At 54.8% G+C, this 55,243-nt stretch carries 57 protein-coding genes (2 of these 57 running past the window's edge); 26 read left to right on the forward strand and 31 right to left on the reverse strand.

Annotated elements, in window-relative coordinates; all coding sequences use genetic code 11:
- Both ulaR and ulaG read right to left on the reverse strand, forming a co-directional pair.
- Positions 1-172: the beginning of an HTH-type transcriptional regulator UlaR gene (gene ulaR / locus HMPREF0201_RS01265; protein WP_016517627.1), read on the reverse strand. It extends 584 nt beyond the left edge of the window; the window shows 172 of its 756 coding nt (coding positions 1-172); its start codon is at positions 170-172; the stop codon falls past the left edge of the window.
- Positions 173-271: 99 nt separating this feature from the next.
- Positions 272-1,336, reverse strand: a complete 1,065-nt coding sequence (gene ulaG / locus HMPREF0201_RS01270) for an L-ascorbate 6-phosphate lactonase (RefSeq protein WP_016517628.1) — start codon at positions 1,334-1,336, stop codon at positions 272-274.
- Positions 1,337-1,703: 367 nt separating this feature from the next.
- Here ulaG and ulaA point away from each other — a divergent pair, with 367 nt between their 5' ends.
- Genes ulaA through HMPREF0201_RS01300 form a run of 6 tightly spaced genes read left to right on the forward strand, consistent with a single transcriptional unit; the run spans position 1,704 to position 6,111 of the window.
- Entirely contained in the window at positions 1,704-3,095 is a 1,392-nt protein-coding gene (gene ulaA, locus HMPREF0201_RS01275) for a PTS ascorbate transporter subunit IIC (protein WP_016517629.1), read from the forward strand.
- A gap of 13 nt (positions 3,096-3,108) precedes the next feature.
- Positions 3,109-3,414: a PTS ascorbate transporter subunit IIB gene (gene ulaB / locus HMPREF0201_RS01280; RefSeq protein ID WP_039897845.1), complete on the forward strand. Its 306-nt coding sequence runs from the start codon at positions 3,109-3,111 to the stop codon at positions 3,412-3,414.
- Positions 3,415-3,423: 9 nt separating this feature from the next.
- Positions 3,424-3,888 (forward strand): PTS ascorbate transporter subunit IIA, encoded by a 465-nt coding sequence (ulaC, locus tag HMPREF0201_RS01285; RefSeq protein ID WP_016517631.1) that lies wholly within the window; start codon positions 3,424-3,426, stop codon positions 3,886-3,888.
- A gap of 10 nt (positions 3,889-3,898) precedes the next feature.
- The gene (locus HMPREF0201_RS01290) at positions 3,899-4,555 is read left to right on the forward strand and encodes a 3-keto-L-gulonate-6-phosphate decarboxylase UlaD (protein WP_172568479.1); all 657 of its coding nucleotides are present in this window, start codon (positions 3,899-3,901) and stop codon (positions 4,553-4,555) included.
- Positions 4,556-4,565: 10 nt separating this feature from the next.
- Positions 4,566-5,435, forward strand: a complete 870-nt coding sequence (locus HMPREF0201_RS01295; protein WP_016517633.1) for an L-ribulose-5-phosphate 3-epimerase — start codon at positions 4,566-4,568, stop codon at positions 5,433-5,435.
- Entirely contained in the window at positions 5,422-6,111 is a 690-nt protein-coding gene (locus tag HMPREF0201_RS01300; RefSeq protein ID WP_016517634.1) for an L-ribulose-5-phosphate 4-epimerase, read from the forward strand. Before HMPREF0201_RS01295 ends, HMPREF0201_RS01300 begins: the two co-directional genes overlap by 14 nt.
- Positions 6,112-6,207: 96 nt before the next feature.
- Here the strand turns inward: HMPREF0201_RS01300 and yjfY are convergent, their stop codons facing one another.
- Positions 6,208-6,483 (reverse strand): DUF1471 family protein YjfY, encoded by a 276-nt coding sequence (gene yjfY / locus HMPREF0201_RS01305; protein ID WP_016517635.1) that lies wholly within the window; start codon positions 6,481-6,483, stop codon positions 6,208-6,210.
- A gap of 348 nt (positions 6,484-6,831) precedes the next feature.
- Between yjfY and rpsF the strand changes: the two genes are divergently transcribed.
- Genes rpsF through rplI form a run of 4 tightly spaced genes read left to right on the forward strand, consistent with a single transcriptional unit; the run spans position 6,832 to position 8,273 of the window.
- Positions 6,832-7,227 (forward strand): 30S ribosomal protein S6, encoded by a 396-nt coding sequence (gene rpsF / locus HMPREF0201_RS01310; protein WP_016517636.1) that lies wholly within the window; start codon positions 6,832-6,834, stop codon positions 7,225-7,227.
- Positions 7,228-7,232: 5 nt separating this feature from the next.
- Positions 7,233-7,550 carry a primosomal replication protein N gene (gene priB, locus HMPREF0201_RS01315; protein WP_016517637.1) on the forward strand — a complete coding sequence of 106 codons (318 nt, stop codon included), beginning with the start codon at positions 7,233-7,235 and terminating at the stop codon, positions 7,548-7,550.
- 4 nt (positions 7,551-7,554) lie between these two features.
- On the forward strand, positions 7,555-7,782 hold the full coding sequence (gene rpsR / locus HMPREF0201_RS01320; RefSeq protein WP_000135199.1) for a 30S ribosomal protein S18: 228 nt from the start codon (positions 7,555-7,557) through the stop codon (positions 7,780-7,782).
- Between the two features lie 41 nt (positions 7,783-7,823).
- Positions 7,824-8,273 carry a 50S ribosomal protein L9 gene (gene rplI, locus HMPREF0201_RS01325; RefSeq protein ID WP_008460412.1) on the forward strand — a complete coding sequence of 150 codons (450 nt, stop codon included), beginning with the start codon at positions 7,824-7,826 and terminating at the stop codon, positions 8,271-8,273.
- A gap of 232 nt (positions 8,274-8,505) precedes the next feature.
- Here rplI and HMPREF0201_RS01330 read toward each other — a convergent pair whose 3' ends face one another.
- Positions 8,506-9,102, reverse strand: coding sequence for an OapA family protein (locus HMPREF0201_RS01330; RefSeq protein WP_039897847.1), 597 nt, complete (start codon positions 9,100-9,102; stop codon positions 8,506-8,508).
- A gap of 217 nt (positions 9,103-9,319) precedes the next feature.
- On the opposite strand from HMPREF0201_RS01330, the gene bamJ reads away from it, so the two are divergent.
- The gene (gene bamJ / locus HMPREF0201_RS01335) at positions 9,320-9,940 is read left to right on the forward strand and encodes a BamJ family beta-barrel-assembly machinery protein (protein WP_039897848.1); all 621 of its coding nucleotides are present in this window, start codon (positions 9,320-9,322) and stop codon (positions 9,938-9,940) included.
- A gap of 278 nt (positions 9,941-10,218) precedes the next feature.
- A complete protein-coding gene (gene cycA, locus HMPREF0201_RS01340; RefSeq protein ID WP_016534641.1) occupies positions 10,219-11,631 on the forward strand; it encodes a D-serine/D-alanine/glycine transporter in 1,413 nt (470 codons plus the stop codon).
- A 72-nt stretch (positions 11,632-11,703) separates the two neighbouring features.
- Here the strand turns inward: cycA and ytfE are convergent, their stop codons facing one another.
- Complete coding sequence (gene ytfE / locus HMPREF0201_RS01345) at positions 11,704-12,366, reverse strand: iron-sulfur cluster repair protein YtfE (RefSeq protein WP_039897850.1); 663 nt, start codon at positions 12,364-12,366, stop codon at positions 11,704-11,706.
- A 244-nt stretch (positions 12,367-12,610) separates the two neighbouring features.
- Between ytfE and HMPREF0201_RS01350 the strand changes: the two genes are divergently transcribed.
- Positions 12,611-14,266: a methyl-accepting chemotaxis protein gene (locus tag HMPREF0201_RS01350; RefSeq protein ID WP_016534643.1), complete on the forward strand. Its 1,656-nt coding sequence runs from the start codon at positions 12,611-12,613 to the stop codon at positions 14,264-14,266.
- A gap of 69 nt (positions 14,267-14,335) precedes the next feature.
- On the opposite strand, the gene HMPREF0201_RS01355 is transcribed toward HMPREF0201_RS01350, so the two are convergent.
- The 3 genes from HMPREF0201_RS01355 to HMPREF0201_RS01365 form a co-directional block, all read right to left on the reverse strand.
- Positions 14,336-15,301, reverse strand: a complete 966-nt coding sequence (locus tag HMPREF0201_RS01355) for a DMT family transporter (RefSeq protein WP_039897851.1) — start codon at positions 15,299-15,301, stop codon at positions 14,336-14,338.
- Between the two features lie 80 nt (positions 15,302-15,381).
- Positions 15,382-16,203 (reverse strand): AraC family transcriptional regulator, encoded by an 822-nt coding sequence (locus tag HMPREF0201_RS01360; protein ID WP_016534645.1) that lies wholly within the window; start codon positions 16,201-16,203, stop codon positions 15,382-15,384.
- Positions 16,204-16,281: 78 nt separating this feature from the next.
- Positions 16,282-17,130 (reverse strand): SDR family oxidoreductase, encoded by an 849-nt coding sequence (locus HMPREF0201_RS01365; protein WP_016534646.1) that lies wholly within the window; start codon positions 17,128-17,130, stop codon positions 16,282-16,284.
- 92 nt (positions 17,131-17,222) lie between these two features.
- Between HMPREF0201_RS01365 and HMPREF0201_RS01370 the strand changes: the two genes are divergently transcribed.
- The gene (locus HMPREF0201_RS01370; RefSeq protein ID WP_016534647.1) at positions 17,223-17,618 is read left to right on the forward strand and encodes a winged helix-turn-helix transcriptional regulator; all 396 of its coding nucleotides are present in this window, start codon (positions 17,223-17,225) and stop codon (positions 17,616-17,618) included.
- A 5-nt stretch (positions 17,619-17,623) separates the two neighbouring features.
- On the opposite strand, the gene HMPREF0201_RS01375 is transcribed toward HMPREF0201_RS01370, so the two are convergent.
- Positions 17,624-19,555, reverse strand: a complete 1,932-nt coding sequence (locus tag HMPREF0201_RS01375) for a bifunctional 2',3'-cyclic-nucleotide 2'-phosphodiesterase/3'-nucleotidase (RefSeq protein WP_016534648.1) — start codon at positions 19,553-19,555, stop codon at positions 17,624-17,626.
- Between the two features lie 202 nt (positions 19,556-19,757).
- Here HMPREF0201_RS01375 and cysQ point away from each other — a divergent pair, with 202 nt between their 5' ends.
- Positions 19,758-20,504, forward strand: coding sequence for a 3'(2'),5'-bisphosphate nucleotidase CysQ (gene cysQ, locus HMPREF0201_RS01380; RefSeq protein ID WP_016534649.1), 747 nt, complete (start codon positions 19,758-19,760; stop codon positions 20,502-20,504).
- On the opposite strand, the gene HMPREF0201_RS01385 is transcribed toward cysQ, so the two are convergent.
- On the reverse strand, positions 20,494-21,051 hold the full coding sequence (locus tag HMPREF0201_RS01385) for a YtfJ family protein (RefSeq protein WP_039897852.1): 558 nt from the start codon (positions 21,049-21,051) through the stop codon (positions 20,494-20,496). The two genes, cysQ and HMPREF0201_RS01385, sit on opposite strands and share 11 nt — an antisense overlap.
- Positions 21,052-21,379: 328 nt before the next feature.
- Between HMPREF0201_RS01385 and HMPREF0201_RS01390 the strand changes: the two genes are divergently transcribed.
- A complete protein-coding gene (locus tag HMPREF0201_RS01390; protein WP_016534651.1) occupies positions 21,380-21,586 on the forward strand; it encodes a DUF1107 domain-containing protein in 207 nt (68 codons plus the stop codon).
- 57 nt (positions 21,587-21,643) lie between these two features.
- On the opposite strand, the gene paeA is transcribed toward HMPREF0201_RS01390, so the two are convergent.
- Positions 21,644-22,981, reverse strand: a complete 1,338-nt coding sequence (gene paeA / locus HMPREF0201_RS01395; RefSeq protein WP_016534652.1) for a polyamine export protein PaeA — start codon at positions 22,979-22,981, stop codon at positions 21,644-21,646.
- Between the two features lie 255 nt (positions 22,982-23,236).
- A complete protein-coding gene (gene msrA, locus HMPREF0201_RS01400) occupies positions 23,237-23,875 on the reverse strand; it encodes a peptide-methionine (S)-S-oxide reductase MsrA (protein ID WP_039899083.1) in 639 nt (212 codons plus the stop codon).
- 213 nt (positions 23,876-24,088) lie between these two features.
- On the opposite strand from msrA, the gene tamA reads away from it, so the two are divergent.
- From tamA to HMPREF0201_RS01425, 5 genes are all read left to right on the forward strand, one after another.
- Positions 24,089-25,825 (forward strand): autotransporter assembly complex protein TamA, encoded by a 1,737-nt coding sequence (tamA, locus tag HMPREF0201_RS01405; protein WP_039897853.1) that lies wholly within the window; start codon positions 24,089-24,091, stop codon positions 25,823-25,825.
- Positions 25,822-29,598, forward strand: a complete 3,777-nt coding sequence (gene tamB, locus HMPREF0201_RS01410; protein WP_016534655.1) for an autotransporter assembly complex protein TamB — start codon at positions 25,822-25,824, stop codon at positions 29,596-29,598. The genes tamA and tamB overlap by 4 nt, the downstream gene beginning before the upstream one ends.
- A gap of 2 nt (positions 29,599-29,600) precedes the next feature.
- Positions 29,601-29,945: a gamma-glutamylcyclotransferase family protein gene (locus HMPREF0201_RS01415; RefSeq protein WP_039897855.1), complete on the forward strand. Its 345-nt coding sequence runs from the start codon at positions 29,601-29,603 to the stop codon at positions 29,943-29,945.
- Positions 29,946-30,171: 226 nt separating this feature from the next.
- Positions 30,172-30,423 (forward strand): AbrB/MazE/SpoVT family DNA-binding domain-containing protein, encoded by a 252-nt coding sequence (locus HMPREF0201_RS01420; RefSeq protein WP_016534657.1) that lies wholly within the window; start codon positions 30,172-30,174, stop codon positions 30,421-30,423.
- Positions 30,417-30,767, forward strand: coding sequence for a type II toxin-antitoxin system ChpB family toxin (locus tag HMPREF0201_RS01425; protein ID WP_016534658.1), 351 nt, complete (start codon positions 30,417-30,419; stop codon positions 30,765-30,767). Before HMPREF0201_RS01420 ends, HMPREF0201_RS01425 begins: the two co-directional genes overlap by 7 nt.
- A 51-nt stretch (positions 30,768-30,818) precedes the next feature.
- Here the strand turns inward: HMPREF0201_RS01425 and ppa are convergent, their stop codons facing one another.
- Positions 30,819-31,349, reverse strand: coding sequence for an inorganic diphosphatase (gene ppa / locus HMPREF0201_RS01430; protein WP_016534659.1), 531 nt, complete (start codon positions 31,347-31,349; stop codon positions 30,819-30,821).
- Between the two features lie 283 nt (positions 31,350-31,632).
- On the opposite strand from ppa, the gene HMPREF0201_RS01435 reads away from it, so the two are divergent.
- Entirely contained in the window at positions 31,633-33,186 is a 1,554-nt protein-coding gene (locus HMPREF0201_RS01435) for a methyl-accepting chemotaxis protein (RefSeq protein ID WP_016534660.1), read from the forward strand.
- Between the two features lie 51 nt (positions 33,187-33,237).
- Here HMPREF0201_RS01435 and fbp read toward each other — a convergent pair whose 3' ends face one another.
- Positions 33,238-34,236, reverse strand: a complete 999-nt coding sequence (gene fbp, locus HMPREF0201_RS01440) for a class 1 fructose-bisphosphatase (protein WP_016534661.1) — start codon at positions 34,234-34,236, stop codon at positions 33,238-33,240.
- Positions 34,237-34,411: 175 nt separating this feature from the next.
- Here fbp and mpl point away from each other — a divergent pair, with 175 nt between their 5' ends.
- On the forward strand, positions 34,412-35,797 hold the full coding sequence (gene mpl, locus HMPREF0201_RS01445; protein ID WP_016534662.1) for a UDP-N-acetylmuramate:L-alanyl-gamma-D-glutamyl-meso-diaminopimelate ligase: 1,386 nt from the start codon (positions 34,412-34,414) through the stop codon (positions 35,795-35,797).
- 54 nt (positions 35,798-35,851) lie between these two features.
- On the opposite strand, the gene HMPREF0201_RS01450 is transcribed toward mpl, so the two are convergent.
- From HMPREF0201_RS01450 to HMPREF0201_RS01500, 11 genes are all read right to left on the reverse strand, one after another.
- Positions 35,852-36,241 (reverse strand): DUF805 domain-containing protein, encoded by a 390-nt coding sequence (locus tag HMPREF0201_RS01450; protein ID WP_016534663.1) that lies wholly within the window; start codon positions 36,239-36,241, stop codon positions 35,852-35,854.
- A gap of 104 nt (positions 36,242-36,345) precedes the next feature.
- Positions 36,346-37,338 (reverse strand): glutathione S-transferase family protein, encoded by a 993-nt coding sequence (locus HMPREF0201_RS01455; protein ID WP_016534664.1) that lies wholly within the window; start codon positions 37,336-37,338, stop codon positions 36,346-36,348.
- 74 nt (positions 37,339-37,412) lie between these two features.
- Positions 37,413-37,805: a DoxX family protein gene (locus HMPREF0201_RS01460; RefSeq protein ID WP_016534665.1), complete on the reverse strand. Its 393-nt coding sequence runs from the start codon at positions 37,803-37,805 to the stop codon at positions 37,413-37,415.
- A gap of 216 nt (positions 37,806-38,021) precedes the next feature.
- Positions 38,022-38,312 carry a YqjK-like family protein gene (locus HMPREF0201_RS01465; RefSeq protein ID WP_016534666.1) on the reverse strand — a complete coding sequence of 97 codons (291 nt, stop codon included), beginning with the start codon at positions 38,310-38,312 and terminating at the stop codon, positions 38,022-38,024.
- Entirely contained in the window at positions 38,312-38,707 is a 396-nt protein-coding gene (locus tag HMPREF0201_RS01470; RefSeq protein ID WP_016534667.1) for a phage holin family protein, read from the reverse strand. The genes HMPREF0201_RS01465 and HMPREF0201_RS01470 overlap by 1 nt, the downstream gene beginning before the upstream one ends.
- A 1-nt stretch (position 38,708) precedes the next feature.
- Positions 38,709-39,014 carry an ElaB/YgaM/YqjD family protein gene (locus HMPREF0201_RS01475; RefSeq protein ID WP_016534668.1) on the reverse strand — a complete coding sequence of 102 codons (306 nt, stop codon included), beginning with the start codon at positions 39,012-39,014 and terminating at the stop codon, positions 38,709-38,711.
- Positions 39,015-39,065: 51 nt separating this feature from the next.
- Positions 39,066-39,434, reverse strand: a complete 369-nt coding sequence (locus tag HMPREF0201_RS01480) for a DUF1090 domain-containing protein (protein WP_039897856.1) — start codon at positions 39,432-39,434, stop codon at positions 39,066-39,068.
- A 176-nt stretch (positions 39,435-39,610) separates the two neighbouring features.
- On the reverse strand, positions 39,611-39,988 hold the full coding sequence (gene mzrA, locus HMPREF0201_RS01485) for an EnvZ/OmpR regulon moderator MzrA (protein ID WP_016534670.1): 378 nt from the start codon (positions 39,986-39,988) through the stop codon (positions 39,611-39,613).
- A gap of 9 nt (positions 39,989-39,997) precedes the next feature.
- Complete coding sequence (gene yqjA, locus HMPREF0201_RS01490; RefSeq protein ID WP_016534671.1) at positions 39,998-40,660, reverse strand: DedA family general envelope maintenance protein YqjA; 663 nt, start codon at positions 40,658-40,660, stop codon at positions 39,998-40,000.
- A 320-nt stretch (positions 40,661-40,980) separates the two neighbouring features.
- Positions 40,981-41,757, reverse strand: coding sequence for a transcriptional regulator ExuR (exuR, locus tag HMPREF0201_RS01495; protein WP_016534672.1), 777 nt, complete (start codon positions 41,755-41,757; stop codon positions 40,981-40,983).
- A 106-nt stretch (positions 41,758-41,863) separates the two neighbouring features.
- Entirely contained in the window at positions 41,864-43,165 is a 1,302-nt protein-coding gene (locus tag HMPREF0201_RS01500) for an MFS transporter (RefSeq protein ID WP_039897858.1), read from the reverse strand.
- A 370-nt stretch (positions 43,166-43,535) separates the two neighbouring features.
- Here HMPREF0201_RS01500 and uxaC point away from each other — a divergent pair, with 370 nt between their 5' ends.
- Together uxaC and HMPREF0201_RS01510 are read left to right on the forward strand one after the other, a co-directional pair.
- Positions 43,536-44,948 (forward strand): glucuronate isomerase, encoded by a 1,413-nt coding sequence (gene uxaC / locus HMPREF0201_RS01505; RefSeq protein WP_016534676.1) that lies wholly within the window; start codon positions 43,536-43,538, stop codon positions 44,946-44,948.
- Between the two features lie 18 nt (positions 44,949-44,966).
- Positions 44,967-46,454 carry a UxaA family hydrolase gene (locus HMPREF0201_RS01510; RefSeq protein WP_016534677.1) on the forward strand — a complete coding sequence of 496 codons (1,488 nt, stop codon included), beginning with the start codon at positions 44,967-44,969 and terminating at the stop codon, positions 46,452-46,454.
- A 28-nt stretch (positions 46,455-46,482) separates the two neighbouring features.
- Here HMPREF0201_RS01510 and sstT read toward each other — a convergent pair whose 3' ends face one another.
- The 4 genes from sstT to HMPREF0201_RS01530 all read right to left on the reverse strand — a co-directional run bounded on the left by sstT (position 46,483) and on the right by HMPREF0201_RS01530 (position 50,749).
- Positions 46,483-47,727, reverse strand: coding sequence for a serine/threonine transporter SstT (sstT, locus tag HMPREF0201_RS01515; protein ID WP_016534678.1), 1,245 nt, complete (start codon positions 47,725-47,727; stop codon positions 46,483-46,485).
- 265 nt (positions 47,728-47,992) lie between these two features.
- A complete protein-coding gene (locus tag HMPREF0201_RS01520; protein WP_016534679.1) occupies positions 47,993-48,961 on the reverse strand; it encodes a TerC family protein in 969 nt (322 codons plus the stop codon).
- A 242-nt stretch (positions 48,962-49,203) separates the two neighbouring features.
- Entirely contained in the window at positions 49,204-50,202 is a 999-nt protein-coding gene (locus HMPREF0201_RS01525) for a Gfo/Idh/MocA family protein (protein WP_016534680.1), read from the reverse strand.
- A 46-nt stretch (positions 50,203-50,248) separates the two neighbouring features.
- Positions 50,249-50,749, reverse strand: coding sequence for a M48 metallopeptidase family protein (locus HMPREF0201_RS01530; protein WP_039897860.1), 501 nt, complete (start codon positions 50,747-50,749; stop codon positions 50,249-50,251).
- 84 nt (positions 50,750-50,833) lie between these two features.
- On the opposite strand from HMPREF0201_RS01530, the gene rlmG reads away from it, so the two are divergent.
- Complete coding sequence (rlmG, locus tag HMPREF0201_RS01535) at positions 50,834-51,970, forward strand: 23S rRNA (guanine(1835)-N(2))-methyltransferase RlmG (RefSeq protein ID WP_016534682.1); 1,137 nt, start codon at positions 50,834-50,836, stop codon at positions 51,968-51,970.
- Here the strand turns inward: rlmG and HMPREF0201_RS01540 are convergent.
- Both HMPREF0201_RS01540 and HMPREF0201_RS01545 read right to left on the reverse strand, forming a co-directional pair.
- On the reverse strand, positions 51,967-53,985 hold the full coding sequence (locus HMPREF0201_RS01540; protein ID WP_016534683.1) for an NADPH-dependent 2,4-dienoyl-CoA reductase: 2,019 nt from the start codon (positions 53,983-53,985) through the stop codon (positions 51,967-51,969). The two genes, rlmG and HMPREF0201_RS01540, sit on opposite strands and share 4 nt — an antisense overlap.
- A gap of 134 nt (positions 53,986-54,119) precedes the next feature.
- A protein-coding gene (locus HMPREF0201_RS01545; protein WP_016534684.1) for a cytochrome c biogenesis protein/redoxin crosses the window boundary here: on the reverse strand, positions 54,120-55,243 show its 3' portion. The gene runs 67 nt beyond the window's last position; the window shows 1,124 of its 1,191 coding nt (coding positions 68-1,191); its start codon lies off the right edge, out of view; its stop codon occupies positions 54,120-54,122.

The following is a 55,243-nucleotide window of genomic DNA, read 5'->3' on the forward strand; positions in this document are numbered from 1 at the left end:
CCTCTGCGCCGTTGCGTACTTTCTTCAGTTTGCCGCTCTCATCGAGCTTGTTAATGTCCCTCCTCGCGGTTGCGGGAGAAATACCCAGACGTTCAATCGCCTGTTCAACCGTAATAAATCCGGATTGTTGCAGTAGATCGAGCAAAATCTGGTGGCGCTGTGCTTCCGTCATGCGTAGTTCCGATGAGAGATGATAGAGAAAGATGATATTTGAAAATGTTTGAAATACCTATGGATAAACAAAAAAGCCGGGCCGATGCCCGGCATGACATCACAGGAATGATTTAAACGGCAAATCGGGTTCAAGGGTAAAACAGTCGTCAAACCCGCGCGGGTAGTGGTATTCAAAACTATCTTTATCCTCAGGCCAGGTGAATTTGCCGCCAACCTGCCAGATGAACGGCTTAAAACCATATTTCAAACGATCTTTTTTCATTTCCCACAGCACGCGGATCTCCTGCGGGTCGGCCTGGAAATTTGACCAGATATCATGATGGAAAGGGATAACGACTTTTGTATTAAGGGATTCGGCCATACGCAGGATATCGGCGCTGGTCATTTTATCCGTAATACCGCGTGGGTTCTCGCCGTAGGAACCTAACGCCACATCAATTTTGTGCTCGTTTCCGTGTTTCGCATAATAGTTAGAGTAGTGGGAGTCTCCGCTGTGGTAGAGCGTTCCTCCGGGGGTTTTAAACAGGTAGTTTACCGCGCGGTTATCCATGCCGTCGGGCAACACTCCCGCCGCCTTTTGCCCGGCCGGTAGCGTAATCAGCGCGGTACGGTCAAAAGCATCGAGCGCGTGTATTTCAGTATCTTTAACTGTTACCACGTCACCCGGCTTCACTACGATGCAGCGTTCGCGTGGGACGCCCCAGCTAATCCAGATATCCACGCAGGTTTGTGGCCCGATAAACGGCACATCTTTGGCGCAGTTTTGCATGACGGCGGCGGCAACGTTCACATCAATATGATCGTTGTGATCGTGCGTAGCCAGCACGGCGTCAATCTCGCGAATTGCGAAAGGATCGAGGACAAAAGGGGTGGTGCGGAGATTCGGCTGGAGCTTCTTAACGCCCGCCATACGCTGCATCTGATGACCCGTTTTCATTAACGGGTTGCCGTGGCTCTGCTTCCCAACTCCGCACCAAAAATCCACACAGATATTTGCCCCACCCTGAGATTTCAACCAGATCCCCGTACAGCCAAGCCACCACATCGCAAAGGTGCCGGGGGCGACCACCTCCTGCTCAATCTCTTCATTAAGCCAGCTTCCCCACTCAGGAAAAGTATTCAGGATCCAGGATTCTCGGGTAATCGAAGCAATTTTACTCATCGGATAACTCCTTTTTTGTCGCCATTTAATCATTTTATGATTCAATTTGATTTATATTGACAGGAATAATCAGCGTGTAAAAGCATTTTTTTAACCTGGTGACTATGTGTATGGAGCGGATAAGCAGCTTGATTATAAAGGTTAAAATGTTTTTTTATTTATTATGGTTTTGATTATAAAGAATTATTTTGAGCGCTTATTGAATGAAAATAAGCCCTTTAAGGGGTAGGGTAAATAAAATGCGGGGCATCTCACAAATAATCATTTTCGATCTTCTTGTGATTACTTTTGAAAGATAGAGTGTGGCTGAGTTTTCAATCCGCCTGTTTGTCAGCAAGCAGGGAGCGACCATCCTACGGAGAGCTTTATGGAGATCCTTTATCACGTCTTTACCCTGTTTTTTGATCAGGTAATGACTAATGCCCCGTTGCTGCTGGGGATCGTTACCTGCCTCGGCTACCTGTTGCTGCGTAAAAGCGCCAGCGTGATTATCAAAGGTACGATCAAAACTATTATCGGCTTTATGTTGCTCCAGGCGGGTTCCGGCATCCTGACCGGTACCTTTAAACCGGTAGTGGCAAAAATGTCGGAGGTGTACGGGATTAACGGCGCTATATCAGATACTTATGCGTCTATGATGGCTGCGATTGAAAAAATGGGCGACGCCTACAGCTGGGTGGGGTACGCGGTTCTGCTCGCGCTGGCGCTGAACATTTGCTACGTGCTGCTGCGCCGTATTACCGGCATCCGCACCATCATGCTGACGGGCCATATCATGTTCCAGCAGGCCGGGCTTATTGCCGTATTTTTCTACATCCTCGGTTACCCGATGTGGACCACGATTATTTGTACCGCGGTGCTGGTATCGCTTTATTGGGGCATCACCTCAAACATGATGTTCAAGCCGACGCAGGAGATAACGGAAAACAGCGGTTTCTCCATCGGCCATCAGCAGCAGTTTGCTTCGTGGATTGCTTACAAAATTGCGCCGAGGCTGGGTAAAAAAGAGGAGAGCGTTGAAGATCTTAAGCTGCCCGGCTGGCTGAATATTTTCCATGACAATATCGTTTCCACCGCCATTGTGATGACGCTTTTCTTCGGCGTAATCCTTTGTTCGTTCGGCCTTGATACCGTTCAGGCCATGGCCGGAAAAACGCACTGGACTCTCTATATCCTGCAAACCGGCTTCCAGTTTGCGGTGGCAATTTTCATCATTGTGCAGGGTGTTCGCATGTTTGTTGCCGAACTCTCTGAAGCTTTCAACGGTATTTCACAACGCTTAATACCCGGCGCGGTATTAGCCATCGACTGCGCGGCCATTTATAGCTTTGCGCCAAACGCCGTGGTGTGGGGCTTCCTTTGGGGCACCGTAGGCCAGCTAATCGCGGTTGGGGTCCTTATCGCCTGCGGCTCATCCATCATGATTATCCCGGGCTTTATTCCAATGTTCTTCTCTAACGCCACCATCGGCGTCTTTGCTAACCATTTCGGCGGCTGGCGCGCAGCGCTCAAGATTTGCCTGGTGATGGGCATGATCGAAATCTTTGGTTGCGTCTGGGCGGTTCATCTCACCGGGCTTAGCGCGTGGATGGGCATGGCCGACTGGTCGATTCTTGCACCGCCGCTGATGCAGGGGCTGACGCTTGGTCTGTGGTTTATGGGCGTCGTTATTGTTATCGCCCTGATTTACATGTTCTTCGCCGGGCGCACGCTGCGAAAGGAAGAGGACATGGCTCTCAGTGAAACTTCAGTTAACTAAAGGGATTGAGATTATGACCGTACGCATTCTTGCCGTTTGTGGCTGTGGGCAGGGCAGCTCCATGATTATGAAAATGAAAGTGGATCAATTTCTTACTCAGCAAGGCATTAACCACACCGTCAACAGCTGTGCCGTGGGTGAATACAAAAGTGAGCTGAGCGGAGCGGACATCATCATTGCTTCGACTCACGTTGCCGGTGAAATCACGGTCACGGGCAATAAGTACGTTATCGGCGTTCGCAACATGCTTTCCGCTGCCGACTTCGGCCCCAAGCTGATGGCGGTAATTGGCGAGCATTTTGCGCAGGACATGATTTAAGGAGGGCATATGAAGCTACGTGATTCCCTGGCTCAAAACCACTCTGTGCGCCTGCAGGCGGAGGCCGCAACCTGGCAGGAGGCGGTCAGGATTGGCGTTGATTTACTGGTGGAAGCAGGCGTTGTAGAGCCACGCTACTACCAGGCCATTCTCGATGGCGTGGCGCAGTTCGGCCCTTATTTTGTTATCGCCCCGGGTCTGGCTATGCCACATGGCCGCCCGGAAGAAGGCGTTAAACGCACCGGTTTTGCGTTGGTGACGCTGAAAACGCCGCTGATGTTTAACCACGAGGACAACGACCCGGTGGACATCCTGATTACGATGGCGGCGGTGGATGCCAATGCTCATCAGGAAGTTGGCATCATGCAAATTGTGAACCTGTTTGAAGATGAAGAAAACTTTGACCGTTTACGCGCCTGCCGCTCAGAGCAAGAGGTGCTTGATTTAATCGACCGTGCAGCGGCGGCTGCATAAGGACCAGTAAATGACTCATTCATTACCTATGTTACAAGTGGCGCTGGACAACCAGACTCTGGCAGATGCTTACCGGACAACGAGCCTGATAGCCGAGGAGGTCGACATTATTGAAGTGGGCACCATTCTTTGCGTGGGGGAGGGCGTGCGTGCGGTTCGTGACCTTAAGGCACTCTATCCGCACAAGATTGTGCTGGCGGATGCCAAAATTGCCGATGCCGGGAAAATCCTCTCGCGCATGTGTTTTGAAGCGAATGCAGATTGGGTAACGGTTATTTGCTGCGCCGATATCAACACCGCCAAAGGCGCGCTCGACGTTGCCGGTGAGTTTAACGGCGATGTGCAAATCGAGCTGACCGGCTTCTGGACGTGGGAGCAGGCTCAGGCGTGGCGTGATGTCGGTATCCAGCAGGTGGTTTATCACCGCAGCCGGGACGCTCAGGCCGCTGGCATTAACTGGAGTGATGAGGATATCAGCGCGATAAAACGCCTTGCGGATATGGGCTTCAAAGTGACGGTAACCGGTGGCCTGGCGCTGGAAGATCTGCCGCTGTTTAAAGGCATTCCCATCCATGTCTTTATTGCCGGGCGCAGCATACGTGATGCGGCAAGCCCGGTCGAAGCCGCCCGCCAGTTTAAGCACACCATTGCCCACCTGTGGGGCTAAAGGGGAGCCTATGTTAGACAAGCGGGTTCCACTTGGTATTTATGAAAAAGCGCTTCCGGCAGGAGAGTGCTGGCGGGAGCGCTTAACTCTTGCCGCCGGGCTTCATTTTGATTTTGTCGAAATGTCGGTGGATGAAACCGACGAGCGTCTGGCAAGGCTGGACTGGAGCCGTGAGCAGCGAATGGCGCTGGTAGAGGCCGTGGCCGAAACGGGCGTGCGCGTGCCGTCGATGTGCCTGAGCGCCCATCGTCGCTATCCGCTGGGGAGCGAAGATGACGAGGTGCGCAATCGGGGGCTGGAGATTATGCGCAAAGCAATAGCGCTGGCGCAGGATGTCGGCATACGCGTTATTCAACTGGCGGGCTACGACGTTTATTACCAGCAGGCAAATAATGAAACCCGCTGCCGTTTCCGGGACGGTTTGCAGCAGGCGGTGGAAATGGCCGCCCGCGCTCAGGTCACGCTGGCAATGGAAATCATGGACTATCCGCTGATGAACTCCATCAGCAAGGCGCTGGGCTATGCCCACTATCTGAATAACCCGTGGTTCCAGCTTTACCCTGATATTGGCAATCTCTCGGCCTGGGATAACGACGTGCAGATGGAGCTGCAGGCGGGCAGCGGGCATATCGTCGCTGTTCACGTAAAAGATACCCTGCCCGGGGTATTTAAGAATGTACAGTTTGGCACGGGCGTTGTTGAGTTTGAGCGCTGCTTCAGGACGCTACGGCAAAGCGGCTACCGTGGGCCATATCTGATTGAGATGTGGAGTGAATCGGCCGAAGACTCGGTCGCCGAGGTTAGAGCCGCGCGGGACTGGGTGCTGGCCCGAATGAAAAATGCCGGACTCCCGGTGGAGGTAAAGCATGCGGCAGCTTAAGCAACAGGTATTCGAAGCGAATATGGCTCTCCCGTGTCACGGGCTGGTTACCTTTACCTGGGGAAACGTCAGCGCTATCGACAGGGATCGCCGCTGTATCGTCATTAAGCCAAGCGGCGTAGCGTATGAGCAGATGACGGTGGATGACATGGTGGTTGTCAGCCTGACCGGCGAGCATCTGGAAGGGCGATATCGCCCATCATCGGATACCGCGACACATCTGGCTCTTTATCAACGTTATCCGGAAATCGGTGGTGTGGTTCACACCCACTCAACCCACGCTACGGCCTGGGCTCAGGCGGGGCGAGCGATTCCGGCACTGGGGACAACGCATGCAGATTATTTCTCCGGGGATATTCCCTGCACGCGCCCGTTAACCAGCGCTGAAGTCGCCGAGGAATATGAACTCAATACCGGAAGGGTCATTATTGAAACCATAGGGCAGGTTAATCCTCTGCACACGCCCGGCGTCGTGGTTTATCAGCATGGCCCATTCGCCTGGGGGAAAGATGCGGACGAGGCTCTGCATAATGCGGTGGTGATGGAGGAGGTCGCACGTATGGCCTGGATAACCGGGGGAATCAACCCGCAGCGAGAGGCGATTGATAGTTATCTGATGAATAAGCACTTTCAGCGCAAGCACGGGCCGGGCGCTTATTACGGGCAGCCCAAATAACAGCGCAGCAATAAAAAGCCCCCGCAAGCGGGGGCAAAGTCAAACATGGGTATTATCGATCGTGGTGTTTCTCTGGTGTTTACGCTTACTGCTGGGCTACCGGTAGATATCCGCACTGACGTGCATATTTCCGTTACTGCCGGGTTCTCTCATAATAATAGTGTGATAAAACTTCGCGCCGTGCTGGTCGGCGTCCTGGTTGATGGCGGCTTCAGCTTCCGGAACGGTGGCGAAATTATGGTTGATGTAAATTACGCCCAGGCTCTGAACATCGTCCATATTTCTGGCCTGGCGGCTGTCGATTTTGATGGCAGCCGTCGCGTTTGCACATAACAGCAGCGCTGCGGCAAGGGCAATTGCGATATTTTTCATGATGCGCTCCACTACAACAAGTGTGTAACCAGTGGTCGTCGCTCCTGTTAATGGCTGGTGGCGGCCTGTTATCAATAAGTGTAATCCCTGCCGGGTGAATAAAAAGTGACCATTTCTGATGGTCTCTTTCAAAATATTTAGCCTATCCAGCTGTTTGTTTTGTAATTCACACGCTTAGCGAAATCCCCTGCAATGAAGATAATTAATTTGCACGCGCCCTTGAGTTTAGAGGCCCGGGTAAGTATGATTACGCGTCAATTTTTCAGCCGCAATTCAAACACGTTCCTTGCTTCCATGGGCCGCGGCTGACCCTGACAGGAGGCTGAATAATCCGTAAGGAGCAATTCGATGCGTCATTACGAAATCGTTTTTATGGTCCATCCTGACCAGAGCGAACAGGTTCCGGGTATGATCGAACGTTACACTGGTGCAATTACTGCAGCAGAAGGTACGATCCACCGTCTGGAAGACTGGGGCCGCCGTCAGCTGGCTTATCCGATCAACAAACTGCACAAAGCTCACTACGTTCTGCTGAACGTTGAAGCTCCGCAGGAAGCGATCGATGAGCTGGAAACTAACTTCCGCTTCAACGACGCCGTTATCCGCAGCATGGTTATGCGCGTTAAGCACGCGGTTACCGAAGCATCTCCAATGGTTAAAGCGAAAGACGAACGCCGTGAGCGTCGCGATGATTTCGCTAGCGAAACCGCTGACGATGCAGATGCTGGGGATTCTGAAGAGTAATTCTGATGACGGCCAACCGCCTGGCGTTGTCTGGCACCGTGTGCAAGACGCCCCTTCGCAAGGTCAGCCCCTCAGGAATTCCTCACTGCCAGTTCGTGCTTGAGCATCGTTCTGTGCAGCAGGAAGCCGGTCTTAACCGGCAGGCATGGTGCCGAATGCCAGTTATTGTTAGCGGGCACGCGAACCAGGCCATTACTCACAGTATAACGGTCGGTACGCAAATCACGGTTCACGGGTTCATTACTTGTCATCAGATGAAGAATGGGCTGAACAAAGTGGTATTGCATGCCGAGCAGATTGAATTGATAGATTCTGGAGACTAGCCATATGGCACGTTATTTCCGTCGTCGCAAGTTCTGCCGTTTCACCGCGGAAGGCGTTCAAGAGATCGACTATAAAGACATCGCTACGCTGAAAAACTACATCACCGAAAGCGGTAAGATTGTCCCAAGCCGTATCACCGGTACCCGTGCAAAATACCAGCGTCAGCTGGCTCGCGCTATCAAACGCGCTCGCTACCTGTCTCTGCTGCCGTACACTGATCGTCATCAGTAATCGGTCACGGTCCATTAATACGACTTTGAGAGGATAAGGTAATGCAAGTTATTCTGCTTGATAAAGTAGCAAACCTGGGTAGCCTGGGTGATCAGGTTAACGTTAAAGCGGGTTATGCTCGTAACTTCCTGGTACCACAGGGTAAAGCTGTTCCTGCTACCAAGAAAAACGTTGAGTTCTTCGAAGCACGCCGTGCAGAACTGGAAGCTAAACTGGCTGACGTTCTGGCTGCAGCTGCAGCTCGCGCTGAGAAAATCAACGCACTGGAAACCGTAACCATCGCGTCTAAAGCTGGCGACGAAGGTAAACTGTTCGGTTCCATCGGTACTCGCGACATCGCTGACGCTGTTACTGCAGCTGGCGTTGCTGTTGCCAAGAGCGAAGTTCGCCTGCCGAACGGCGTTCTGCGCACCACCGGTGAGCACGAAGTGGACTTCCAGGTTCACAGCGAAGTATTCGCTAAACTGACTGTAAACGTTGTAGCTGAATAATTTATTATTCACTGCTCGTAAAAACGCCAGCCTCGTGCTGGCGTTTTGCTTTTATGGGATTGGTAGCAAGGTTCATCTCGATTCAACGTTCTGAACACCGGCTAAAGTAAGAAGACAAATAATATCTTCTGATTTACCCCAAACACCCGAAAACCACGTTTTTTGGGTGTTTGCCACCAGTCTAAAAACGCCAGCCTCGTGCTGGCGTTTTGCTTTTCTGAGGCCGCAACTTTTACTGCGCGCGGATAAAACTGCCGTTCGGCTGGCGGGTAAACAGCACCTGCTGATCGTTACCGATATCAATCGTTAAGCCCGTCACCACGCCGTTTGCATTCTGGCGTACCTGCACCATCTGCCCGCTTTGCAAATTACTCAGAGGCTTGTTTGCGCCTTCAACCTGGGCCATCGAATACACATCCGCAGGCGGCAGATTATGGTCGCGGAACAGCTGCGCCATGGTCTGGCCCGACTCTACGCGATAGGAGCGCCACTGCTGCTCGATATCATTATTATCGTGCGGCACCGGGGCCTGAGTTTGTTCTTCTATTCTTGCTGGCTCAACGGGCGTAGCGGGAGCGCTGGTATTATTCGAAGGAGGAACCAGTTCGGCCTGCATAGGTGACTGGGACTGAACGGAGAGCTGGGCATCGCGCGTGACCGGGCGGCCGGCGTCGTCAGCGGTGGGCAGCAGGAAGCCGATAACAATGCATGCTGCGCCAAGAATAATGCCCCGGCGGTGCAGGGGAGGCAACGGATCCATCAGGCGGAAATGCTCAGGTGCATGCCAAATCCGCGTAAGCCATGGTTTAACAGCGAATTGCATCGGCAACCCTCCTCGAAATAATACTTATCCAGTATAGAACGCTAACTGTTTGATGCGCTAAGCAATCCGGGTTTCCGTGACGGTAAACCGCAATTCTGCGCCCGCTTAAGCTATTGTTCCCGTTTCGTTTGCATTTGTCACCTTTCCTCCATTTGCATTTTACCCTGCTGTTTGACGCTGTTATGCTGCGGGCTTGCTTTTAAACACCATGAAAGGAAAATCCATGACAACCCCTTCTTTTGACAGCGTCGAAGCGCAAGCAAGTTACGGTATTGGTTTACAGGTAGGTCAGCAACTGAGCGAATCCGGCCTGCAGGGTTTACTGCCAGAAGCGCTGGTCGCTGGCCTGCGCGATGCGCTGGAAGGGAATGCCCCGGCGGTTCCTGTTGACGTTGTTCACCGTGCGCTGCGCGAAGTTCACGAACGTGCTGATGAAGTGCGCCGTGAGCGTCAGAAAGAAATGGCTGTAGAAGGTCAAAAATATCTCGAGCAGAACGCAGAAAAAGAAGGCGTGAGCAGCACCGAGTCCGGCCTGCAGTTCCGCGTTCTGACCCAGGGCACTGGCCCAATCCCGGCGCGTAAAGATCACGTTCGCGTTCACTACACCGGCAAACTGATCGACGGCACCGTATTCGACAGCTCCGTACAGCGTGGCGAACCTGCTGAATTCCCGGTTAGCGGCGTTATTGCTGGCTGGATTGAAGCGCTGACCCTGATGCCGGTTGGCTCTAAGTGGGAACTGACTATTCCTCACAACCTCGCCTACGGCGAGCGCGGCGCCGGTGCTTCTATCCCGCCGTTCAGCACCCTGGTATTTGAAGTGGAATTGCTGGAAATTCTGTAATCCAGCCTTCAGCCCCGTCTCTGGCGGGGTTTTAAATTGACTAATAATAAATAAGCGTGATTTTATCTTGCATTAACCCTCGTTCCGGGTATTTTTGTGAGCTGTATCCCGCTGTGAATGCGATTTCACACTCAAATTAAACAAAAAATTAACAATAACCTTGTGCTTACTATTTATCCCGCCGATTCTTACCTCGTATCACGCAAACAACATCATTTAAAAACAGTTCACGGGCCAGTAGAGCCTGAAAAAACAGACAGGTACAGGAAAATACAAACATGGTAGATCAGGTCAAAGTTACAGACGAAGCTCAGGCTCCGACTGAGCAGTCGCTACGGCGTAATTTAACAAACCGCCATATTCAGCTTATTGCCATTGGGGGTGCAATTGGCACCGGCTTGTTTATGGGGTCAGGAAAGACCATCAGCCTCGCGGGGCCGTCCATTATTTTCGTCTACATGATAATCGGCTTTATGCTGTTCTTCGTGATGCGGGCGATGGGTGAGCTGTTGCTGTCCAATCTTGAATATAAATCCTTCAGCGACTTTGCCGCCGACCTGCTGGGGCCCTGGGCCGGGTATTTTACCGGCTGGACTTACTGGTTCTGCTGGGTGGTCACCGGTATGGCGGACGTGGTGGCGATAACCGCCTACGCGCAGTTCTGGTTCCCCGGCCTGTCGGACTGGGTCGCGTCCCTGGCCGTGGTGATCGTGCTCCTGAGCCTCAACCTGGCTACGGTCAAAATGTTCGGTGAAATGGAATTCTGGTTTGCGATGATCAAAATCGTCGCCATCGTTGCGCTGATCGTTATCGGCCTGGTGATGGTGCTGACCAGCTTCCATTCTCCGTCGGGCGTTGAGGCCTCTTTCAACAACCTGTGGAACGACGGTGGCTGGTTCCCGAAAGGGCTGAGCGGCTTCTTTGCCGGCTTCCAGATAGCGGTGTTTGCTTTTGTGGGCATTGAGCTGGTGGGCACAACCGCCGCTGAGACAAAAGACCCTGAGAAATCCCTGCCGCGCGCGATCAACTCAATTCCTCTGCGCATCATCATGTTCTACGTGTTCTCGCTGATTATCATCATGTCGGTGACTCCGTGGAGCTCTGTCGTGCCGGATAAGAGCCCGTTCGTTGAGCTGTTTGTGCTGGTCGGCCTGCCTGCGGCGGCGAGCATCATTAACTTCGTGGTGCTGACTTCTGCCGCTTCGTCTGCCAATAGCGGCGTATTCTCAACCAGCCGTATGTTGTTTGGCCTGGCGCAGGACGGCATGGCGCCGAAAGCATTCGCTAAGCTTTCCAAACGTGCAGTCCCGGCTAAAGGGCTAACGTTCTCCTGTATCTGCCTGCTTGGCGGCGTGGTGATGCTTTACGTAAACCCGAACGTTATCGCCGCATTTACCATGATAACGACCGTGTCAGCGATCCTGTTTATGTTTGTCTGGACCATCATTCTTTGCTCGTACTTGGTGTACCGCAAGCAGCGTCCTCAACTGCATGAAAAATCCATCTACAAGATGCCGCTTGGCAAACTGATGTGCTGGGTTTGTATGGCCTTCTTTGTGTTTGTAATTGTGCTGCTGACGCTTGAAGACGATACCCGCCAGGCGCTGATCGTTACGCCGCTGTGGTTCATTGTACTGGGTGCTGGCTGGCTGCTCATCGGCAAGAAACGCCTGACAAATATCGGCAAATAGCCGGATTGGGATAGACAGTAAAAATACCCTCTTCCTTCCCGGGAGAGGGTTTGAGTGACGGGGAGAGCTTGTTTATTCCCCGCCTAACGCCCGCGGAAACAGGACGTTATTCTCCAGACTGATGTGATTCATCAGGTCGTCAATCAGTTCGTTAATCCCGTTATACATCGCTTTCCACGTCGTGCAGGCTTCCGGCGGCGGCGTCACGTTATTGGTGGTGTGCTTGATAACTTCCAGCAGCTCACCGGCTTCATCATGCTCGCTCTCCATCACGCTAATGGGCCCACCGGCCTGAGCGCCCATGCCCTGTTTAATCATCGGGAACAGGATCTGCTCTTCTTTCATCATGTGGCTGCTAAGTTCCTGGTGCAGCATGGTCAGGTATTTTGCTAACCCTTTTGGTACGTTTGGCTTATCGGCATGCACGCGTTCAACTTTGGTGGCCTGCAAAATCAGTTCCGGCAGCTGTTCGCGGTGGCGGTCGTGGAAGCGAACAATAATGTGGTCGATGATTTCCGTCAGCGGGGCGCTGCGCCAGTCTTTCTCCACCGGCTCGTCGGCCAGGGCGGCAAGCTGGGCTTCAATCTCTTCCAGATTTAACTCTTTACGACCGGCGGCCCGCAGCAGCGTTTGTTTGCCGCCACAGCAAAAATCCAGGTCCAGTTTACGGAACAGCGCGGAGGCGCGTGGAATCGTTAACGCCAGTTCGCCTAAAGGTTGATCGCGGTACGCCATAGCAAGATCCTCATAGTGAATTATAAGGTGCATTTTAAATGCATCTTTATCAGGGCACTATAACCCTTTCGGGGCACTGATTACAGTGAGACTTGCATCACAAAAAAAGTTTTCGCTTTAACATACTGAATGCTTACAAAAAATCCCCATAAATGGTGGTTCGCATTGCACAGCGGCATAAATAACCAGGGCAAGCTGCCGATAGTTAGACGTCGGACAATACCTGTATAAGAAAAGGCAATACATGTTTAAACGAATGAAAGTCATCACCTTGCTAATTACCGTTCTGATTGCGCTGGGCTTAATGCAGCTCCTCTCGGCCACGGTTTTCATCAATGCCCTCAATAACGATAAAAATAACTTCACCGTTTCCCAGCTTTCCAGCCAAAACGTGGCGGAATTTACCGATGCGTGGATAGCCCTGAACCAGGCTCGCGTAACGCTGAACCGCGGGATGCTGCGCATTCAGAGCAGCCTGGCTAACCAGATTAACGGCGGTCAGCTTCAGGAGCTGGTTACCACGACCAACACTCTGTTAGCCGAAGCCCAGAACCACTATGAAAAATATCAGGCTCTGCCCGATACGCCGGGCCTGCGCCCGCATCTGAGCGAAGAGCTGGAAGAGCAATATCGCAACTACTCTTCCACGCTGGCAAAAATGAACACCTTCCTGGGTCAAAGTAATCTGGAGCAGATGTTCAAACAGAATGCGGAGCAGAAGCAGGTCGCTATGCAGAAGGTTTACCGTGAATGGCGAGCCGAGCAATCTGAACTTTCGAGCGAGGGAGTTCGTGATAATCAGAACGACTATCAGCGCATTCTGTGGATCCTCAGCGCCGTAATGCTGTGCGTGATTTTTGTGATTGTGATGAGCTGGGTAGCGATGCGCCGCGTTCTGCTGCTGCCACTGAATGAGGTTATGGGGCATATCCGCGCTATTGCCGCAGGTGACCTCACTCAGTCCATTGATGTTCAGGGCAAAAACGAAATGGCCCTGCTGGCAAACAGCGTAGACGAGATGCAAAAATCGCTGGCCAATACCGTGGGCGTGGTGCGTGACGGTGCCGACACCATTTATACCGGCGCGGGTGAAATCTCTGCTGGCAGCAACGATCTTTCTTCTCGTACCGAGCAGCAGGCCGCTTCTCTTGAAGAGACCGCGGCCAGCATGGAACAGTTGACGGCAACGGTGAAACAGAACGCCGACAACGCTCGTCAGGCTTCCCGCCTGGCTCTGGATGCATCAACTACCGCGAAAAAGGGCGGCAGCGTGGTTGAGGGCGTCGTGCGGACAATGGACGAAATCGCGACCAGCTCCAGCAAGATCGCTCAAATTACCAACGTTATCGACGGTATTGCCTTCCAGACCAATATTCTGGCGCTTAACGCGGCGGTAGAAGCCGCTCGCGCCGGTGAGCAGGGGCGTGGTTTTGCCGTAGTTGCCGGGGAAGTTCGCACTCTGGCCCAGCGCAGCGCCCAGGCTGCCAAAGAAATTAAAGCGCTGATTGATGATTCCGGCGAGCGCGTGAATGCAGGATCTGAGCTGGTGAACGAAGCAGGAAAAACCATGGCTGAGATTGTCGGGGCGGTCACTCGCGTAACCGATATTATGGGTGAAATCGCCTCTGCCTCAGATGAGCAAAGCCGAGGTATCGACCAGGTAGGCCAGGCCGTTGCCGAGATGGACCGCGTGACTCAGCAGAATGCTTCTTTGGTGGAAGAGTCTGCCGCAGCGGCTGCGGCGCTTGAAGAGCAGGCTTCGCGCCTTAATGAGGCGGTTGCGGTGTTTAAAGTTAGCCGTCGCCAACCGGCTCAGGTAAAAGCGGCTTCGGTAAAAACGCCGCTGCTGAAGGCAAAGCAGGCGCTTCCGGTATCCGATGCGAACTGGGAAACCTTCTAAAAAATCCCGCTAGCCAATGGCCTGGCGGGATTATTTGACTTCTGGCCGGGCGCAGTAAGCCCGGCTTTTTTACACCCCGGAAACCTGCACCACGGTCGGTTTTTCCGGCTTTGAGCGCACGGCGAGCACCACGCCAATGGCAAGGCTGAGTACGCCGCACAGCGTTAACAGCGGCGGCCAACTGTGGCGAATCATAAAGGTGTACGCAAGGCCTGCTAAGGTTTCAAAAACAATCAGCGGGCCGACAATCACCGTCGGCAGGCGCTGGCAGGCAATATTCCAGCACAGATTTCCCAGCCACGAGCAGAGTACGGCGATTGCCAGCATCAGAGGGATAAACACCTCCGGGCGCGGGCCAAACGGCAGGGCGAAACTGGCCTCGCTACTGCTCATCCACCAGCACACCGCCACATAGCCGATAAGCGAGAAGGGTAGAGTCGAAAGCCCCTGGACGGTTGCCCACATCATCGGATTTTTGTCCGGGTTTTCACGCAGCCAGCGGGCGTTTCGCAGCGCATACCACGCCCAGCAGGCCACCGAAATAAAGGCCAGCAGAATACCGCTGGCGTAGCGCCACCAGCTAAAGTCGGCCTGTTTTCCACTGAGTTCGGCGGTGTTAACCATTATCAGCCCGGCGGCAATAATCACCAGCGCGGGAGCAAGCCGCCGCCACGGAAGTTTACCGTCGCGTTTGCTGTACAGCAGGTTAGCGAAAATTGGGATAACCACCGGCAGCGTGCCGATAATCATGGTTGCGATAGGCGCGCCGGTACGCTGGATGGCGCTAGCCAGGCAGACGTAATAAATCAGGTTACCGACGCTGGAAAGCTTCAGGGCGGTAAACCAGTCCTGGCGGCTCAGCTCAAGCAAACGCCTGCGCCCCAGCCAGGCAATCGGGATGGCAATCAGGCCCAACGCCAGGTAGCGCCCGGTGGATTGCAGGGCCGCCGGGTAGTCCGGTACGATAATTGGCCCGACAAAGATTAATCCCCACATCAGCCCCGCCAGCAAAGCATACAGCACACCACTCAACATCTTCTTTTCCTGCAAAGTCACAATTTGAGGCAAGTGTAGGGGGGCAGAAGAGAGGCGTATTGTACCAGCTTGCTGTCCTGCTAACGGGAGACCTGCTTTTGGTAGCGCACGGGCGTGATGCCGTAGCGCCGGGCAAACGCGCGCGTGAGGTGAGCCTGGTCCGTCAGGCCGCTGGCGGCGGCAACCTGGGCGGCGGGCATTCCGGCGGTGAGAAACTGCTTGGCGTGCCACAGGCGAATTGCCATCAGCATCTGGTGGGGCGTAACGTGGTAATGGGCCTTAAACTGACGCTGGAAATGGTACGGGCTGAGTGACACCAGCGCCGCTAAATCATCAAGCGTGATGGTGTGCATATAGTTGTCATAAAGGTATTCGCGTACCAGCGTGAAGCGATTTGCTCCCTCCCGAAGCCCCGGAAGATGGCGGGCGTAGGGGCGAAAAGCTTCGACCAGATTCAGCAATAAACCCTGCTGAGTCAGCGTATCTTCGGCCTGCCAGAGGCCGCCAATAAACTGTGAAACCTGGCGAGCGCGGGCGGGATCATGGTTCACTGCCGCGTTAAACCACCAGCTCCGCTCCCCGGTTACCGACTCCAGCAGATCCGGGTCCAGATAAATCATGCGGTACTGCCAGCCGTCTTCGCTGGCGGCTTCGCCGGTATGCAGCTCGTCCGGGTTCATCAGAACCAGCGAATCGGTTGGCGCAACCAGCTGTTCCCCGCGGTAACGAAAGCGCTCCGCTCCCCAGGTGATTGCTCCGATGCCGAAGGCTTCATGGGTATGCGGCTCGAAGGCGTACTTCGCAATATGGGCGTGATAAAGCTCTACGCCCGGCAGCTGCGGCAAATGCCGGAACTGGGCGCTGTCTCTCTCATCGCTAAACTGCTCGGGTACACCCTGCACGCTTTCTCTCCACGCTGAATCTCCCGTTATTATAGAGATGCCAGCGTGGAGGGCTAGTTATTAACCAGGTTTTAACAATTACAGCGCGGTTTTTACGCTGTCGCTGAGGGAGGTGGTCGGGCGGCCAATCAGCTTGCTGAGCTGGTGCCCGTCGTCGAACAGGCCGCCTTTTTCTGCTCCGCTATCGGAATTTGCCAGCAGGTCAGCAAAGCCTTCCGGCAGGCCAGCGCCCTGAAGTGCGGCTTTAAAGTCGGCTTCGCTCAGGTTCTGATAAACCACCGGTTTGCCGCTTTGCTTGCTGACTTCCGCCGCCAGCTCTGCAAGCGTCCAGGCCTGGTCACCGGCCAGCTCGTAAACTTTGCCTGCCTGGTTATCCAGCGTCAGCACTTTTGCCGCAGCGGCTGCGTAATCAGCGCGGATGGCGGAGGCGATTTTGCCTTCTCCGGCGCTGCCGATAAACACGCCGTGCTGAACCGCAGGCGGCACGCTGGCAAGATAGTTTTCGGTGTACCAGCCGTTACGCAGCAGCACAAAGGGTACGCCCGATGCCTGAAGCAGTTGCTCGGTGGCTACATGTTCATCCGCCAGCGCCAGAGGCGAGCGGTCGGCATGCAGCAGGCTGGTGTAGGCGATAAGTTTTACGCCCGCCTGTTTCGCGGCCTCGATAATATTTTTGTGCTGAACGGTACGCTGACCGACTTCGCTGGAGGAGATCAGCAGCACTTTTTCTACCCCGGAAAACGCTTTTGCCAGGGCAGAAACATCGCCGTAGTCTGCCGCCCGCACCTGCACGCCGCGGCTGGCAAAATCTTCAACTTTTGCCGGGTTTCTTACTACGGTAACGACCTCTGCGGCATCAACGGTTTTCAGTAAATCTTCAACCACAAGGCGGCCCAGCTGGCCGGAAGCTCCGGTAATCGCAATCATGATGAATCTCCTGAGTGATGTTTCATACGAGTTGTGTCACACTAGCACCTTAGCTAACTTTTAGTAAGTACGCACAAAAAGGTAAGTATCAAATGAGTGAAACCACCGAAGCACCTCCTTCTTTGGGCGAACAGCTGCGCAGCGGAAATCTGTTCTGCGACAAATGCCCGTCGCGCGATGTTCTGAAGCACGTAACCAGCCGCTGGGGCGTACTTATCCTGATGGCTTTGCAGGACGGCACTCATCGCTTCAGCGATTTAAGACGCAAGATGGGCGGCGTAAGCGAAAAAATGCTGGCACAAACGCTGCAATGGCTCGAGGCCGACGGATTTGTCGACAGGAAATCTTATCCGGTAGTGCCGCCGCATGTGGAATACACCCTGACGCCAATGGGGCATGAAATATCCGGCAAGGTCGCCGCGCTGGCGGACTGGATTGAGGGGAATCTGCCGCAGGTGATGGCGTCCCGCGAGAAACGGGACGCCTGAGAGCCTTACTTAGTTAAATCAAGCTGATAAACGGCGAACCCGATCTCGTCGTTGCCGACGTTTTTCATCGGATACTGCGCTTTTTCTTTGATAAACGCGGCGGCTTTTTCGGTTGGCGACGTTTCGAAGCGGATATCCAGCGGCTGCTTGCTGGCAATTTTCGCCAGGCGCCAGTTATTGTCCGCTGCCGGGTGAATTTCGCCCTGAGCGCTAATCCAGCTGGCAAGCACCGAGCGGTTCTCGTCCGGGGAAGCAAACGCGATATGGCTGTCGCCGGTTCCGGCAAACTTGCCGCCGTAGGCACGGTAGTTATTGGTTGCCACCAGGAATACGGCGTTCGGATCGATTGGCTTGCCTTTGAAGGTCAGCTGTTTGATACGCTCGGCTTTCGGGTTAACCATCTGGCATTCGCCGTCGTAGCGAGCCGGCTGGGAAACATCAACCTGATAATTTACGCCGTCAATAACGTCGAAGTTATAGGTGCGGAACCCGTCCCAGTTGATAAGTTCCTGCGGTTTAGCGCTGTTTACGTCAATCTGGTTGAACTGCCCGGCGGAGCATTCCAGCCACTCTTTCACTTCTTTCCCCGTCGCTTTCACAACAACCAGGGTATTCGGATAAAGGTAGAGATCGGCGGCGTTGCGGAAGGTCAGCTGGCCTTTTTCCACTTCAACAAAGCTTGCCGGATCGTTTTTACGGCCACCGACTTTGAAAGGCGCGGCGGCGGAGAGTACCGGCAGGTTAGCCAGATCCGGGTCGCCCTGAATGTATTTTTCAACATAGGCACGCTGCGCGTTATTCACCACCTGCACGGTTGGGTCGTCCTGCACCAGCGCGAGGTAGCTATACATGTTGTCCGATGATTTGCCGACAGGCTTGCTGACAAATTCGCGGGTGGCGTCGTGATCGTGTTCCAGCACTTTCACCAGCTTCGCATCTTCAGGCGCCAGTGATTTTTTGGCAACGGTATCGTAAATCGGGCGTGCTTCGGCTTTGCTGCCGGTGACTTTCCAGCTACCGGAGTCGTTGTTCAGCACCAGATCCACCACGCCTAGATGGTCGCCCCACATGCCCGGCATTACCGCCGGGACGCCGTTCAGGGTGCCTTTCTCAATATCGGCCCCTTTAATACTGGCAAAATCCTTGCCCGGAAAAACGGCATGGGCATGACCGAACATAATCGCATCCACGCCCGGGACTTCGCTGAGGTAGTAAACGGAGTTTTCCGCCATCGCCTGGTAAGGCTCGCTGGAAAGGCCCGAGTGCGCGATGACCACCACCACATCCGCACCCTGCTTGCGCATTTCAGGCACGTACTTGCGGGCGGTTTCGGTGATGTCGTTCACCGTCACTTTGCCGCTGAGGTTTGCTTTATCCCAGGTCATTATCTGTGGCGGAACGAAGCCGATATAACCGATGCGTAAAGTCTGAGATTTGCCGTCTTTATCTTTAACCTCAGTCTCTTTAATCAGATAAGGCGTAAACAGCGGCTTATTGGTTTTGGCATCAATAATATTGGCGTTAACGTACGGGAACTTTGCGCCAGCGAGGGCTTTATGCAGGAAGTCGAGGCCGTAGTTGAATTCGTGATTGCCAAGGTTGCCCACGGTATAGTCCAGCGTATTCAGCGCTTTATAGACCGGGTGGATTTCTCCCGCCTTGAGGCCTTTTGCCGCCGCGTAATCGCCCAGCGGGCTACCCTGAATAATATCGCCATTATCCACCAGCACGCTGTTGATGACTTCACCGCGGGCGGCATTGATTAAACTTGCGGTGCGTACCAGCCCGAACTTCTCAGTAGGCGTATCTTTGTAGTAATCGAAGTCCATCATATTACTGTGCAGATCGGTTGTTTCCATGATCCGCAGATCGACGGTTGCCGCATTGACGCTGGCCGCTATCAGCGTGGCCAGAAGCGTTGCGCTAAACTTAATCATGTTCAATGTCCTTTTTAGAGGTACGCCACAAAGGGCAATGTATATACATACTGTTGCTTACAATTTTGTGAAGTCTGCCAGAAATTTTCGGCACTAAACCAGAAATGCTTCACAGATAGCGCATCGCGGTGCAATGAGATATAAGTAAAACAATAAGTTATTCGCTCGGTGCAGCGCGCAGCGACACAACACGAGGTGGAGAATGTTAGAACAAATTTGCCAACTGGCGCGGGAAGCGGGCGTCGCCATCATGCAGGTCTATGAAGGTGAAAAGCCGCTTGAAGCAACCCACAAGTCAGACGACTCGCCGGTGACGGCGGCAGATCTAGCCGCACACGCAATTATTCTCGAAGGCTTACGGACGTTAACGCCGGACATACCGGTGCTGTCGGAAGAAGATCCCCAGTCGTGGGAAACTCGTCAAAACTGGCAGCGCTACTGGCTGGTTGACCCGCTGGACGGCACGAAAGAGTTTCTCAAGCGCAACGGCGAGTTCACCGTTAACATCGCGCTTATCGAGCAAGGTAAAGCGGTGATGGGCGTGGTCTATGCCCCGGTGCTGAAAATCATGTACAGCGCAGCGGAAGGGAAGGCGTGGAAGGAAGAGTGCGGCGTGCGTAACCAAATTCACGTTCGGGATGCCCGCCCGCCGCGTGTGGTAGTGAGCCGCTCACATGCCGCCAGCGATGACGAACTGAAAGAATATTTGCAGCAGATGGGAGAGCACCAGACCACGGCTATTGGTTCATCGCTCAAGTTTTGCCTGGTGGCCGATGGCCAGGCGCAGCTTTATCCGCGCTTTGGGCCAACCAATATCTGGGATACCGCAGCGGGGCATGCCGTGGCGGTGGCCGCCGGGGCGCATGTGCACGACTGGCAGGGTAAAACGCTGGATTACACCCCGCGCGAGTCGTTCCTTAACCCCGGCTTCCGGGTTTCTATTTACTGAGTAGCCCCTGTAGCAGGCTAATCACCTGCTGTACTTCCTGCTGGGTTAGCGGGCCGTCTTTGGCGAACTGAATACGGCCTTCTTTATCCAGCACCACGATTGCCGATCCACCCTGCTCAAGTTTCCAGGCTTTGGCCGCCACGCCGTTGCCGTCGACAACAAACTGCGACCACGGAAACTCCTTCTTATTACTCTCTATACTGCTGCGAACGAACATCGAGGTGCCGACTATAGCGTCATCGGTATTTACGATGGTGGTTGTCTGGTATTTGTCGTGCGGGAATTTCGCCGCTTTGATGGCTTCGACAACCGCAGCATTTTCCTCTTTAGCGCTGGAGCGGCCGGCAATATGCTGGAGCACCCGCACTTTTCCCGGCAGCTGCGCGCTATTCCAGTTTTTGTAGCTAAACTTACCGTTATCGAGCACTAACTCTCCCTTATCGGTTATCCCAATCGGTGAGACTCGCTGGTTATTCTCGAAGTTGTGCGCCGAGGCCATAAGCGGCAGCAGCAGAAGGGAAAGCGCCAGAGTTCCGCGCAGGGTCATAGTGAGCTCCTTATTGTTGTTGGCAGGTGATCCGACCACTTGAGTCGACGTTTTAAGCATATGTGCTGAATAACCATCTGTCCCGCAATGACAATGCCAGTTTGCGGGGCGGCGCACATATCCCTGAATTTTGAAGGCTTACGCTATTATTTTTTTACAAATTAAAAGATTGTTCTGAAAGTTTGTAATCTTTTAGTAAAAAAACTGCTACATACTAGGTCCCCTCGGATATCTGGACTATAGTTTTTGAGCACCAAAATTTTTCGCCTCATTTTGTTGAGCCAAATGTGGCTCGCAGGGGCGTAAACACTGCAGGAGTGAAACAACAATGAAAATTTTCCAACGTTACAACCCCCTTCAGGTGGCGAAGTACGTGAAGATCCTGTTCCGTGGACGGTTGTATATCAAGGACGTTGGCGCTTTCGAATTTGATAAGGGCAAAATCCTTGTCCCGAAGGTTAAAGACAAGCAGCACTACTCGGTGATGTCCGAGGTTAACCGCCAGGTCCTGCGTTTGCAGGCGGACATGGGCTAGGCCCAAAGGTTGTAAAAAAAACGGCCCTCGCAAGGGCCGTTCGTGTTTCTGAGGAGCTTACTGCTCCTGATTCTCTTCAGCATCGGGCAGCTTTGGCGTCAGCGCCGTTGGCTTGTTATCAATGCGCGTCACCAGCAACTGGTCGATGCGGTAGTTATCGATATCCACTACCTCGAACTTGTAGCCGGAGAATTTCACCGCGTCTGTGCGTTTTGGGATCTTACGCAGCATAAACATCATGAATCCGCCGATGGTTTCGTAGTTGCCGGACTGCGGGAATTCGTCGATATCCAGCACGCGCATCACGTCATCGATAGGCGTCCCGCCTTCAACCAGCCACGAGTTCTCGTCGCGGGCCACAATCTGCTCTTCCATCCCCTGGCCGACCAGGTCGCCCATCAGGGTGGTCATCACGTCGTTCAGGGTGATAATGCCTACCACCAGCGCGTATTCGTTCATGATAACCGCGAAGTCTTCACCGGCGGTTTTGAAGCTTTCCAGCGCCTCGGACAGCGTCAGCGTATCCGGCACAATCAGCGCATTACGCAGATGCACGCCGCTGTTAAGCGCCATGCTTTGGTTGCCCAGCACGCGGTTCAGCAGCTCTTTAGAGTCAACGTAGCCGACAACGTGATCGATATCGCCGTTACACACCAGGAACTTGGAGTGAGGATGCTCGGCGATGGTGGACTTCAGGCTCTGCTCGTCGGCGTGTAAATCGAACCAGATAACGTTTTCGCGTGAGGTCATGGAGGACGGGACGGTACGTGATTCAAGTTCGAACACGTTTTCGATCAATTCGTGCTCCTGCTTACGCAGCACGCCCGCCAGCGCACCGGCTTCAAATACTGCATAAACGTCGTCGGAGGTAATGTCGTCTTTACGCACCATCGGCAGTTTGAAGATGCGGAAGATAACGTTCGCCAGGCCGTTGAAGAACCAGACCAGAGGTCTGAAGATAAACAGACAGAAGCGCATCGGGTTGATGATTCGCAAAGCGACCGTTTCAGGCGAAATCATACCGATGCGTTTCGGGGTAAGGTCTGCAAACAGGATGAACAGGCTGGTGACGAGGGTGAACGAGATAATAAAGCTGAGCTGATCGGCAAGTTCCGGAGACAGGAAGCGTTCCAGCAGCATTTTAAAGGCCGGTGAAAAGGCCGCATCGCCGACGATACCGCCGAGAATAGCTACGGCATTCAGGCCAATTTGCACCACCGTAAAGAACATGCCCGGCGTTTCCTGCATCTTCAGCACGCGCTGCGCGTTCACATTGCCTTCATCGGCCAGCAGCTTAAGTTTGATTTTACGAGAGGCGGCAAGCGAGATCTCAGAGATTGAGAAGAAGGCACTGATAGCAATAAGAATAAGTATTATCAAAATACTGTTTAACATAATTTATCCGGCTGTTGTGGCCAGATCCTCGGAAGGGAAAAGTTGAAAAATCCAGGGGTCAAACACAAGAAAAGCTGGCCGATTTTGTGAGCGGGCCAGCAATTTCAACGACTAGTATAGCGTAAGCGGGGGAGGTGTCGCTACTGGCTATAAAAGAGGCACGGCGGAATGGGTCAGTCTGCATGGCTGCAATCCAGCATTATTTTCATTGTGGAATGCAGCCGGGCGGTAAGTTTAGATCGAAAGGCGTAAATATTACGCCTGAGGCGGCAGGCAAACCCCAATACCGCCGATGCCGCAATAGCCCTGCGGATTTTTGTACAAATACTGCTGGTGGTCGTCTTCCGCGTAATAGAACGGGCCTGCATTAGCAATCTCGGTGGTGACCTGGCGTTTGTCACCGGCGGCGGTCATCGCGGCCTGAAAGCGTTCAAGGCTGGCGCGGGCCGCTTTGTCCTGCTCCGGCGTCAGGGGATAAATAGCGGAGCGATATTGAGTCCCTACGTCGCCGCCCTGGCGCATGCCCTGAGCCGGATCGTGGTTTTCCCAGAACACCTGTAGCAGTTGCTCATAGCTGACGACTTTCGGGTCATACACCACACGCACCGCTTCCGCATGGCCGGTCTGGCCGCTACAGACTTCACGGTAGGTTGGGTTTGGGGTATAGCCGCCGCTGTAGCCCGCAGCCGTGCTGTAAACGCCGGGAATCTCCCAATACAAACGCTCGACGCCCCAAAAACATCCCATCGCAAACAGGGCGATTTCCATCCCATCTGGTACATTTGTCATAGAGTGTTCATTAACCGCATGAAGCGTGGCGACCGGCATTGGCGTGTTTCGCCCCGGCAGGGCTTCGGACTGAGCAACAGGGTGAGTTTTTTCGAACAAATGCATGGTGTTTTTCTCCGGGAAATCGATAAAAAAGCGAGCGGTTGTCATCAGTCCTGCAATTTCAGACAATACACACAACTTAAAGACTACATTACATATAAGAAAGATTTAGGCTAGTGAGTTATTTTCAACCCTTAATGTTAGGGTTTTGTTAATCCGCGGAGCGGTAATGACGTTTCCTTCCAGGGGTGGGAACAAGGATATTCAGGAGAAAACGTGCCAGCAATCCGTACTTTATGTATTACCAGCCTGTGTGTGGCGAGCACATGGGCCAGCGCAGCGAACGTGCGTTTGCAGGTTGAGGGACTCAGCGGCGAGCTGCAAAAAAACGTACGTGCCCAGCTTTCAACTATCGAAAGTGATGAAGTCACGCCGGATCGCCGTTTCCAGGCGCGCGTGGACGACGCTATTCGTGAAGGGCTAAAAGCCCTGGGCTATTACGAGCCGACAATTGATTTTACCCTTCGTCCGCCTCCTGCAAACGGCGGCAGACAGGTACTGCTCGCGAAAGTAGACGCAGGCCCGCCGGTGTTAATTGGCGGCACTGATGTTATTTTGCGCGGCGGCGCACGTACCGACAAAGACTATCTCGAGCTGCTCACCAAGCGGCCAAAAATCGGCACCGTTCTCGATCACGCCGATTACGACAACTTCAAAAAAGGGCTTTCCAGCGTTGCGCTGCGTAAAGGCTACTTCGACAGTGATTTCCGCAAAAGCCAGCTAGGCGTTTCGCTGGACAGGCACCAGGCGTTCTGGGATATCGACTACGACAGCGGCGAGCGCTACCGCTTTGGCGACGTCACTTTCGAAGGCTCGCAAATTCGCGAAGAGTACCTGCAAAATCTGATCCCGTTTAAGCCGGGTGACTACTACAAGTCGAGCGATCTGGCCGAGCTTAACCGCCGCCTGTCGGCAACCGGCTGGTTTAACTCTGTGGTTGTGGCGCCAGAATTTGAAAAGTCCCGGCAGACCAAAGTGCTGCCTCTGCACGGCGTAGTTTCTCCCCGTACCGAGAACACGATAGAAACCGGTGTGGGTTATTCAACCGACGTAGGCCCACGCCTGAAAGCCAGCTGGAAAAAGCCGTGGATGAACTCGTACGGCCACAGCCTGACGACCAGCACCAGCCTCTCCGGCCCGGAGCAGACGCTGGACTTCAGCTATAAAGTGCCGCTGCTCAAAAGCCCGCTGGAGCAATACTACCTGGTGCAGGGCGGCTTCAAACGCACCGATCTGAACGATACAAAATCTGACTCAACAACCGTGGCGCTTTCCCGCTACTGGGATATGTCGAGCGGCTGGCAGCGCGCGGTTAACCTGCGCTGGAGCCTCGACCACTTTACCCAGGCGGACGTCACCAACACCACGATGCTGCTCTACCCGGGCGTTAGCCTGAACCGTACGCGTTCGCGCGGCGGCCTGATGCCTACGTGGGGTGATTCACAGCGGTATTCGATTGATGTTTCCAACACGACATGGGGTTCAGACGTCGACTTTGGCGTTTTCCAGGCGCAAAACGTCTGGATCCGCTCGCTGTATGAAAAACACCGCTTTGTGGTGCGCGGCAACCTTGGCTGGATAGAAACCAACAACTTCAAGAAAGTCCCGCCGGACCTGCGTTTCTTCGCCGGTGGCGACCGCAGCATTCGCGGCTACAAATACAAATCTATCTCGCCTGAGGACAGCAACGGCAAGCTGACCGGTGCATCCAAGCTGGCAACCGGCTCGCTGGAATACCAGTACAACGTAACCGGAAAATGGTGGGGCGCGGCGTTTGTTGACTCCGGCGAAGCGGTTAACGACATCAAGCGCAGTAATTTCAAAACCGGCGCGGGCGTCGGGGTTCGCTGGCAGTCTCCCGTTGGCCCAATCAAGCTCGATTTTGCGGTGCCGGTTGGCGATAAAGAAGAGCACGGTTTACAGTTTTACATCGGTTTGGGGCCTGAATTATGAGTCGTTGGAAGAAAATAAGCCTCGCGGTGTTGGCTGTTATTGTCTTGTTGGTTGCGGCGGTAGGTTTCCTGGTCGGCACTACACCGGGCCTGCATTTGCTATTTAAAGGGGCTAACCGCTGGGTGCCGGGGCTTCACATCGCCCAGGTCGATGGCGGCTGGCGCAACCTGACGCTGAAGAACCTGAGCTACGAGCAGCCGGGTGTTGCGGTGCGAGCGGGCGAAGTGCATCTTGCGGTTAAGCTCAACTGCCTGTGGCACAGCAGCCTGTGCGTGAATGACTTCTCGCTAAAAGATGTCGATGTCGCTATCGACAGTAAAAAAATGCCGCCGTCTGCTCCAGTCGAAGAGCAGGACAGCGGCCCACTCAACCTCTCCACGCCATATCCCATCACCCTCAGCCGCGTGGCGCTGAATAACGTCAACGTTAAAATCGACGACACCACCGTTTCGGTGATGGATTTCTCCAGCGGCCTGAGCTGGGAGCAGCGAAATCTCACGCTGACGCCAACCAGCCTTGAAGGCTTGCTTATTGCCCTGCCGAAAGCCGCGCAGGTGGCAAAAGAAGAAGTGGTGGAGCCGAAGATCCAGAACCCGCAGCCTGGCGAAGCTCCGCTTGGGGAAACGCTCCAGAAGCTCTTCGAGAAGCCGCTGCTGCCGGAAATGGCAGACGTAAACCTGCCGGTGAATCTGAATATTCAGGAATTCCGCGGCGCGCGCCTGCGCCTGACGGGCGACACCGATTTGATGATTAATTCGCTGTTGCTCAAAGTCAGCAGCATCGACGGCAACCTGAAGCTGGATGCGCTGGACGTGGACTCGTCCCAGGGGCTGGTGAACGCCACCGGCAGCGCCCAGCTGCGGGATAACTGGCCGGTAGACCTGACCCTTAACAGCACGCTTAACATTGACCCGCTGAAAGGCGAAAAGGTGAAGATGAAAGTCGGCGGCGCGCTGCGCGACGAGCTGAAAGTCGGCGTTAACCTTTCAGGGCCGGTGGGCATGCAGCTGAATGCTCAGGCGAAGCTTGCGGAGGCCGGACTGCCGCTGAATATCGCGCTGGACAGCAAGCAGCTTGCCTGGCCGCTGAGCGGTGAAAAACAGTACCAGGCGGATGACATCAAGCTGCGCCTGACCGGCAAGATGACCGACTACAAGCTTTCGTTCAGCACCGCCGTGAAGGGCGACCAGGTTCCACCCGCCACGATAACGCTCGATGGCAAAGGTAACGAGCAGCAGTTTAGCCTCGACAAACTGCGGGTGGCTGCGCTTCAGGGCAATACCGATCTGAAGGCGCTGGTGGACTGGAGCAAAGCGATTAGCTGGCGCGGCGAACTTACCCTCGCAGGAATCAATACCGCGAAGCAGTTCCCGGACTGGCCCGCGAAGCTGGACGGCAATATCAAAACCCGCGGCAGCCTGTACGGCGGCAGCTGGCAGATGGATATTCCCGAGCTGAAGCTCAGCGGAAACGTGAAACAGAACAAAGTTAACGTTCAGGGCGCACTCCAGGGCAACAACTACATGCAGTGGAAAGTGCCAGGCCTGCACATTGAGCTGGGGCGCAACACGGTTGATGTGAAGGGCGAGCTGGGCGAGAAAGATCTCAACCTGGACGCCAACATTAATGCGCCAAACCTGGATAATGCGCTGCCGGGCCTCGGCGGCACGGCGAAAGGCATCATCAAGGTGCGTGGCGATGTGAAAGCGCCGCAGTTGCTGGCTGACCTCACGGCAAATAGCCTGCGCTGGCAGGAACTGACCGTTGCCCGCGTGCTGCTCAAAGGTGACGTGAAGTCGAGTGAGCAAATCGGCGGCAACCTCAACCTGCGCGTAGAGCGCGTTGTTCAGCCCGGCGTGAAGGTCGATTTGGTTACGCTGGATGCGAAAGGCGATGAAAAGCAGCACCAGCTTCAGCTGCGTATTCAGGGCGAACCCGTTTCCGGGCGGCTGAACCTCAGCGGCAGTTTTGACCGCAATGAAGAGCGCTGGCGCGGCAAGCTGACCGATACGCGCTTCGACACGCCGGTTGGCCCGTGGGCGCTGAACCGCGAGCTAACGCTGGACTTCCGAAATAAAGAACAGAAGATTGCGATTGGCCCACACTGCTGGGTTAACCCGAACGCTGAGCTTTGCGTACCGCAAACCATTGACGCCGGAGCTAAAGGCCGCGCGGTGGTGAACCTTAACCGCTTCGACCTGGCGATGCTAAAACCGGTGATGCCGGAAGAGACTCAGGCCAGCGGCGTGTTTACCGGTAAAGCGGATGTGAGCTGGGACAGCGAGTCCGGCGGCCTGCCTCAGGGCCAGGTCACGCTTAGCGGGCGCGGCGTGAAGGTCGCGCAGGTGGTTAACGGAAATACGCTGCCGGTCGCCTTCGATACGCTAAACCTGAACGCGGAACTGAAGAACAATCGCGCCCAACTGGGCTGGTTGGTCAAAGTGGCGAACAACGGGCAGTTCGACGGCCAGGTGCAAATAACCGACCCGCAGGGGCGACGTAACCTGGGCGGCAACGTCAATATTCGTAACTTCTCGCTGGCTATCGCCAACGCTATCTTCTCGCGCGGCGAGAAAGCAGACGGCACGCTGAATGCTAACCTGCGTCTTGGCGGCAACCTTGAACGTCCGCAGATGTTCGGCCAGATGCAGCTCAACGGCGTTGATGTTGAAGGCAACTTTATGCCGTTCGAAATGCAGCCGAGCCAGATTGCAATGAACTTCAACGGCATGAATTCAACGCTGCAAGGCGTGGTGCGAACCAAACAGGGGCAAATAGTCCTCAGCGGCGACGCAGACTGGACGCAAATCGACAACTGGCGGGCGCGTATTGCCGCGAAGGGCAGCAAGGTGCGTATCACCGTGCCGCCGATGGTGCGGCTGGACGTTTCCCCGGATATCGAGTTTGTGGCAACCCCGAGCCTGTTCACCCTTAACGGCAATGTTGACGTGCCGTGGGCGCGTATCGTGGTCCACGATGTGCCGGGCAGCGCGGTGGGCGTCTCCAGCGATGAAGTGATGCTGGATAAAGATCTGAAACCGGTGAATCCGAAGTCGGCAAGTATTCCAATCAACAGCAATCTGACGATTCACGTTGGCAATAATGTCCGGCTGGATGCCTTCGGCCTGAAAGCCCGCCTCACCGGCGACCTGAAAATGGTGCAGGATAAGCAGGGGCTGGGTCTGAACGGCCAAATCAGCATTCCGCAGGGGCGCTTCCATGCTTATGGGCAGGATCTTATCGTGCGCAAAGGCGAGCTGCTGTTCTCCGGCCCGCCGGATAACCCGTATCTCAACATTGAGGCAGTGCGTAACCCGGAAGCGACGGAAAACGACGTCACGGCGGGCGTTCGGGTTACCGGGCCTGCCGACGAACCGAAAGCTGAAATCTTCTCTGACCCGGCGATGTCACAGCAGGAAGCCTTGTCCTACCTGCTTCGCGGCCAGGGATTAGACACTTCCGGCAACGATGGCGACGCGATGACTTCAATGCTTGTGGGTCTGGGGGTTGCACAAAGTGGTCAGGTTGTGGGTAAAATCGGCGAGACGTTTGGCGTAAGCAACCTGGCGCTCGACACCGCAGGGGTAGGAGACTCTTCCCAGGTGGTCGTCAGCGGCTATGTACTGCCGGGTCTTCAGGTTAAATATGGCGTAGGTATTTTTGACTCTCTGGCGACGTTAACGCTGCGTTATCGTCTGATGCCTAAGCTATATCTGGAAGCGGTGTCTGGCGTAGATCAGGCACTAGATCTGCTCTATCAGTTTGAGTTTTAGCAATGCGAATATTTGTTTACGGCAGTTTACGACGCAAACAAGGTAACAGCCACTGGATGACCAACGCCCAGTGGCTGGGCGACCACACGCAGGAAAACTACGTGTTGTATAGCCTTGGACATTATCCAGGCGCCGTGCCGGGCGATGGCATAGTATCGGGTGAAGTTTACCGGATAGACGCCTCCACACTTTCCGAGCTTGATGCACTGCGCACCAAAGGGGGCGAGTACCGACGCCAGCTGATTCAGACACCTTACGGCGGAGCCTGGATGTACGTTTACCAGCGCCCGGTGGACGGGCTAACGCGCATCGACAGCGGGAACTGGCTGGATCGAGAAAAGTATTAAGCACATCTAAAGCGGCTACCCCAACAGGTAGCCGTTTTTTTATCCCTGCGGCCTTCCATTATTTTGTCATCTTCCTCCGCCGTACATTTTTCCGTGGGAAGCCCATTCCAAAATTAAACTCTGCTCACATTTTGTTCTGTTCATGCGTCTGAATCAGTTTTATAACTGGCGCAGTTTCATGTCGTTGTGTTTATACTTTGTATAACACACCCGACAGGAGAGAGAGATGCGCATCACCATCAAAAAATGGGGGAACAGTGCTGGTATGGTCATTCCCGGTGCATTAATGGATGAGCTAGGGCTCAAGATTGGGCAAAGTATGGAGGCGGAAGTGTTTAACAATCAGTTGATTATGAAACCCGTAAGGAAAAAGTACACTCTGGACGAACTGCTGGCTCTGGGTGACCCATCGGCGCCAAAAGTGTCTGAAGAAGAGATTTGGGGCAAGGATAACCCGGTCGGGAAAGAAGTATGGTAAGACGTGGGGGGTTTGAAAGGGGCGATATCGTTCTCGTGGGGTTCAATCCCGCCGTTGGCCGGGAGCAGCAGGGGGAAGGCCGTCCTGCTCTGGTGCTTTCAACCCGGGCATTTAACCAGACGGGCACGGTGCTGGTGGCACCCATCACTCAGGGCGGAAATTACGCAAGGGACGCAGGTTTTGCCGTTTCCCTGAGCGGATGCGGGACGGAGACCTGCGGCGTGGTGCTGGTTAACCAGGCCAGAATGGTCGATCTTGAATGCCGCGGGGCACAAAAACTTGAGGCCGCTCCGCTAGATGTTGTTGAGGAAGTTTTAGCCAGGCTTCAGGCCATCCTCGAATAAACAAAAACACCGCCCGGAGGCGGTGTTTGCTCTTTACTCGCAGGCTGAGAATTACTTCTTAGCGGCGCGTTCGAAAGAGGCGATGATTTCTGCTTTAGCAGCTTCGGCATTGTCCCAGCCGTCAACTTTCACCCATTTGCCTTTTTCGAGGTCTTTGTAGTGCTCGAAGAAGTGAGTGATCTGCGCTTTCAGCAGTTCTGGCAGGTCGTTCACATCTTTAATGTGATCGTACTCTTTGCTCAGTTTGGTGTGCGGAACAGCAACCAGTTTAGCGTCTTCACCAGACTCGTCGGTCATTTTCAGCACGCCAACAGGGCGGCAACGAATCACGCTGCCTGGCTCCAGCGGGTATGGAGTTGGGACCAGAACGTCTACCGGGTCACCGTCCAGAGACAGGGTGTGGTTGATGTAACCGTAGTTGCACGGGTAGAACATCGCGGTAGACATGAAGCGGTCAACAAACAGCGCGCCGCTATCCTTGTCTACTTCGTATTTGATTGGGTCAGCGTTAGCCGGGATTTCAATAACAACGTAGATATCTTCCGGCAGATCTTTACCCGCTGGAACGTTGAGTAAGCTCATGTCTCTTTCCTTTAAACTGGTGTATTTCAAGTGCCCGATATTATAGCCAACTGCGGTTAAATGTCTTTTGCTGTTTTTCCCCAACGGCCTAAGACGCTAAGCTAAACGGCCCTCCGGCGCGGCCGCCTGCCCGGATAACCGTGCGAACCTGCCTGCGCTAAACGTCATGGCAACAAGCACTTAACGTATGCAAATAACGCAAATTGATTAAACATTTTCCTAAAATTGCCGATAACACGCTCACTACTTTATTCATGAGCCATCGTTAAACCGGGAATTAAGCATGTTGAGAAATTTGTCGATTCGCACGGGGCTGCTGACGCTGTTGGCAGTTATGACGTTCCTGCTGTTGGTTGTTAGCGGCATCGGCATTTATGCCCTGCAGCAAAGTTCCGCTTCTCTTGAGCGCATTAATCGCCTGCAGGGTGAGCAAATGGTGCGCGTTAGCGATGGCTATATTCTGCTGCTGCGCGCCCGTAATGAGGCCGGTCAGTCGGTACGGCAGATGGAAATCGGCATGCTGGATGATGCGACGAAGTCGGCTAAAAATGTGACCGCCGAAGTAGACCAGGCGCAGAAAAATCTAAAATCTGTTATCGACAGCGGCGTGAGCGACGAGCAGGGCGATGCTCTTCTGGCAAGTCTGGGCAAAAGCTATGCAGCCTATCAGGCTCAGGGGATTGCTCCGATGCTGGCGGCGCTGCAAAAGCAAAGCCCGGACGACTATTACGATCTGCTGGAAAAAAGCCTGATCCCGCTTGGGCAGAAATTTGATACCGACGTGCAGGCGTTTCAGCGCTGGGGTGAAGCCCGCGGCAACAGCGAAGTGGCTGGCGTCCAGCTGCATAAGAAAATCGTGCTTGGCTTTATTATCCTTGCCGCGCTGCTGACTGCCGCCATCATTGTGCTGGTGTGGCTGGCGCTGCGCCATCTGCTGCTTAAGCCGCTGGATGAAGCCATTCACCAGCTGGAGTTTGTCGCCGAAGGTGATTTAACCCAGCCGCTGCCGCAAACCGGCAACAACGAATTTGGCCGCCTTGCCGGAGCGATTGTGGCGATGCGGACCTCTCTGGTGGACTCGGTAAGCCGCGTGCGCGACGCATCATCGCAGATTGATACCGGCAGCCGCGAGCTGGCTGCGGGCAACCTCAACCTCTCCCAGCGTACTGAATCCACTGCAACCTCGCTGGAAGAAACCGCAGCCAGCATGGAGCAAATCACCGCCACCGTGAAGCAAAACGCCGATAACGCCGAGCAGGCCCATAAGCTGGCGAAAGTGGTTTCCGACACGGCCGACCGCGGCAGCGAAATGGTTTGCTACGTGATTGAAAAAATGCGTGATATTTCAGGAAGCGCCGGCCGTATCGCAGATATTCTTAGCGTTATCGACGGCATTGCTTTCCAGACCAATATCCTGGCGCTCAACGCCTCGGTGGAAGCGGCTCGTGCCGGGGAGCAGGGGCGTGGTTTTGCCGTGGTAGCCGGTGAAGTTCGCACTCTGGCAAGCCGTAGCGCCGAAGCGGCCAAAGAGATCCGCACCCTGATTTCTGACTCTCAGACACATGTAGGCGAGGGCAGCGACCTCGCCCAGCAGGCCGGTGAAACAATGGATGAAATCGCCGAAGAAATTATGCGTATGACCAGGCTGGTACGTGAAATTGCCAACGCTTCTAACGAGCAAAGCCACGGAATTGAGCAGGTGAATATTGCCGTGAGCCAGATGGATGAAGCGGCTCAGCAGAACGCGGCGTTAGTGGAAGAGTCTACGGCGGCAACCCGTTCGCTGGAAGAGCAGTCTCAGCAGTTGGTTACGGCGATGGCGTCATTTCGCTATTAAGTGAAGCGCTAAAAACCCTCTCCCCGATGGGAGAGGGTGATAAGAAAGAAATCAGGCGTCCGGGTATTCGCGAATAAAGCGCTCGACGTCTTCAACCATGTGCTGAGTGCCGACAAAGAACGGGCGGCGCTGGTGCAGGGTGGTTGGGATGATGTCCAGAATACGCTCTTTACCGTCGCTGGCTTTACCGCCTGCCTGTTCCGCAAGGAACGCCATCGGGTTGCCTTCATACAGCAAACGCAGTTTGCCTTCAGGGTGGCTGGCGGTGCTTGGATAAAGGTAAATCCCGCCTTTCAGCAGGTTACGGTGGAAGTCCGCAACCAGAGAGCCAATGTAGCGCGAGGTGTAAGGGCGCTTGCTGGCCGCATCTTCTTCCTGGCAGAATTTGATGTACTTCTTCACGCCGTTCGGGAATTTAATGTAGTTGCCTTCGTTAATGGAGTAGGTGTTGCCTCTCTCCGGGAAGCGCATACGTTCCTGGCTCAGGCAGAATACGCCGAGTGAAGGATCGTAGGTGAAGGCGTGAACGCCGCAGCCGGTGGTGTAAACCAGCATCGTCGAGGAGCCATAAACCACATATCCCGCTGCAACCTGCTTGTTGCCGGGCTGCAGGAAGTCCTCTTCGGTTACCGGAGTGCCTACGGGAGTGATACGGCGGTAGATAGAAAATATGGTGCCAACCGAGACGTTGACATCAATGTTAGAAGAGCCGTCAAGCGGGTCCATCAGCACCACGTATTTGGCCTGCTCCGCGCCCTCGAAGACGACAATGTCATCCTCTTCTTCGGAGGCAATACCTGCCACAATGCCGCGTGCCTTCAGCGCTGCCTTGAGTTTTTCATTCGCAAACAGGTCGAGTTTTTGCTGCTCCTCGCCCTGCACGTTTTCGGCACCGCTCGCACCCAGGATATCGACCAGACCGGCCTTATTGATATCGCGGTGGATGATTTTAGCGCCCAGCTTTATCGCCGACAGTAAAGCCGTAAGCTCACCGGTAGCATGAGAAAACTCGTGCTGCTTTTCGACAATAAATTCACCTAACGTTTTCATAACACTTTCCCTGCATCATTATGTTGGATAAAGCGATCGCAACAATCTTAACAAATATTCAAAACATCGCGCACAGGTGAATCGCGCCAGCAAGTTAAGGAATATCCTGAAATGCGTTTCGCCCCGGAGGCCATACGGTTAGAATGTGCGCCAAACAAAGAAAGGATAGTTTCGTATGCGCATTCATATTCTAGGGATCTGTGGCACCTTTATGGGCGGCCTGGCGATGCTGGCTCGCTCTTTAGGGCATGAAGTGACTGGCTCGGACGCCAATGTTTACCCGCCGATGAGTACGCTGCTTGAACAGCAGGGGATCTCGTTAATCGAAGGTTATGACGCCAGCCAGCTCGACCCGCATCCTGACCTGGTGATTATCGGCAACGCGATGACGCGCGGTAATCCTTGTGTTGAAGCGGTGCTGGAGCAGGGCATTCCTTATATGTCCGGCCCGCAGTGGCTGCATGACTTTGTGCTGCGCGACCGCTGGGTGATTGCGGTTGCCGGTACTCACGGTAAAACCACGACGGCCGGAATGGCGACCTGGATTCTGGAAGCCTGCGGTTATAAGCCGGGCTTTGTCATCGGCGGCGTGCCGGGGAACTTCGAGGTTTCTGCTCGCCTGGGCGACAGCTCATTCTTCGTGATTGAAGCCGACGAATATGACTGCGCGTTCTTCGACAAGCGTTCCAAATTCGTGCATTACTGCCCGCGCACGCTGATCCTCAATAACCTTGAGTTCGACCACGCGGATATCTTCGACGATCTGAAAGCCATCCAGAAGCAGTTCCACCATCTGGTGCGCATCGTGCCGGGCCAGGGGAAAATTATCTGGCCGGAAAACGACGCAAACCTGAAGCAAACCCTGGCGATGGGCTGCTGGAGCGAGCAGGAACTGGTTGGCGAGCAGGGCCACTGGCAGGCTAAAAAGCTGACGACCGATGCCTCCCAGTGGGAAGTCTATCTGGACGGCGAGTGCGTAGGCACCGTGAACTGGCAGCTTGTGGGCGAACACAACATGCATAACGGCCTGATGGCGATTGCCGCCGCCCGGCATGTTGGCGTCACGCCGGCAGATGCCGCTCAGGCACTGGGCGGTTTCGTTAACGCACGCCGTCGCCTTGAGCTGCGCGGTGAAGCTAATGGCGTAACCGTTTATGATGATTTTGCTCATCATCCGACGGCAATTCTGGCAACCCTGGCTGCTTTACGCGGCAAAGTTGGCGGAACGGCGCGCATTCTGGCGGTGCTGGAGCCTCGTTCAAACACCATGAAAATGGGCGTCTGCAAAGACGATCTGGCGCCATCTTTGGGGCGTGCAGATGAAGTCTTCCTGCTGCAACCGCAGCATATTCCATGGCAGGTTGCGGAAGTGGCTGAGGCCTGCGTGCAGCCAGCGCACTGGAGTGCGGACGTGGATACGCTGGCCGATATGATTGTGAAAACAGCGCAGCCCGGCGACCATATTCTGGTGATGAGCAATGGCGGCTTCGGCGGCATTCATCAGAAGCTGCTGAACGGTCTGGCTAAAAAAGCGGAACTTGCGGACGAGCAGGCTATTTAAGCCAAGCCCGTGTAGCATGCGGTCAAGGGCGTACTTCGGGTACGCCCTTTTTGTTTAAAGCGAGCCAGCCACTTTAAATGTGTCTGTTACCTTAGGATCCACACCGAAGCGGTTAACGCCTGGCGTCCCGTTCTGGCAGTTGAACGCCAGAATAATCAGCCAGCCAACGACAGGGATCAGCAGCAGCAGAAGCCACCATGCGGAACGATCGGTATCGTGCAGGCGGCGGAACTGTACTGCCCAGAGCGGCAGGAAAACCAGGATGCTGTAAATTGTGGTGAGCGCTCCTTCATCTTTATAGATATGAAGTCCAAGCATTCTGTCCAGCACGCTGAGTACGCCAGCCAGAATGAAGTTCACCAGATGGAACATCCAGTACTCTTTGCGGCGTGCACGGCCGCTAAAACCAAGATAATTTCTTAATGCTTTGAAATACCAATCCATTTACGGCCCGCCTTGATTATCCGAAAATCACCCGATAGATAAGCGATCGTTTCAAGAATAGTCGTGAAAATCTGGGCCGTAAATCATTGTTGTGGTGAATATTCTTAACCCCGGCTAAACCGGACATCGCGCCCGTGCGGCTGGTCTAAATCCTGCGCAGGGCCGACGGAAATAACGCCGGTTGGGTTAATCGTTTTATGGCTGCGATAGTAGTGGTTGCGAATATGCGGGAAGCTCACCGTTTCGCTTATCCCCGGCAACTGATAGATGTCGCGCAGGAAGCCGTAAAGATTGGGGTAGTCGCTGATGCGGCGTTTGTCGCACTTGAAGTGGGTGACATACACCGGATCAAAGCGTACCAGCGTCGTCCACAGGCGAATATCCGCCTCGGTCAGCTGGTTACCGGTTAAATAGCGGTGCTGGCCGAGGATTTGCTCAAGGCGTTCCAGAGAGATGAAAAGCTTGTCGACGGCTTCGTCATAGGCTTCCTGCGAAGTGGCGAATCCTGCCTTATACACGCCGTTATTCACCGAGTCGTAGATCCAGCCGTTTAGCTCATCTATCTCACTTCTCAGCGCTTCGGGGTAGTAGTCTCCTGCTCGCGCACCAAGCGCATCAAACGCCGTGTTGAACATGCGGATGATTTCAGCCGACTCGTTGCTGACGATGGTTTGATTTTTCTTATCCCACAGCACCGGCACCGTAACGCGCCCGGTATAGTTCGGGTCTGCCTGAAGATAGAGCTGATAGAGAAAATCGTGCTGATAAAGAGTGTCGCCGGTTGCGTCCGGAAAGTCTGTGCCAAACGTCCAGCCATTTTGCAGCATCAGCGGGTGTATTACGGAAACAGAGATAAAGGGCTCGAGACCTTTCAGCTTGCGAACCATCAGGGTGCGGTGCGCCCACGGGCACGCCAGGGAGACATACAGATGATAGCGATCTTTTTCGGCTGCAAAGCCTTTGCTACCGTCTGGACCGGCGGTGCCGTCTGCGGTCAGCCAGTTGCGGAAGGCGGATTCGGTGCGCTTGAAGCGGCCGCCGGTCGATTTGGTGTCGTACCAGACGTCATGCCAGACGCCGTCGATGAGTTGCCCCATTTTTTTCTCCTCCTCAATAGCAAAAAAGCGAAGACAATGTCTTCGCTTTCTCAGTGTTCATCAGTATAGAACGCTTACCACTTTTTATTCAGTACGCGGTCGAGGCTGATTGCGCCCGGGCCGAAGACGGCCAGCAGCAGGTAACCACCCGCGATGGTGAAGTTCTTCATAAACATGATGGAGTTCGCGCCTTCAGCAAAGTTGCTGTGGAACAGGAACGCCGTCAGCAGAGTAAACAGCGCGGTGATAAGCGCGGTGGTACGGGTCAGGAAACCGAACAGGATAGCCAGACCGCCGCCGAACTCCAGCAGGATAGTCAGCGGCAGCAGTGCGCCCGGCACGCCCATCGCTTCCATGTATTGCTGAGTGCCAGCATAACCGGTGATTTTGCCCCAGCCAGCGGTAATAAACAGGATTGGCATTAAAATACGAGCAACCAGGACGCCAACATCTTCTAATTTTTTCATTTTACTCTCCAGCGGTTCTTTTTTCCGGCGTTCATTGCCAGGACTTAAAGGGGGCGCAAACTCCAGTGATTACCGGTGCTTGCCGTCGATGGAGAGGATAATAGACGGGGTGAAAAAGGATTGTTAGCAAGGAAAACTGTCTAAGTCCTTCAAATATCCTGAGTGAACTAAGCGGCAAAAGTAAAAACACCGCCATCGAGGCGGTGTTTGTGGGGTCTAGCGTGGGTTTTGATTCAGCGCGTTGCGGATCATTCGCCAGGCGCTCCAGGCGCCAAAACCTCGCTTCGCCCAGCGCATCAGCAGGCTTGGGTGCCGTACCGACCAGATAGCCAGCACGCTACTGGCTATCATGGCGTAGCTGCGCAGGCTTAGCAGAGTATTCCAGCCGCGATCGTAAGGGCCGGTCACCTGCAACCAATCCCGCCTTGTGGCGCTGAGGTCGAGACGCTGTTGCTGGATTTGGCTGAGCAGATGCGCCTTACGCTTAGTGCGTTCTGCATCGCTCATTACTTATCCTCTTCCAGCAGGGTCCGGTCGTTTTCCAGCTCGCGCCGGGTATGGCGCAGCAAAGTCGACTGCCGGGATTTTCTCAGCGTCCAGATACCGCCGATCAGCGCCAGGGAGAGCAGCACCACGGTGGTCGCAATCATGGCGTTGAGGCGATACTGCGGATCAACGGCCCAGATAACCAGCACCATCAGGCTCATCAGGCCAAAAGCGGCAAACAGCATCGTCAGGCCGAGCATCAGCAGCAGCTGAACGAGATGCGCTTTTTCCTCTTCCAGCTCAACCACGGCAAGGCGCAGGCGTGTTTCAACCATTCCAACCAGAATGGTGACCAGACGCTGACCAATGCCGAGCACGCTCTTGCCCGGCCCCTGGCTTTGATGAGAATCAGCCATCTTAGCGGCGAGCCAGCAGCACACCCAGTACGACGCCTACCGCCGCACCAATCCCAACGCCTGTCCACGGGTTCTCGCGAACATAATCGTCAGCTTTTGCCGCGGCTTCACGGGTTTGCTGGGCGATGGCTTCGCTGGTTTCGCCGAGACGAGAGCGGCTCTCTTTCAGCGCTTTTTCAGCTTTGGTGCGCAGCTTATCCAGTTCGGTTTTCGACTTGTCCGTGGAAGCACTCAGGACTTCTTCAAGCGTATCTGCCAGGGATTTCAACTCAGCGCGCAAATGTTCTGACGTAGTATCTTTTGACATAATTCTCTCCGAGTGTTTGAGGTGGATCCTTAAAGTCTGCGACTACCTGTCTCAGTAATCACGCTTCTCTAAAGCTTTCAATTCGTCTTCAGCTTCTGCCAGTTTTTTCTCGCGTTTAGCAATTTTTTCCGGGTCACCCTTCTGGCGGGCTTCATTGAGATCGGCTCTACGTTCTTCAATTTCTTCTTTTTGATGGGTGATTTTTTTCTGGTGTTCGGCGCGCAGGCTGCTGTCGCTGCAATTTGCGCGCACTTCGCTCAACGCTTTTTTCAGGCCATCAATACGATGCTGGTTATTGTGTTTTTCCGCATAGCCAATCTCGCGTTGAATATCCTGCTCTTTTTCACCGCAAAGCGAAGCGGCCTGAGCGGCAGAAGTCAGGGTGAGTAAAGCAAGAGCCAGTACGGTGCGGTATTTCATGATTTGACCTTCCATTGTAAGACGATGCACAAATTATCGGGTGATAATACCCTATGCGTCGTTCCAGAGTTTCGTTTAAAAGCGCTGATAATGAGCGGTAAAAACAGATAAAGCATAGTCATGAATCAACTAAAAACCCAGAGGGTAATAACAAATTCAGACTCAGAGAAGGGTAGTTAACCGAGATGATTGTGGTCAGGACGCAGGATGGAGAGCCATGCCAGCGCGTCGCTATCGCCGTCCTGCTGGGCCACAACATAGCCCTGCGGCAACGTACGGTTCAGCACTTCCTTTGCGGCTTCACTCTGTGCGCTGGAATCAAAAGTAACCAGCAGTGTGTTATTCAGCGGCGTAATACTTTTGAAGCGGATGCCGTTGGCGTCGAGATGATGCCAGACGTAAAAACCGTCAGGTATGCTCCCGCCCTGCCGCGAGGCACGTATCTCAAGAGTGGAATCTTTATTCTGCATGCCGGACCACATAACCAGCGCGACCAGCGCCAGCGCACCCACAAGCAGCGCCGCCCGAAGGCGGCCTGTGAAAGCTAATTTCATCGAATCTCTCTAACTGCTTTGACCGCGTTTTTTACGCCAGAGCACAATTAATGAACCTACGAGGCCGATGACAAGGAGCACCACCGGGATAAGCATCAGGCACGACATTAATGCGTCTTCGTATTTCTGGAACACAGGGGTTTTGCCCAGCAAATAGCCCAGCGTGGTGAGAATCAATATCCACAACAGGCCGCTCATCCAGTTAAAGAACTGGAAGCGTGTGCTGCTAAGACCCGATAACCCGGCAATAGTTGGCAGCAGGGTACGAACAAATGCGATAAAACGGCCCACCAGCAGCGCCGACAGGCCGTGCTTATGGAATAACTGGTGTGAACGCTGGTGGTAGTGCGCAGGCAGATGAGAAAGCCAGTTTTGTACCAGCCTCGTATTTCCCAGCCAGCGCCCCTGAATGTAGCCCAGCCAGCTGCCGAGGCTTGCCGCTATGGTGAGCAGAGCGATAGTTTCCGCAAAGCCCAGAGACCCTTTCGCTATCAGAACGCCAACCAGAACCAGCAGGCTGTCACCGGGCAAAAATGCCGCCGGAAGCAGGCCGTTTTCGAGAAATAAAATCATGAACAGCACAAAGTAGAGCATGCCAACCATCGAGGGGTTAGCGAGCGTTTCAAAATCCTGGCTCCAGAGAGCGGAGAGCAGTTGCGTCAGTAGTTCCATTCAGTGTTCCTGGCACTTCGTTTAGGCCGCCGGTGTAAACGGATGAGCAGAATGCAGCATGGTTTTTATAGTTAGTTGCTGGCTACAATCCACTGCCCCTACTGTGGTGTCGGAATAACATCGTGTGAAACGACAGCCAGAAGGACGGAAACCCGTACAGACGGTGAAATTGCATCTAATTGTAACAAAACTACGCGTTATACGTCACAGTATTTGCAGTTTGTTGAGGAATGATTTTGCTTACTGGCGGGGAGGCTGGCGAGGGTATTTACAAACGCTGACACTATTTATGGTTTGCTTACCCTCGGGCGGAAAAATGACTATTTTTGACCGTTTGCCGCTTTATCAAGATGAACTACCGGATTTTCAGCAAACAAATAGCGGTCTGCGTTGAACTCGAAATCATCGCTGGTGGCGTTAAACAGCACCTGGCGAGTATTTTCCAGATGCTGCCACATGGCCAGTTTAGCCGCAGAAGGGTCTTTGCGAATCAATGCCTTAAGGATTTGGTCATGATCGTCGCACCAGTTATCAACCGGGCGCATATCCATGTGTTCGTGTAATTTTTTCCAGTACGGGTTGTAAATGCGGTGGCTCCACATTTTTTCCACGATAGTGGCCAACGCGCCGTTTTGCGTAGCCAGCGCCACCTGCACATGGAACTGAAGATCCCATTCTGAATCACGGAAGGTTTGCTCTTTTCTCGCTTTTTCCTGAATCTCCATCAGCTTAACAATGTCCTGCTTGGTCACCTGAGTGGCGGCAAACTCGGCAATATTGCTCTCAATCAGCTGGCGGGCCTGCAAAAGCTCGAAAGGACCATAATTGGCAAATTCAAAGCGCTCGTCCGGCACCGTCATATATTTTGCCTGGCTGGAAATGACGTGGATCCCGGAACCCTTGCGGACTTCAACGTAACCTTCAACCTCCAGCATGATTATCGCCTCGCGCACGACTGTACGGCTGACGTTTTTCTCTTCCGCGATATAGCGCTCCGCAGGCAGTTTTTCTCCGACCTGGTAAACCCCGGACTCGATACGATGTTTAAGTTCAGCGGCCAGCTGCTGATACAGGCGGCGGGGTTCTATGGCGTCCATAAGTTGCTCCAAAAAAGGGCTGCGGCGTGAGTAAATTTGTTATACCACTTTTTCAGATAACGCTCTAGCAAGCATCGGGATTAAAGCCGCCCGAAGGCGGCTAAGTTTAAGACTGCACGACGGCTTTTGCCGGAACGATTTCGGGCGTCAGCTCACTGGCGGGCTGATTTTTCAGTACCGTCCAGATAACGATAGCGCCCAGCAGGTCGAATACCGCCAGCGCGGCAAACAGCGGGCTAAAGCCCATGGTGTCAGCCAGCGCGCCGACGACCAGGGCAAACAGCGTGCTGGCGGTCCAGGCTGCCATCCCCGTCAGGCCGTTTGCTGTCGCCACCTCGTTGCGCCCGAAAACGTCGGAAGAGAGCGTGATCAATGCGCCGGATAGCGCCTGGTGAGCAAAGCCGCCCACGCACAGCAGGGCAATGGCGACGTAAGGGCTGGTAAACAGGCCGATGGTGCCGGGGCCAATCATCAGCACCGCGCCCATGGTAACCACCAGCTTGCGGGAAACAATCAGGTTAACGCCAAACCAGCGCTGGAACAGCGGGGGCAGGTAACCGCCAAGAATGCAGCCGAAGTCGGCAAACAGCATCGGCATCCAGGCGAACATCGCGATTTCTTTCAGGTTAAAGCCGTAGGCCTTGAACATAAACAGCGGGATCCATGCGTTAAAGGTGCCCCAGGCCGGTTCCGCAAGAAAGCGCGGCAGGGCAATGCCCCAGAACTGGCGGTTACGCAGGATCTTCCAGGCCGACATTTTTTTGGTGTTATCGGTCTGATGATGAGCTTCCTGGCCGCTGATAATGTATTCGCGCTCTTCGCTGCTGAGTTTCTTCTGGTCGCGGGGGTTTTTATAGAACCAGAGCCAAACCATCGCCCAGATAAAACTCAGGACGCCCGTCACGATAAACGCCATCTGCCAGCTGTGCATGACGATTGCCCAGACCACCAGCGGCGGAGCTATCATCGCGCCGATTGAGGAGCCAACGTTGAAATAGCCCACCGCAATGGAACGCTCTTTTGCCGGGAACCATTCGCTGCTGGCCTTAAGCCCCGCCGGGATCATCGCCGCTTCGGCCGCACCAACCGCGCCGCGGGCAAGCGCCAGCCCGCCCCAGCTGCCCGCCAGCGCGGTGGCGGCACAGAAAACGGCCCATACAACGGCGAAGACCGCGTAGCCTATTTTAGTACCCAACACGTCCAGCACATAGCCCGCAACCGGCTGCATCACGGTGTAGCAGGCGGAATAGGCGGCAATTATCCACGAATATTGCTGGGTGGTGATATGCAGCTCGCTCATCAGCGTGGGTGCCGCAACGGCGACCGTATTGCGGGTCAGATAGCCCAGCACGGTGCCCAGGGTCACCAGCGCTATCATGTACCAGCGTAAACCTTTTATCTTTCGCATTTCTAACCCCATCCCGTCTTCATTTGAACGTTTTCAGGTAAACCGGCATCCATCGTTATTTTTGTCACCCAGGCCTGCGGCTGGCTTTCCATAGCAAGAAGGACATCGACGGCTGAAAGATAACTTGTCATACATCTTTATAAGTTGAGTGATATCACAAAAGCTTTTTCCGGAAGAACGGCGTGATAAAGCGCCTTTGCGGCCAGATCTGATGCGGGTTGTAGCGGGGTTTGGGGCCGTTTGTGGCGAATTAATCTGCTATTTTTGTGAGCTTATACGCAAAAATCAGGTCGTTGCTGAAAAATTGGTGTGATAACTTTGTTCCATCATGCACAAGCATAGAATAGTTATTTGCAGAGGACGCCCGACCATGGCCCAGTTTATGACTGAAGATTTTCTTCTTGATACCGAATTCGCCCGCCGTCTTTATCACGACTACGCAAAACAGCAGCCGATTTTTGATTACCATTGCCACCTGCCGCCGCAGCAAATCGCCGACAACTATCGCTTTAAAAACCTGTATGACATCTGGCTGAAGGGCGATCACTACAAATGGCGCGCGATGCGTACCAACGGCGTTGCGGAAAGGCTGTGTACCGGGGATGCGAGCGACCGCGAAAAGTTTGACGCCTGGGCCGCCACCGTACCGCATACTCTCGGCAACCCGCTCTATCACTGGACGCACCTCGAGCTGCGCCGCCCGTTCGGCATCACCGGGAAGCTATTCTCCCCGGCAACGGCGGATGAAATCTGGCACCAGGGCAACGACCTGCTGGCGCAGGACTCCTTCAGCGCTCGCGGCATCATGAAGCAGATGAACGTGAAAATGGTCGGCACCACTGACGATCCGGTTGATTCTCTCGAGCACCATGCCGCCGTGGCAAAAGATGCCGATTTTGACGTCAAAGTGCTGCCGAGCTGGCGTCCGGACCGGGCATTTAACATTGAACAGGCGACCTTTGCGGAATACATCTCAAAACTGGCCGCCGTTTCTGATACCGATATTCGCCGCTTCGGCGATCTTCAGGCTGCCTTAAGCAAGCGGCTGGATCACTTTGCCGCGCACGGCTGTAAAGTTGCCGACCATGCCCTGGACGTCGTGCTGTTCGCCGAGGCCGATGAAGCCACGCTGGACGCTATTCTGGCCCGTCGCCTGGCGGGCGCTCTGCTCAATGAAACCGAAGTTGCACAGTTTAAAACCGCCGTGCTGTCCTGGCTGGGAACCGAGTACGCGCGCCGTGGCTGGGTGCAGCAGTACCACATCGGTGCGCTGCGCAATAATAACCAGCGCCAGTTCAAGCTGCTGGGGGCGGACGTGGGCTTCGACTCAATCAACGACAGGCCGCTGGCCGAGCCGCTGTCAAAACTGTTGAGTAAGCAAAACGAAGAGAACCTGCTGCCGAAAACCATTCTCTACTGCCTGAACCCGCGCGATAACGAAGTGCTGGGCACGATGATCGGTAATTTCCAGGGCGAAGGGATGCCGGGCAAGATGCAGTTTGGCTCAGGCTGGTGGTTTAACGATCAAAAAGACGGCATGGAGCGGCAGATGACCCAGCTTGCCCAGCTCGGCCTGCTCAGCCGCTTCGTTGGTATGCTCACCGACAGCCGCAGCTTCCTCTCCTACACCCGCCATGAATATTTCCGCCGGATTTTATGCCGCATGCTTGGCCACTGGGTGCAGGCGGGCGAAGTGCCGCAAGATCTACCGCTGCTGGGCGAGATGGTAAAAAACATCTGCTTTAACAACGCCCGTGACTACTTTGCCATTGAGCTGAATTAACCCGCGACCGAGGCCGATATGCGATACATCCAGATCCACCCCCGGGACAATGTTGCCGTCGCGCTGGTAGACCTGCCGGAGGGAGAGACGATAACGTTCGGGCAAAGTGAATTTTCGCTGCCCCAGCCGGTAGCTCGTGGGCACAAATTTGCCCTTCGTGCGCTCGCCGCCGATGAAAATGTTGTGAAGTATGGCCTGCCGATAGGCCATACGCTGTCTACGATCGCCGTCGGCGAGCATCTGCATTCGCATAACCTGCGCACCAACCTTAACGACGTTGATGAGTATCGCTATCAGCCTGAATTTCTCTCTGCGTGCAAACGGACGAGCGATCGCGAAGTTAATCTTTATCGCCGGGACAACGGCGCGGTGGGCGTGCGCAATGAGCTATGGATCCTGCCAACCGTCGGCTGCGTAAACGCCATAGCGCGCCAGATGCTGAACCGCTTTTTGAAGCAGACCAACGACGCGGAAGGCATTGACGGAGCGTATCTGTTCAGCCACCAGTTCGGCTGTTCCCAGCTGGGAGACGATCACCTCAACACCCGTACCATGCTGCAAAATATGGTGCATCATCCTAATGCCGGAGCGGTGCTGGTGGTGGGGCTTGGGTGTGAAAACAATCAGATAGCCGCCTTTTGCGAAACGCTGGGCGAGTATGACCCGAGCCGCGTGCGTTTTATGGCTTTGCAGCAGCAGGATGATGAAGTTGAGGCGGGGCTGGAGCACCTTCACGCCCTGTATCAGGTTATGCGCCACGACACCCGCCAGCCGGGCCGGCTCAGCGAGTTGAAGTTCGGCCTTGAATGCGGCGGCTCCGATGGTCTTTCCGGCATTACGGCCAACCCAATGCTGGGCCTCTTTTCCGACTATGTGGTGGCGAACGGCGGCACCACGGTGCTGACGGAAGTGCCGGAAATGTTTGGCGCAGAACGCATTCTGATGAGCCACTGTCGCGATGAAGAAACGTTTGAGAAAACTGTCGCCATGGTTAACGACTTCAAACGCTATTTTATCGAGCATCACCAGCCGATTTACGAAAACCCTTCTCCGGGAAACAAGGCGGGCGGCATCACCACGCTGGAAGAGAAATCCCTCGGCTGCACGCAGAAAGCCGGAGGCAGCCAGGTTGTTGACGTGCTGCGCTACGGAGAGCGGCTAAAAGAGGCCGGGCTGAACTTGCTTAGCGCGCCCGGAAATGATGCGGTAGCGACCAGCGCGCTGGCCGCAGCGGGCTGCCATATGGTGCTGTTCAGCACCGGGCGCGGCACGCCTTATGGCGGCTTTGTGCCCACGTTGAAAATCGCCACTAACAGCGAGCTGGCGGAGAAAAAACCGCACTGGATTGATTTTGACGCCGGGCGCCTGCTGCACGGCAGCACCATGCCAGAGCTGCTGGAGCAGTTTATTGATGTAATTGTTCGCACGGTAAACGGGGAAAGCACCTGCAACGAGAAAAACGACTTCCGCGAGCTGGCGCTGTTTAAGAGTGGCGTAACGCTTTAGCTCCCCGCCGGTGGCGGGGAGGAAAAAACTATCCTCGCAGCGGATCGCTCTTCGCAAGACGAGCATCCTCCGCCTGGCAAACGGCGGCGGTAAAGATAACGTCGGTCGAAGAGTTAAGCGCGGTTTCGCAAGAATCCTGAAGCACGCCGATAATAAAGCCCACGGCAACCACCTGCATGGCAATCTCATTCGGGATGCCAAACATGCCGCAGGCCAGAGGGATCAGCAGCAGCGATCCACCCGCCACGCCAGAAGCTCCGCAGGCGCACAGCGAAGCCACTACGCTTAGCAGTAGCGCGGTAGGTAAATCGACCGGTACGCCCAGGGTATGCACCGCCGCCAGCGTCAGCACGGTGATGGTGATAGCCGCCCCGGCCATATTGATGGTTGCCCCCAGAGGAATCGAAACCGAGTAGGTATCGCGGTCGAGATTCATTTTCTGGCACATGCTCATATTCACCGGAATATTCGCCGCCGAGCTGCGGGTAAAGAATGCGGTAACGCCGCTCTCGCGCAGGCAGGCCAGTACCAGCGGGTAAGGATTGCGGCGGGTGGTGATAAATACCAGCAGCGGGTTAATTATCAGCGCCACGCCGAACATACAGCCGAGCAGTACCAGCAGCAATTGCGCATAACTCCACAGCGTGGAAAAGCCGGTTGTCGCGAGCGTTGAAGCCACTAGCCCAAAGATCCCAATCGGCGCAAAGCGGATAACCACCTTTACGATGAAGGTCACCGCGTCGGAAAGATCGTTAACCAGATTTTTGGTGGTTTCATTACCGTGGCGCAGGGCAAAGCCCAGCCCGACGGCCCAAACCAGAATGCCGATGTAGTTGGCGTTTAACAGAGCGTCTATCGGGTTAGAAATAATGCTCATCAGCAGGCCATGAATAACCGCCACAATACCGGAAGGCGGCGTAATATCGGTCGCGCCGGTGGTCAGATGCAGCGTGGAAGGGAACATAAAACTGACCACAACCGCCGTTAACGCAGCGGAAAAAGTCCCCAGTAAATAGAGCACCAGAATCGGGCGAATATTGGTCTTCTGGCCGTGCTGATGGTTGGCAATAGAAGCGATGACCAGCGTCAGTACCAGCACCGGCGCTACCGCTTTAAGTGCGCCAACAAACAGCGTGCCGAGCAGGCCGGTGGCGGTAGCCGCCGGCTCAGAGATAAGCGCCAGCGCGATGCCGAGCACCAGGCCTATCAGAATTTGTTTAACCAGGCTGCCGCGCGCAATGCGCTGCAATAATCCAGAAGCTTGCGGATCCATGAATACCTTCCTGTATATCAGTGATGTCGTTGCGTACCGCGTGCGTAGTGGGCTACGTCTGAGCGGATGTAAGAAAATGTGTTTGCCCGCTGAGTATAAGGAAAATGTCCGAAGGACAAAGCAATTCGCGCTGGAATTGCGCTCAGCGTTAGATTTTGCAACTGATCATTAACATCTGTGTGACATAAACGGCAGTTCAGGCTTTTAGCGATTTGCCAGAATGACAAAGGGGCATTACGCCCCTTTAAAGTGAATTGAGCCCGGCTTATTGAGCCGAGTTTTTACGGTCGTTACGGTGGTTAACCCAGGCGTTGATTATCAATGTTCCCGCCAGAATACCGCCCACTACGCCCAGAGAAACGGCAATCGGGATATGGTAGAAGTCGACAATCAGCATCTTCACGCCGATAAACACCAGGATAACCGACAGGCCGTACTTCAGCATTGAGAAGCGCTCCGCAACGCCTGCCAGCAGGAAGTACATAGCGCGCAGGCCGAGGATAGCGAACAGGTTCGAGGTCAGCACGATGAACGGGTCGGTGGTGACGGCGAAAATTGCCGGAATGCTGTCTACCGCGAAGATGACGTCGCTCAGCTCAACCAGAATCAGCACCAGCAGCAGCGGAGTGGCGTACAGCAGCCCGTTATGGCGAACGAAGAAACGCTCGTTCTCGATTTTATCCGTCATGCGCAGATGGCCGCGCAGCCAGCGAACCAGCGGCTTCTCGCCGATGCCGGTATCGTCTTCCTTCGCCAGCGCCATTTTGACCCCGGTGAACAGCAGGAACGCGCCGAACACGTACAGCAGCCACTCAAACTGAGTAATCAGCCAGCTACCGCCGAAGATCATAATAGTTCTCAGCACAATCGCGCCCAGCACGCCGTAAACCAGCACCCGACGCTGCAACGCAGCGGGCACGGCAAAGTAGCTGAACAGCATCAGCCAGACGAAGACGTTATCGACCGCCAGCGCTTTTTCAATCAGGTAACCGGTGAGGAAGGCCAGCGCCTGGGTGTCCGCCACTTCGCGGCCAGCGGTGCCGCTGAGATACCACCAGAAGGCGAGGTTAAACAGCAGGGAAAGAGAGACCCAGACCAGCGACCAGATGGCCGCCTGTTTCATGGACATGGTTTGCGAGCCGCGACGGCCCTGAACCAGCAGATCGATAGCCAACATGATGGCGACCACGACCGCAAAGCTGCCCCAGAGGAGGGGGGTACCGACAGTATGCATAATGAGATTCCTTAAAAACAAAAAACGGCTAACGTCAGAAGACGCCAGCCGCTTTCGCTTGCAACAGGGATCTCGCCTTCCGGCAAGGTCTCACTTACAACGTCTGCGACGTTGCCCGGCAACCGGATGCTTGCGCATCGTAATGACGATTAACCGGCAATGAAGTTACTCCCCTTTGCGGGTAACAAAATATGACAGGCCGCCGTCGGCGTCAATATCCCGTTACGCTTTTTTGCCGCTCATCATGCCGGAAGCTGCTCTGGTACGTCATCCGCCGGGAACTTCACGCCCGTCTGGCGGCGAATTTCGGTGGCAAGCGCCGAAGTGCCGCGCGAGGTCGCAAGGCCCGGATGATTCACTTCGTTCTCTTCAACCAGCCGCGCAAAGGTCTCCGCTTCATACAGCATAGTGTTGATATGCTGCGGCAGCGTAAGATCCTGCGGTTTTCCGCCGCGCGGGATAAAGGTCAGGCGCTGGCATTCCGAGATTTTCTCGATAAGCAGCGAACCGGCTTCACCCTGGATCTCGCTCGGAATAGCGGAGTCGCTCACTTTAGAGTGCAGCAGGGTGACGTCGAAATCGCCGTAGTTCATCTGCACGCTGCCGTGGGCATCCACGCCGCTGTCGAGCAGCGAGGCTGTGGCCTGAACGGAATGAGGCTCGCCCCACAGCGCCACCGCAGAGGCCAGCACGTAGAAGCCGATGTCCATAATTGAGCCGTTAGAAAACGCCGGGTTGAAGGTATTCGGGTTTTCGCCGTCCAGATAGCGCTGGTAGCGCGAAGAATACTGGCAGTAGCTGAGCAGCGCTTTGCGGATCTTCCCGATCTTCGGCAGCGCCTGCTGTAAGGCAATAAAGTTCGGCAGGCTGGCGGTTTTAAACGCCTCGAACAGCACGACCTGATTCTCGCGGGCGCAGGCGATAGACGCTTCCACTTCGCGCAGGTTCGAAGCCAATGGCTTTTCGCAAATCACATGTTTTTTGTGGCTGAGGAACAGCAGGCTTTGCGGGCCGTGCAGCGAGTTAGGGCTGGCAATATATACCGCGTCGATGGCGTCGCTTTGGGCCATTGCTTCAAGCGATGTGAACAAGTGCTCCACCGGGTAATCATTGGCGAAAGCCTGAGCCTGCTCAAGGCTGCGCGAGTAAACCGCAGTGAGCTTATATTTGCCGCTTTCATGAGCGGCATCCACGAACTGACGGGTTATCCAGTTGGTGCCAACCACAGCGAAACGTATCATAGACAGGGGCGTTCTCCGGAAGGTTGATAAAGGGGCACGGGTTTAATCAGGCCGTGCCGCTGAGCGACAGCTGCGTCAGCCAAAGCCGCGTGTCGAATTCTAACTGGTGATACTGCGGTTCCATATGACAGCACAAGGAGTAGAACGCTTTGTTGTGATCTTTCTCCTTAAGATGCGCGAGCTCATGCACTACGATCATGCGTAAAAACGCTTCAGGAGCGCCGCGAAAAACGGTCGCCACGCGGATTTCCGCTTTAGCTTTCAGCTTGTTGCCCTGCACGCGCGAAATAGCGGTATGCAGCCCAAGCGCGTTATTCAGAACGTGGATTTTGCTGTCATAAGCGACTTTATTTATCGGCGGAGCATTACGCAGAAACTGGCTTTTCAACTCCTGAGTGTAAGCGTAAAGCGCTTTATCTGTAGCGATATTGTGGCTCTGCGGGTAGCGCTTCTCCAGCACTTCGCCCAGGCGCTGCTCGGCAATCAGGATACGAACCTGGGAGAGCAAATGCTCGGGATAGCCGCTTAAATAAATCAGTTCGCTCATGCTTGTCTCAGGTTGAAGGAAAAAAAGGTATACTCTCGCCCCCGCTATGGGGATATCACCAAATTTTACCATCCAGGAGGGCCGATGAGCCAATTAGACAACGGTTTTCGTTCACTGACGCTGAAACGTTTTCCAGAAACGGACGACGTTAACCCGCTGCAGGCGTGGGAAGCGGCAGATGACTACCTGTTGCAACAGGTGGACGAACTTGAGCCAGTCGGCCCCGTTCTTGTATTCAACGATACTTTTGGCACGCTCGCCTGCGTGCTGGCGGAGCACAAGCCTTACAGCATCAGCGACTCATACCTGAGCGAACTGGCGACGCGTGAAAACCTGCGCGAGAACGGCATCGCGGAAAACAGCGTAACCTTCCTCGACAGCACCGCTGAGTATCCGCAGGCGCCGGGCCTGGTGCTGATTAAAGTGCCTAAAACCCTGGCGCTGCTTGAGCAACAGCTGCGCGCCCTGCGTAAAGTTGTAACCCCGGAAACCCGCATCATCGCGGGTGCTAAAGCGCGCGACGTTCATAACTCGACCCTTGAGCTGTTTGAAAAAATTCTTGGGCCAACCACCACCTCGCTGGCGTGGAAAAAGGCGCGTTTGATTAACCCAACCGTGACTAAGCCGCAGCTGGCCGATGCGCCGGAAACGCTGAGCTGGAAGCTGGAAGGTACGCCGTGGACCATTCACAACCATGCGAACGTCTTCTCCCGCACCGGGCTGGACATTGGCGCACGTTTCTTTATTGAGCATCTGCCGTCCGATCTGGAAGGCGAGATTGTGGACCTGGGCTGCGGCAACGGGGTAATTGGCCTGACGCTGCTGGAAAGAAATCCGCAGGCGCAGGTGGTGTTTGTGGACGAATCGCCGATGGCGGTCGCGTCCAGTCGTCTGAACGTTGAAACCAACCTGCCGGGCGATATCGACCGCTGCGAGTTTATGATTAACAACGGGCTGTCCGGCGTGGAACCATTCCGCTTCAACGCGGTGCTGTGTAACCCTCCGTTCCACCAGCAGCACGCGCTGACCGACCAGATTGCGTGGGAGATGTTCCACCACGCCCGCCGCTGCCTGAAAATCAACGGCGAGCTGTATATCGTGGCTAACCGCCACCTCGACTACTTCCGCAAGCTGAAGAAGATCTTCGGTAACTGCACCACGGTCGCCACCAACAGCAAGTTCGTGGTGCTCAAAGCGGTTAAGTTAGGCCGCCGCAGCTAAATCTCCAGCGCCAGACGGGTGCCCTGCGCGATAGCGCGTCGGGCATCCAGCTCCATCGCCACATCGGCACCGCCAATCAAATGCACGGTTTTTCCCATCTCCCTTAGCGGCTGCTCCAGCTCGCGGCGCGGGTTTTGCCCGGCGCAAATAATCACGTTATCCACTTCCAGCAGCTGCGGCTCGCCGCCGACGGTGATATGCAGCCCGGCATCATCAATACGATCGTAGCTCACGCCCGCCATCATCTTCACGCCGCGAGCCAGCAGCGTGGTGCGATGTATCCAGCCGGTCGTTTTCCCCAGGCCTTCTCCCGGTTTGCTGGTTTTGCGCTGTAGCAGATAGATTTCACGCGGGCTTTTGGGCAGGTGAGCGCCTTCCGGGCGCAGCCCTCCGGCATTTTGCAGGCTGGTATCAATGCCCCATTCCACGCAGAATTCGGCGATGCTCTGGCTGGTGGACTCGCCCTGCTGGCTCAGGTACATCGAAGTATCAAAGCCGATGCCGCCCGCGCCAATCACCGCCACGCGATTGCCGACCGGTGCTTTCTCACGCAGCACGTCGATGTAACTCAGCACTTTAGAATGACTAATGCCTTCGATGTCCGGCATGCGCGGTTCAATACCGCAGGCGAGAATCACTTCATCGTAGCCGCCGAGCATGGCAGCGTTAACATATTGGTTGAGGCGCACTTCAACGCCGTTCAGCTTCAGCATCTGGCGGTAATAGCGCAGCGTTTCGAAGAACTCTTCTTTGCCGGGGATCTGTTTGGCGATATTAAACTGCCCGCCAATTTCTGCTGCGGCGTCAAATAACGTGACTTTATGGCCGCGTCCGGCGGCGTTTACCGCAAAGGCAAGACCCGCCGGGCCTGCGCCCACAACGGCAATATTTTTGAGCGCTGCGGCGGGCAGAATCGGCATTTTGGTTTCGTGGCAGGCACGGGGGTTCACCAGGCAGGAAGTGACCTTCCCGGCAAAAATCTGATCTAGGCAGGCCTGGTTACAGCCGATGCAGGTATTGATTTCATCTGCCCGGTTTGCGGCGGCCTTGGAGACAAATTCCGGGTCGGCAAGGAAAGGCCGAGCCATCGACACCATATCCGCATCGCCGTCGGCCAGAATTTGCTCGGCGGTTTCCGGGGTATTGATGCGGTTGGTCGTGACCAGCGGCAGCGCGACGTGGCTTTTGAGCTTTTTCGTCACCCAGCTGAACGCCCCGCGCGGCACCGAAGTAGCGATGGTCGGAATACGCGCCTCGTGCCAGCCAATGCCGGTATTTATAAGCGTCGCGCCCGCTTTTTCTATCGCTTTAGCCAGGGTAACGGCTTGCTCAAAGTTGCCGCCGCCTTCGACCAGGTCGAGCAGCGACAGGCGATAGATAATAATGAATTCTTTGCCAACCCTTTCCCGAGCCGAGCGCACCACTTCTACCGCAAAGCGCATTCTGCGCGAGTAGTCGCCGCCCCATTCATCGTCGCGCTGGTTGGTGCGCGCCGCTAAAAACTGGTTAATCAGGTAGCCTTCGGAGCCCATTATTTCCACGCCATCATAGCCCGCCTCGCGAGCCAGGCTGGCGCAGTTGGCGAAATCTTCGATGAGGGTAAGGATCTCTTCATGGCTAAGGGCGTGGGGTTTAAACGGGTTAATCGGAGCCTGAATGGCCGACGGAGCGACCAGCTTTGACTGATAGCTGTAGCGGCCGGTATGCAGAATTTGCAGCGCAATTTTCCCGCCTTCGCGGTGAACGGCATCGGTTACCACGCGGTGGTGGGCAAGCTGGCTTTTATCGTTCAACACCGCGCCGTGGGCAATTGTTACCCCGGAAGATGAGGGCGCAATGCCGCCGGTCACAATCAGGGCTACGCCGTGGCGTGCGCGCTCTGCATAAAAGGCAGCCAGGCGCTCAGCGCCGTCCGGCAACTCTTCCAGGCCGGTATGCATCGACCCCATAAGCACGCGGTTTTTCAGGGTGGTGAAGCCAAGATCCAAAGGGGCAAGCAGCGACGAGTAGCTCATAGACGATTCCAATATGTAAAATTATTGTTATGTGGTCGGATGAGTTCTAATTTAGCCGTCGCGGCGTAAAAGGGAAAAGGGGAGTGCGGCGAATGTGATGTGATTCAAATTCCCACCTCCCCGGAGGCGAAAAATCAGGTATGCGCTTCCTGCAACAGCTTCTGTATTACCTGCTCTTGCTGCTCATAGTTGCCTTCGCCGAACGAGACATTGCGTAGCTGGCCGCGGGCGTCAAAGTAATAGTGAGCGGGCCAGTATTGGTTGCCGAACGCATTCCAGATTTGGTAGTTGTTGTCGGTGACCACCGGGTACGGCAACTGCCACTTAGCCACCGCTTTTTTCACCGAATCGAGATCTTTTTCCCACGGATATTCCGGCGTATGAACGCCAATCACCACCAGTCCCCGATCTTTGTACTTATTCGCCCACTCGCGGACGTGCGGCAGAGAATGCTGGCAGTTAATGCAGTCGAAGGTCCAGAAGTCGATAAGCACCACCTTGCCCTTCAGCGCTTCGGGCGTTAGCGCCGGGCTGTTTATCCAGGCCGTTCCTCCCGCCAGCGAAGGCATGGCGCTGCTCGGGGCTGTATCGACGATGGGCTGTAGCTTTGGTGCTGTCGTCGTTACGGGGGAAAGCGCTAATAAACGTTGCTCCAGCTTCGCACCCGCGCCGTTAGCATTTTGTAGTGCCGAAGTGGTGCCGGAGGCGATAAGGACTACCGTTGCCAGCATCGCAACCCCGGCCACGCGGCGCAGCTGCTCCATCAGCGCCATTTTTTCACGCAGGCGAGCCAAAATCCGGTAGCCGCAAAACCACAACAGAGCCAGCATCAGCGCGCAGCCTGAACCATAGGCGGCAAGCAACAAACCGGCGGCCACCGTCGAGGAGCCGGACAGGCCGATGCCGAGGATGGCACCCAGGATTGGCCCCGCGCAGGGGGACCAGAGCAGGCCGACGGCCAGCCCGGCCAGAAATGCCGACAGCGTGCCGCGAGTGCGATTGCTTTTGTCGTTGATGGCGTTACCCAACTGCACGGCGGGGCGCGTAATCCGCCCGGCGAGGTGAGGGAAGATTAGCGTCAGGGCGGCAAGCGCCAGCATTGCCAGGGCGACCCAGCGGCCAACCAGCGTAGCCTTAACAATCCACTCTCCGGCGGCAGTCACCAGCAGGGCAACGGCGGTAAACATGCTTACCATCCCGAGAAAAAGAGCGGCAATTTGCTGCTTCTTGCCCCTAAATGCGGCGAAAAGTAACGGAA

This window comes from Cedecea davisae DSM 4568, assembly GCF_000412335.2.
Classification (GTDB): Bacteria; Pseudomonadota; Gammaproteobacteria; order Enterobacterales; family Enterobacteriaceae; genus Cedecea; species Cedecea davisae.

Bases quoted from the DNA above. Each gene is read 5' to 3' on its own strand.
- HMPREF0201_RS01295 (WP_016517633.1), top strand. From the start codon at position 4,566: ATGTTAGACAAGCGGGTTCCACTTGGTATTTATGAAAAAGCGCTTCCG.
- rlmG (WP_016534682.1), top strand. From the start codon at position 50,834: ATGAGCCAATTAGACAACGGTTTTCGTTCACTGACGCTGAAACGTTTT.
- HMPREF0201_RS01500 (WP_039897858.1), bottom strand. From the start codon at position 43,165: ATGCGAAAGATAAAAGGTTTACGCTGGTACATGATAGCGCTGGTGACC.
- HMPREF0201_RS01420 (WP_016534657.1), top strand. From the start codon at position 30,172: ATGCGCATCACCATCAAAAAATGGGGGAACAGTGCTGGTATGGTCATT.
- sstT (WP_016534678.1), bottom strand. From the start codon at position 47,727: ATGGATCCGCAAGCTTCTGGATTATTGCAGCGCATTGCGCGCGGCAGC.
- mzrA (WP_016534670.1), bottom strand. From the start codon at position 39,988: ATGAAATTAGCTTTCACAGGCCGCCTTCGGGCGGCGCTGCTTGTGGGT.
- exuR (WP_016534672.1), bottom strand. From the start codon at position 41,757: ATGGACGCCATAGAACCCCGCCGCCTGTATCAGCAGCTGGCCGCTGAA.
- HMPREF0201_RS01365 (WP_016534646.1), bottom strand. From the start codon at position 17,130: ATGATTGCGATTACCGGAGCTTCCGGCCAGCTGGGCCGCCTTGTGGTT.
- HMPREF0201_RS01290 (WP_172568479.1), top strand. From the start codon at position 3,899: ATGACTCATTCATTACCTATGTTACAAGTGGCGCTGGACAACCAGACT.
- HMPREF0201_RS01375 (WP_016534648.1), bottom strand. From the start codon at position 19,555: ATGATTAAGTTTAGCGCAACGCTTCTGGCCACGCTGATAGCGGCCAGC.
- HMPREF0201_RS01465 (WP_016534666.1), bottom strand. From the start codon at position 38,312: ATGAGCGATGCAGAACGCACTAAGCGTAAGGCGCATCTGCTCAGCCAA.
- ulaG (WP_016517628.1), bottom strand. From the start codon at position 1,336: ATGAGTAAAATTGCTTCGATTACCCGAGAATCCTGGATCCTGAATACT.
- HMPREF0201_RS01530 (WP_039897860.1), bottom strand. From the start codon at position 50,749: ATGAGCGAACTGATTTATTTAAGCGGCTATCCCGAGCATTTGCTCTCC.
- rpsF (WP_016517636.1), top strand. From the start codon at position 6,832: ATGCGTCATTACGAAATCGTTTTTATGGTCCATCCTGACCAGAGCGAA.
- HMPREF0201_RS01540 (WP_016534683.1), bottom strand. From the start codon at position 53,985: ATGAGCTACTCGTCGCTGCTTGCCCCTTTGGATCTTGGCTTCACCACC.
- paeA (WP_016534652.1), bottom strand. From the start codon at position 22,981: ATGTTAAACAGTATTTTGATAATACTTATTCTTATTGCTATCAGTGCC.
- HMPREF0201_RS01370 (WP_016534647.1), top strand. From the start codon at position 17,223: ATGAGTGAAACCACCGAAGCACCTCCTTCTTTGGGCGAACAGCTGCGC.
- bamJ (WP_039897848.1), top strand. From the start codon at position 9,320: ATGACAACCCCTTCTTTTGACAGCGTCGAAGCGCAAGCAAGTTACGGT.
- HMPREF0201_RS01355 (WP_039897851.1), bottom strand. From the start codon at position 15,301: ATGTTGAGTGGTGTGCTGTATGCTTTGCTGGCGGGGCTGATGTGGGGA.
- msrA (WP_039899083.1), bottom strand. From the start codon at position 23,875: ATGCATTTGTTCGAAAAAACTCACCCTGTTGCTCAGTCCGAAGCCCTG.
- HMPREF0201_RS01425 (WP_016534658.1), top strand. From the start codon at position 30,417: ATGGTAAGACGTGGGGGGTTTGAAAGGGGCGATATCGTTCTCGTGGGG.
- rpsR (WP_000135199.1), top strand. From the start codon at position 7,555: ATGGCACGTTATTTCCGTCGTCGCAAGTTCTGCCGTTTCACCGCGGAA.
- ulaB (WP_039897845.1), top strand. From the start codon at position 3,109: ATGACCGTACGCATTCTTGCCGTTTGTGGCTGTGGGCAGGGCAGCTCC.
- fbp (WP_016534661.1), bottom strand. From the start codon at position 34,236: ATGAAAACGTTAGGTGAATTTATTGTCGAAAAGCAGCACGAGTTTTCT.
- HMPREF0201_RS01385 (WP_039897852.1), bottom strand. From the start codon at position 21,051: ATGACCCTGCGCGGAACTCTGGCGCTTTCCCTTCTGCTGCTGCCGCTT.
- HMPREF0201_RS01455 (WP_016534664.1), bottom strand. From the start codon at position 37,338: ATGGGGCAACTCATCGACGGCGTCTGGCATGACGTCTGGTACGACACC.
- HMPREF0201_RS01480 (WP_039897856.1), bottom strand. From the start codon at position 39,434: ATGAAATACCGCACCGTACTGGCTCTTGCTTTACTCACCCTGACTTCT.
- HMPREF0201_RS01390 (WP_016534651.1), top strand. From the start codon at position 21,380: ATGAAAATTTTCCAACGTTACAACCCCCTTCAGGTGGCGAAGTACGTG.
- uxaC (WP_016534676.1), top strand. From the start codon at position 43,536: ATGGCCCAGTTTATGACTGAAGATTTTCTTCTTGATACCGAATTCGCC.
- HMPREF0201_RS01520 (WP_016534679.1), bottom strand. From the start codon at position 48,961: ATGCATACTGTCGGTACCCCCCTCCTCTGGGGCAGCTTTGCGGTCGTG.
- HMPREF0201_RS01415 (WP_039897855.1), top strand. From the start codon at position 29,601: ATGCGAATATTTGTTTACGGCAGTTTACGACGCAAACAAGGTAACAGC.
- ulaA (WP_016517629.1), top strand. From the start codon at position 1,704: ATGGAGATCCTTTATCACGTCTTTACCCTGTTTTTTGATCAGGTAATG.
- HMPREF0201_RS01435 (WP_016534660.1), top strand. From the start codon at position 31,633: ATGTTGAGAAATTTGTCGATTCGCACGGGGCTGCTGACGCTGTTGGCA.
- priB (WP_016517637.1), top strand. From the start codon at position 7,233: ATGACGGCCAACCGCCTGGCGTTGTCTGGCACCGTGTGCAAGACGCCC.
- HMPREF0201_RS01350 (WP_016534643.1), top strand. From the start codon at position 12,611: ATGTTTAAACGAATGAAAGTCATCACCTTGCTAATTACCGTTCTGATT.
- cysQ (WP_016534649.1), top strand. From the start codon at position 19,758: ATGTTAGAACAAATTTGCCAACTGGCGCGGGAAGCGGGCGTCGCCATC.
- yjfY (WP_016517635.1), bottom strand. From the start codon at position 6,483: ATGAAAAATATCGCAATTGCCCTTGCCGCAGCGCTGCTGTTATGTGCA.
- HMPREF0201_RS01525 (WP_016534680.1), bottom strand. From the start codon at position 50,202: ATGATACGTTTCGCTGTGGTTGGCACCAACTGGATAACCCGTCAGTTC.
- HMPREF0201_RS01510 (WP_016534677.1), top strand. From the start codon at position 44,967: ATGCGATACATCCAGATCCACCCCCGGGACAATGTTGCCGTCGCGCTG.
- ulaC (WP_016517631.1), top strand. From the start codon at position 3,424: ATGAAGCTACGTGATTCCCTGGCTCAAAACCACTCTGTGCGCCTGCAG.
- yqjA (WP_016534671.1), bottom strand. From the start codon at position 40,660: ATGGAACTACTGACGCAACTGCTCTCCGCTCTCTGGAGCCAGGATTTT.
- mpl (WP_016534662.1), top strand. From the start codon at position 34,412: ATGCGCATTCATATTCTAGGGATCTGTGGCACCTTTATGGGCGGCCTG.
- HMPREF0201_RS01470 (WP_016534667.1), bottom strand. From the start codon at position 38,707: ATGGCTGATTCTCATCAAAGCCAGGGGCCGGGCAAGAGCGTGCTCGGC.
- rplI (WP_008460412.1), top strand. From the start codon at position 7,824: ATGCAAGTTATTCTGCTTGATAAAGTAGCAAACCTGGGTAGCCTGGGT.
- ytfE (WP_039897850.1), bottom strand. From the start codon at position 12,366: ATGGCGTACCGCGATCAACCTTTAGGCGAACTGGCGTTAACGATTCCA.
- HMPREF0201_RS01450 (WP_016534663.1), bottom strand. From the start codon at position 36,241: ATGGATTGGTATTTCAAAGCATTAAGAAATTATCTTGGTTTTAGCGGC.
- cycA (WP_016534641.1), top strand. From the start codon at position 10,219: ATGGTAGATCAGGTCAAAGTTACAGACGAAGCTCAGGCTCCGACTGAG.
- HMPREF0201_RS01460 (WP_016534665.1), bottom strand. From the start codon at position 37,805: ATGAAAAAATTAGAAGATGTTGGCGTCCTGGTTGCTCGTATTTTAATG.
- ppa (WP_016534659.1), bottom strand. From the start codon at position 31,349: ATGAGCTTACTCAACGTTCCAGCGGGTAAAGATCTGCCGGAAGATATC.
- HMPREF0201_RS01300 (WP_016517634.1), top strand. From the start codon at position 5,422: ATGCGGCAGCTTAAGCAACAGGTATTCGAAGCGAATATGGCTCTCCCG.
- tamB (WP_016534655.1), top strand. From the start codon at position 25,822: ATGAGTCGTTGGAAGAAAATAAGCCTCGCGGTGTTGGCTGTTATTGTC.
- HMPREF0201_RS01475 (WP_016534668.1), bottom strand. From the start codon at position 39,014: ATGTCAAAAGATACTACGTCAGAACATTTGCGCGCTGAGTTGAAATCC.